Annotated in this window: 60 protein-coding genes and 4 pseudogenes (1 of these 64 only partly in view); 29 read left to right on the top strand and 35 right to left on the bottom strand. The window is 56.3% G+C overall.

All coding sequences use genetic code 11. The features are described 5' to 3' along the window. Both K5E37_RS29495 and K5E37_RS20990 read right to left on the bottom strand, forming a co-directional pair. A protein-coding gene (locus K5E37_RS29495) for a hypothetical protein (RefSeq protein ID WP_258711813.1) crosses the window boundary here: on the bottom strand, window positions 1–60 show its beginning. 99 nt of this gene lie to the left of the window's left edge; only the first 60 of its 159 coding nucleotides appear in the window; its start codon is at window positions 58–60; the stop codon falls past the left edge of the window. Window positions 61–260: 200 nt separating this feature from the next. Further along, entirely contained in the window at window positions 261–608 is a 348-nt protein-coding gene (locus tag K5E37_RS20990) for a hypothetical protein (RefSeq protein WP_221535035.1), read from the bottom strand. A gap of 71 nt (window positions 609–679) precedes the next feature. On the opposite strand from K5E37_RS20990, the gene K5E37_RS20985 reads away from it, so the two are divergent. Then, window positions 680–916: a hypothetical protein gene (locus K5E37_RS20985; RefSeq protein ID WP_221535034.1), complete on the top strand. Its 237-nt coding sequence runs from the start codon at window positions 680–682 to the stop codon at window positions 914–916. 132 nt (window positions 917–1048) lie between these two features. Beyond that, window positions 1049–1450 (top strand): hypothetical protein, encoded by a 402-nt coding sequence (locus tag K5E37_RS20980; protein ID WP_221535033.1) that lies wholly within the window; start codon window positions 1049–1051, stop codon window positions 1448–1450. Between the two features lie 4 nt (window positions 1451–1454). On the opposite strand, the gene K5E37_RS20975 is transcribed toward K5E37_RS20980, so the two are convergent. Together K5E37_RS20975 and K5E37_RS20970 are read right to left on the bottom strand one after the other, a co-directional pair. After that, complete coding sequence (locus K5E37_RS20975) at window positions 1455–1769, bottom strand: DUF4406 domain-containing protein (protein ID WP_221535032.1); 315 nt, start codon at window positions 1767–1769, stop codon at window positions 1455–1457. Between the two features lie 17 nt (window positions 1770–1786). Next, window positions 1787–2044, bottom strand: a complete 258-nt coding sequence (locus K5E37_RS20970; protein ID WP_258711811.1) for a hypothetical protein — start codon at window positions 2042–2044, stop codon at window positions 1787–1789. 149 nt (window positions 2045–2193) lie between these two features. Between K5E37_RS20970 and K5E37_RS20965 the strand changes: the two genes are divergently transcribed. Continuing rightward, window positions 2194–2751, top strand: coding sequence for a helix-turn-helix domain-containing protein (locus K5E37_RS20965; protein ID WP_258711810.1), 558 nt, complete (start codon window positions 2194–2196; stop codon window positions 2749–2751). A gap of 15 nt (window positions 2752–2766) precedes the next feature. Next, window positions 2767–2937: pseudogene (locus K5E37_RS29490) on the top strand (transposase); the annotation flags it as partial. A 67-nt stretch (window positions 2938–3004) separates the two neighbouring features. Here the strand turns inward: K5E37_RS29490 and K5E37_RS20960 are convergent. The 3 genes from K5E37_RS20960 to K5E37_RS20950 form a co-directional block, all read right to left on the bottom strand. Beyond that, the gene (locus tag K5E37_RS20960) at window positions 3005–3250 is read right to left on the bottom strand and encodes a hypothetical protein (RefSeq protein ID WP_221535031.1); all 246 of its coding nucleotides are present in this window, start codon (window positions 3248–3250) and stop codon (window positions 3005–3007) included. 248 nt (window positions 3251–3498) lie between these two features. Continuing rightward, window positions 3499–4170 (bottom strand): DUF6338 family protein, encoded by a 672-nt coding sequence (locus K5E37_RS20955; RefSeq protein WP_258713610.1) that lies wholly within the window; start codon window positions 4168–4170, stop codon window positions 3499–3501. Between the two features lie 509 nt (window positions 4171–4679). Next, window positions 4680–5141 (bottom strand): hypothetical protein, encoded by a 462-nt coding sequence (locus K5E37_RS20950; RefSeq protein WP_221535029.1) that lies wholly within the window; start codon window positions 5139–5141, stop codon window positions 4680–4682. Window positions 5142–5246: 105 nt separating this feature from the next. Between K5E37_RS20950 and K5E37_RS20945 the strand changes: the two genes are divergently transcribed. The 3 genes and pseudogenes from K5E37_RS20945 to K5E37_RS20935 all read left to right on the top strand — a co-directional run. Next, window positions 5247–5669 (top strand): hypothetical protein, encoded by a 423-nt coding sequence (locus K5E37_RS20945; RefSeq protein ID WP_221535028.1) that lies wholly within the window; start codon window positions 5247–5249, stop codon window positions 5667–5669. A 51-nt stretch (window positions 5670–5720) separates the two neighbouring features. Continuing rightward, a complete protein-coding gene (locus tag K5E37_RS20940; RefSeq protein ID WP_221535027.1) occupies window positions 5721–6323 on the top strand; it encodes a tail assembly protein in 603 nt (200 codons plus the stop codon). 57 nt (window positions 6324–6380) lie between these two features. Continuing rightward, window positions 6381–6641, top strand: a pseudogene (locus tag K5E37_RS20935) (hypothetical protein); the annotation flags it as partial. Between the two features lie 179 nt (window positions 6642–6820). Here the strand turns inward: K5E37_RS20935 and K5E37_RS20930 are convergent. Next, window positions 6821–7123 carry a hypothetical protein gene (locus tag K5E37_RS20930; RefSeq protein WP_221535026.1) on the bottom strand — a complete coding sequence of 101 codons (303 nt, stop codon included), beginning with the start codon at window positions 7121–7123 and terminating at the stop codon, window positions 6821–6823. 897 nt (window positions 7124–8020) lie between these two features. On the opposite strand from K5E37_RS20930, the gene K5E37_RS20925 reads away from it, so the two are divergent. Beyond that, on the top strand, window positions 8021–8314 hold the full coding sequence (locus K5E37_RS20925) for a hypothetical protein (RefSeq protein ID WP_085605137.1): 294 nt from the start codon (window positions 8021–8023) through the stop codon (window positions 8312–8314). A gap of 368 nt (window positions 8315–8682) precedes the next feature. Here K5E37_RS20925 and K5E37_RS20920 read toward each other — a convergent pair. After that, window positions 8683–8826, bottom strand: a pseudogene (locus tag K5E37_RS20920) (IS4 family transposase); the annotation flags it as partial. Between the two features lie 153 nt (window positions 8827–8979). Between K5E37_RS20920 and K5E37_RS20915 the strand changes: the two are divergent. Then, complete coding sequence (locus K5E37_RS20915; RefSeq protein WP_139834455.1) at window positions 8980–10149, top strand: acyltransferase; 1170 nt, start codon at window positions 8980–8982, stop codon at window positions 10147–10149. Between the two features lie 390 nt (window positions 10150–10539). On the opposite strand, the gene K5E37_RS20910 is transcribed toward K5E37_RS20915, so the two are convergent. The 11 genes from K5E37_RS20910 to K5E37_RS20860 form a co-directional block, all read right to left on the bottom strand. Then, the gene (locus tag K5E37_RS20910) at window positions 10540–11709 is read right to left on the bottom strand and encodes an acyltransferase (RefSeq protein ID WP_170929347.1); all 1170 of its coding nucleotides are present in this window, start codon (window positions 11707–11709) and stop codon (window positions 10540–10542) included. A gap of 162 nt (window positions 11710–11871) precedes the next feature. Continuing rightward, window positions 11872–13002, bottom strand: a complete 1131-nt coding sequence (locus K5E37_RS20905; RefSeq protein WP_170929348.1) for an acyltransferase — start codon at window positions 13000–13002, stop codon at window positions 11872–11874. A gap of 231 nt (window positions 13003–13233) precedes the next feature. Beyond that, window positions 13234–13518: a hypothetical protein gene (locus tag K5E37_RS20900; RefSeq protein WP_221535025.1), complete on the bottom strand. Its 285-nt coding sequence runs from the start codon at window positions 13516–13518 to the stop codon at window positions 13234–13236. 83 nt (window positions 13519–13601) lie between these two features. Further along, entirely contained in the window at window positions 13602–13832 is a 231-nt protein-coding gene (locus K5E37_RS20895; RefSeq protein ID WP_007958902.1) for a hypothetical protein, read from the bottom strand. A gap of 120 nt (window positions 13833–13952) precedes the next feature. Further along, window positions 13953–14183 (bottom strand): hypothetical protein, encoded by a 231-nt coding sequence (locus tag K5E37_RS20890; protein WP_007958903.1) that lies wholly within the window; start codon window positions 14181–14183, stop codon window positions 13953–13955. Window positions 14184–14254: 71 nt separating this feature from the next. Continuing rightward, the gene (locus tag K5E37_RS20885; protein ID WP_221535024.1) at window positions 14255–15880 is read right to left on the bottom strand and encodes an ABC-F family ATP-binding cassette domain-containing protein; all 1626 of its coding nucleotides are present in this window, start codon (window positions 15878–15880) and stop codon (window positions 14255–14257) included. Between the two features lie 142 nt (window positions 15881–16022). Next, window positions 16023–17060 carry a DNA topoisomerase IB gene (locus tag K5E37_RS20880; protein ID WP_221535023.1) on the bottom strand — a complete coding sequence of 346 codons (1038 nt, stop codon included), beginning with the start codon at window positions 17058–17060 and terminating at the stop codon, window positions 16023–16025. Between the two features lie 73 nt (window positions 17061–17133). Then, window positions 17134–18213 carry a molybdenum ABC transporter ATP-binding protein gene (modC, locus tag K5E37_RS20875; RefSeq protein WP_221535022.1) on the bottom strand — a complete coding sequence of 360 codons (1080 nt, stop codon included), beginning with the start codon at window positions 18211–18213 and terminating at the stop codon, window positions 17134–17136. 3 nt (window positions 18214–18216) lie between these two features. Further along, window positions 18217–18897 (bottom strand): molybdate ABC transporter permease subunit, encoded by a 681-nt coding sequence (gene modB, locus K5E37_RS20870; protein WP_007958914.1) that lies wholly within the window; start codon window positions 18895–18897, stop codon window positions 18217–18219. Continuing rightward, a complete protein-coding gene (gene modA / locus K5E37_RS20865; RefSeq protein WP_221535021.1) occupies window positions 18898–19653 on the bottom strand; it encodes a molybdate ABC transporter substrate-binding protein in 756 nt (251 codons plus the stop codon). A gap of 172 nt (window positions 19654–19825) precedes the next feature. Continuing rightward, window positions 19826–20887: a nitronate monooxygenase family protein gene (locus K5E37_RS20860; RefSeq protein ID WP_221535020.1), complete on the bottom strand. Its 1062-nt coding sequence runs from the start codon at window positions 20885–20887 to the stop codon at window positions 19826–19828. Window positions 20888–21101: 214 nt separating this feature from the next. Between K5E37_RS20860 and K5E37_RS20855 the strand changes: the two genes are divergently transcribed. Next, window positions 21102–22085, top strand: a complete 984-nt coding sequence (locus K5E37_RS20855) for an MDR family oxidoreductase (RefSeq protein ID WP_221535019.1) — start codon at window positions 21102–21104, stop codon at window positions 22083–22085. Here the strand turns inward: K5E37_RS20855 and ada are convergent, their stop codons facing one another. The 5 genes from ada to K5E37_RS20830 all read right to left on the bottom strand — a co-directional run bounded on the left by ada (window position 22086) and on the right by K5E37_RS20830 (window position 25227). After that, window positions 22086–23159: a bifunctional DNA-binding transcriptional regulator/O6-methylguanine-DNA methyltransferase Ada gene (gene ada, locus K5E37_RS20850; protein WP_221535018.1), complete on the bottom strand. Its 1074-nt coding sequence runs from the start codon at window positions 23157–23159 to the stop codon at window positions 22086–22088. It lies immediately after the preceding gene. 88 nt (window positions 23160–23247) lie between these two features. After that, on the bottom strand, window positions 23248–23910 hold the full coding sequence (gene alkB, locus K5E37_RS20845) for a DNA oxidative demethylase AlkB (RefSeq protein ID WP_221535017.1): 663 nt from the start codon (window positions 23908–23910) through the stop codon (window positions 23248–23250). 5 nt (window positions 23911–23915) lie between these two features. Beyond that, complete coding sequence (locus tag K5E37_RS20840; RefSeq protein WP_221535016.1) at window positions 23916–24629, bottom strand: 2OG-Fe(II) oxygenase; 714 nt, start codon at window positions 24627–24629, stop codon at window positions 23916–23918. A gap of 90 nt (window positions 24630–24719) precedes the next feature. Continuing rightward, window positions 24720–24890 carry a hypothetical protein gene (locus K5E37_RS20835; protein WP_007958927.1) on the bottom strand — a complete coding sequence of 57 codons (171 nt, stop codon included), beginning with the start codon at window positions 24888–24890 and terminating at the stop codon, window positions 24720–24722. Between the two features lie 34 nt (window positions 24891–24924). After that, on the bottom strand, window positions 24925–25227 hold the full coding sequence (locus K5E37_RS20830) for a DUF1883 domain-containing protein (protein ID WP_007958929.1): 303 nt from the start codon (window positions 25225–25227) through the stop codon (window positions 24925–24927). Between the two features lie 211 nt (window positions 25228–25438). Between K5E37_RS20830 and K5E37_RS20825 the strand changes: the two genes are divergently transcribed. Both K5E37_RS20825 and K5E37_RS20820 read left to right on the top strand, forming a co-directional pair. Then, on the top strand, window positions 25439–25795 hold the full coding sequence (locus tag K5E37_RS20825; RefSeq protein ID WP_039768742.1) for a hypothetical protein: 357 nt from the start codon (window positions 25439–25441) through the stop codon (window positions 25793–25795). Window positions 25796–25867: 72 nt separating this feature from the next. Beyond that, window positions 25868–26098, top strand: coding sequence for a hypothetical protein (locus K5E37_RS20820; RefSeq protein WP_011334337.1), 231 nt, complete (start codon window positions 25868–25870; stop codon window positions 26096–26098). 2 nt (window positions 26099–26100) lie between these two features. Here K5E37_RS20820 and K5E37_RS20815 read toward each other — a convergent pair whose 3' ends face one another. Together K5E37_RS20815 and K5E37_RS20810 are read right to left on the bottom strand one after the other, a co-directional pair. Continuing rightward, the gene (locus K5E37_RS20815; protein ID WP_221535015.1) at window positions 26101–26397 is read right to left on the bottom strand and encodes a hypothetical protein; all 297 of its coding nucleotides are present in this window, start codon (window positions 26395–26397) and stop codon (window positions 26101–26103) included. 140 nt (window positions 26398–26537) lie between these two features. Then, the gene (locus K5E37_RS20810) at window positions 26538–26726 is read right to left on the bottom strand and encodes a hypothetical protein (protein WP_007958936.1); all 189 of its coding nucleotides are present in this window, start codon (window positions 26724–26726) and stop codon (window positions 26538–26540) included. Between the two features lie 247 nt (window positions 26727–26973). Between K5E37_RS20810 and galU the strand changes: the two genes are divergently transcribed. The 9 genes from galU (at window position 26974) to gorA (ending at window position 38195) form a co-directional block, all read left to right on the top strand. After that, entirely contained in the window at window positions 26974–27813 is an 840-nt protein-coding gene (gene galU / locus K5E37_RS20805) for a UTP--glucose-1-phosphate uridylyltransferase GalU (RefSeq protein ID WP_007958937.1), read from the top strand. Window positions 27814–28225: 412 nt separating this feature from the next. Continuing rightward, complete coding sequence (locus tag K5E37_RS20800) at window positions 28226–29659, top strand: FAD-binding oxidoreductase (RefSeq protein WP_221535014.1); 1434 nt, start codon at window positions 28226–28228, stop codon at window positions 29657–29659. Continuing rightward, window positions 29656–30507: a HemK/PrmC family methyltransferase gene (locus K5E37_RS20795; protein WP_221535013.1), complete on the top strand. Its 852-nt coding sequence runs from the start codon at window positions 29656–29658 to the stop codon at window positions 30505–30507. The genes K5E37_RS20800 and K5E37_RS20795 overlap by 4 nt, the downstream gene beginning before the upstream one ends. A 22-nt stretch (window positions 30508–30529) precedes the next feature. Further along, window positions 30530–31795 (top strand): aminotransferase class I/II-fold pyridoxal phosphate-dependent enzyme, encoded by a 1266-nt coding sequence (locus K5E37_RS20790; RefSeq protein WP_221535012.1) that lies wholly within the window; start codon window positions 30530–30532, stop codon window positions 31793–31795. Window positions 31796–31843: 48 nt separating this feature from the next. After that, a complete protein-coding gene (locus K5E37_RS20785) occupies window positions 31844–32179 on the top strand; it encodes a chorismate mutase (protein WP_221535011.1) in 336 nt (111 codons plus the stop codon). Beyond that, the gene (pabB, locus tag K5E37_RS20780; protein WP_221535010.1) at window positions 32176–34245 is read left to right on the top strand and encodes an aminodeoxychorismate synthase component I; all 2070 of its coding nucleotides are present in this window, start codon (window positions 32176–32178) and stop codon (window positions 34243–34245) included. The genes K5E37_RS20785 and pabB overlap by 4 nt, the downstream gene beginning before the upstream one ends. Continuing rightward, window positions 34242–35114 carry a prephenate dehydrogenase dimerization domain-containing protein gene (locus K5E37_RS20775; RefSeq protein WP_221535009.1) on the top strand — a complete coding sequence of 291 codons (873 nt, stop codon included), beginning with the start codon at window positions 34242–34244 and terminating at the stop codon, window positions 35112–35114. The genes pabB and K5E37_RS20775 overlap by 4 nt, the downstream gene beginning before the upstream one ends. 91 nt (window positions 35115–35205) lie before the next feature. Continuing rightward, window positions 35206–36732: an MFS transporter gene (locus K5E37_RS20770; protein WP_258711798.1), complete on the top strand. Its 1527-nt coding sequence runs from the start codon at window positions 35206–35208 to the stop codon at window positions 36730–36732. A gap of 104 nt (window positions 36733–36836) precedes the next feature. Then, window positions 36837–38195, top strand: a complete 1359-nt coding sequence (gene gorA, locus K5E37_RS20765; protein ID WP_221535008.1) for a glutathione-disulfide reductase — start codon at window positions 36837–36839, stop codon at window positions 38193–38195. Here gorA and K5E37_RS20760 read toward each other — a convergent pair. Further along, complete coding sequence (locus K5E37_RS20760) at window positions 38192–39196, bottom strand: DNA-binding protein (protein ID WP_221535007.1); 1005 nt, start codon at window positions 39194–39196, stop codon at window positions 38192–38194. The genes gorA and K5E37_RS20760 overlap by 4 nt on opposite strands. Window positions 39197–39373: 177 nt before the next feature. On the opposite strand from K5E37_RS20760, the gene K5E37_RS20755 reads away from it, so the two are divergent. From K5E37_RS20755 to ahpF, 3 genes are all read left to right on the top strand, one after another. Then, on the top strand, window positions 39374–40312 hold the full coding sequence (locus K5E37_RS20755) for a site-specific integrase (protein ID WP_221535006.1): 939 nt from the start codon (window positions 39374–39376) through the stop codon (window positions 40310–40312). A gap of 136 nt (window positions 40313–40448) precedes the next feature. Further along, on the top strand, window positions 40449–41012 hold the full coding sequence (ahpC, locus tag K5E37_RS20750; RefSeq protein ID WP_007958941.1) for an alkyl hydroperoxide reductase subunit C: 564 nt from the start codon (window positions 40449–40451) through the stop codon (window positions 41010–41012). A gap of 128 nt (window positions 41013–41140) precedes the next feature. Continuing rightward, complete coding sequence (gene ahpF, locus K5E37_RS20745) at window positions 41141–42703, top strand: alkyl hydroperoxide reductase subunit F (RefSeq protein WP_221535005.1); 1563 nt, start codon at window positions 41141–41143, stop codon at window positions 42701–42703. Between the two features lie 82 nt (window positions 42704–42785). On the opposite strand, the gene gloA is transcribed toward ahpF, so the two are convergent. Further along, window positions 42786–43307: a lactoylglutathione lyase gene (gloA, locus tag K5E37_RS20740; RefSeq protein ID WP_065260490.1), complete on the bottom strand. Its 522-nt coding sequence runs from the start codon at window positions 43305–43307 to the stop codon at window positions 42786–42788. 142 nt (window positions 43308–43449) lie between these two features. Here gloA and K5E37_RS20735 point away from each other — a divergent pair, with 142 nt between their 5' ends. Then, window positions 43450–43968, top strand: a complete 519-nt coding sequence (locus tag K5E37_RS20735) for a DUF4946 domain-containing protein (protein ID WP_221535004.1) — start codon at window positions 43450–43452, stop codon at window positions 43966–43968. Between the two features lie 207 nt (window positions 43969–44175). Here the strand turns inward: K5E37_RS20735 and K5E37_RS20730 are convergent, their stop codons facing one another. The 3 genes from K5E37_RS20730 to K5E37_RS20720 form a co-directional block, all read right to left on the bottom strand. After that, entirely contained in the window at window positions 44176–44541 is a 366-nt protein-coding gene (locus K5E37_RS20730; protein ID WP_011334329.1) for a histone-like nucleoid-structuring protein, MvaT/MvaU family, read from the bottom strand. Between the two features lie 234 nt (window positions 44542–44775). Then, complete coding sequence (locus K5E37_RS20725) at window positions 44776–46311, bottom strand: EAL domain-containing protein (RefSeq protein WP_221535003.1); 1536 nt, start codon at window positions 46309–46311, stop codon at window positions 44776–44778. Between the two features lie 107 nt (window positions 46312–46418). Then, the gene (locus K5E37_RS20720) at window positions 46419–47291 is read right to left on the bottom strand and encodes a LysR family transcriptional regulator (RefSeq protein ID WP_221535002.1); all 873 of its coding nucleotides are present in this window, start codon (window positions 47289–47291) and stop codon (window positions 46419–46421) included. A 77-nt stretch (window positions 47292–47368) separates the two neighbouring features. On the opposite strand from K5E37_RS20720, the gene K5E37_RS20715 reads away from it, so the two are divergent. Further along, window positions 47369–48316, top strand: coding sequence for a DMT family transporter (locus tag K5E37_RS20715; RefSeq protein ID WP_221535001.1), 948 nt, complete (start codon window positions 47369–47371; stop codon window positions 48314–48316). 246 nt (window positions 48317–48562) lie between these two features. Next, window positions 48563–49639 (top strand): 4-hydroxyphenylpyruvate dioxygenase, encoded by a 1077-nt coding sequence (gene hppD / locus K5E37_RS20710; protein ID WP_007958955.1) that lies wholly within the window; start codon window positions 48563–48565, stop codon window positions 49637–49639. Window positions 49640–49766: 127 nt separating this feature from the next. Here hppD and rarD read toward each other — a convergent pair whose 3' ends face one another. From rarD to K5E37_RS20695, 3 genes are all read right to left on the bottom strand, one after another. Beyond that, window positions 49767–50648: an EamA family transporter RarD gene (gene rarD / locus K5E37_RS20705; RefSeq protein ID WP_221535000.1), complete on the bottom strand. Its 882-nt coding sequence runs from the start codon at window positions 50646–50648 to the stop codon at window positions 49767–49769. A gap of 139 nt (window positions 50649–50787) precedes the next feature. Continuing rightward, complete coding sequence (locus K5E37_RS20700; RefSeq protein WP_129973253.1) at window positions 50788–51801, bottom strand: aldo/keto reductase; 1014 nt, start codon at window positions 51799–51801, stop codon at window positions 50788–50790. Between the two features lie 69 nt (window positions 51802–51870). Then, window positions 51871–52770 (bottom strand): LysR family transcriptional regulator, encoded by a 900-nt coding sequence (locus K5E37_RS20695; protein ID WP_221534999.1) that lies wholly within the window; start codon window positions 52768–52770, stop codon window positions 51871–51873. Between the two features lie 97 nt (window positions 52771–52867). Between K5E37_RS20695 and K5E37_RS20690 the strand changes: the two genes are divergently transcribed. Together K5E37_RS20690 and K5E37_RS20685 are read left to right on the top strand one after the other, a co-directional pair. Further along, window positions 52868–53230 (top strand): hypothetical protein, encoded by a 363-nt coding sequence (locus tag K5E37_RS20690; protein ID WP_221534998.1) that lies wholly within the window; start codon window positions 52868–52870, stop codon window positions 53228–53230. 478 nt (window positions 53231–53708) lie between these two features. Further along, window positions 53709–54081: pseudogene (locus K5E37_RS20685) on the top strand (DUF6124 family protein). Window positions 54082–54309: the final 228 nt, after the last annotated feature.

Here is a 54309-nt window from a genome sequence, read left to right as displayed (position 1 = left end):
GGCCCAGTCCAGCGCCGGTCCGGTCAGTTCCTTGATGCGGACGCTGACCAGACGGTTCATGGATGCCGGACTTTGTAGCAGTAGACGTAGGTGAACCAGGCGAGGGCAATCATGGCATCTGCTCTGAGGCTTCTGGAATATCCTCGAACTTGTAAGTCTTGATGACGCGCTCTTCGACGCCGGAGACCTTGATGAACCTGGCCTCTTCAACCTAGGGGGGGTAGGCATCTGGCTCGCCGTGCTTACCGCCGCCGCTCATCTCACAAAAAAGCGAGCGCACGGCCATCGGGCAGGATGAAGGACTTCACATCAACCTCGTAGTCGCGCTCCCAGCTGTAGTGGCACCAAGACGGCATTCCCGGGGCGGCTACTGCGCTGTAACGTACCTCGTTCACCGCGTCATTGTGCGAGCTCTCATCGTAAAGTCGTTCCAGATCCTCGCCGGGCATGGACGCCAAATCTTCAAGCGTAATTAGGCCATTCGGTGCGTCACGCAGGCTTTCGTACTTGTAGCCGAAAGCACCGATTCCGTGATGCATCGCCAGCAACTTGGCCATTTGGCTTGCAGTAAGCGTGTTCAGTGAGTGGTAAATTTTTGCATTGAGCACATGGGGTCCTTACCGCTATAGCGGCTATCAATGGAGGGGTATCGTTCAGTCCTCAAGAAAGGAGGTTGCGGATGGTCGTTCACGGGATTGAATATCGTTTCTGTCGGGCATCCAGCGTTGTCCACGGGCGCGATGGTCTCGCGTGGGAGTGCTGGCGCGGAAATGCCGGACCAGTGTTTGAAATCTTTCGAAACGATGGGTCGATGCGCTTTGAGGTGACACTGTTCGAGCAGGATGTACCTCTGGAGCTGCTGGAATTCGCTATCCCAATTGCTCGAGAGCAATTAGGCGATTTCGATCCGCTATAGCGGCTGACTTTGAAGGGGAGGGAATTTTTTCCGGGATTTATGCGAAGCTCTGGCCCGTTGCGAGCTTTCATCTAGCCAAACCGCTTCAGTGGAACTGAGCTTTACTAAGTTTTCTGATCGATGGGGGTTTTTATGATTAAAAACGTATCGAAGGTTTTAGCTGTGGGTGCTTTGTGCCTTAGTGTTTCTGCTTGCTCTACTGTTGACGGGCTTCAGCCAACTGACAGTGGAGTGACTGTTGAGGTACGTGATAAAACTTACAACGAGGTGTGGAAGGCGTCGGTGAGCGCTATGAGTTCCGGCTTGGCAATCGTCGAGTCAAACAAGAGTGCTGGCGTCATCAAATCCGAAGCACCTGCAGGAATGGCCACCTGGGGGGAGGTCATCGGTTTGTTTGTGACTCCTGTCTCGCCATCAGCACACAGTTATTCAATTCGAATCGTTAGCAAGAAGCGTTCGACGTATCAAATTACTGGCCAGGACTGGGCGCCGTCTATCGCTGCTCGCATCAGGGCGGACCTAGACGCAGAGTAGTCACTCATCCTGCAATCTCCATCGATGCCAGATCATGGGCATTCACAACCTTCATGCCGAGTTCCTTTCCGATGTGCACTTCGAGGCTGGCACCGCGGGAGTCCTGCCAGCCGGGCAGCGTGGCAACGGTGTTGCATTCCATCAGCGCTTTAATATCGCGGCGCATGCACTCGCTCCAGGTGCCCGGGCCTGGGTTTAACTCGGCGGGGTTGATGACGCTGTGCCCGGCGACGCGTAGGCTGGCGGCCGTGGAATGGAACAGCGGGTAGTTCAGGTCCAGCATATTGGTCATGGGACCGCTGAGGTAGATGCGCTTCATGCTGCCTCCGTGTCGTGTCATGGGCAGCCATTGCCGGTGAAATCGAAACCCTCGCAAGGCGGCCCGAACGGCAGCACCTCTTTTGCCCTGGGCCAGCGCTTCAGCAGGTGATCCTTCGCCTCATCGGCGGAGCACTTGGTGCCGTCGGCGTGCTGGAACATTCCGCGGAGTTGGCGCTTGCTGAAGTCACGCAGCGCGCCGCGCACGCTTAAGTGAATGTGGAATGTGCGACCGCTGGGGCCGAACGGATCGACCGGTTTGTTTTCTGTGGGCATGTGGAGTCCTATGCCGGGGCATGCCCGGGCGGTGGAGGGTGGGCGAATTAATAGGTTCTTCACGGAATCCCGGGAAACACAGAAACAAGAACGCCGATTTGATTGATGATGTTCGTGCGAGCAAACACATCTAACAAACCGGCGTTCTTATGCGCGATATTAATACTTTCCTTCCTTTTTGGGAGGGCTTTTCTGTCGTCAACATCAAGCCCGATGGTGACGCCCTCCAGATCGATCTAACACCCCACGCCACCCGATTCCCTTCCTGTGGCGGCTGCCAAAAAACCTGTTCAACCACTCATGAGTATTGCGAGCGAGTCGTTCGTGATTTGCCCATTCTTGGCCGTGCGGTACGCCTCAACGTTTTGCTCAGGCGAGTTGGCTGCCGCGATTGTGGCAAACGCATGGAGGCCGTCAGTTGGCTGGATCGCTATGCGCGCATGACGCGCCGCCTGGCCGATGCGGTTATTCAGGCTTGCGAGCGCTTTCCTACCCTGCACGTGGCCCAAATGTTTGGCCTGCATTGGGACACGGTTAGATTGCTGGAGCGTCGCGCCTTGCAGGCGGTATTGAGCGAACTGCCGAAGGCGCAACCACGACGTTTGGTGATGGATGAATTCGCTGGGCACCGAGTACCGCCTGCGCCTGGAGATCGGCCTGGAAGCAATGGCTGCGTCATGCTCATGAAAGCGAAATTCCGGCCCTGATCCTTTTGCCAAACGGCTAAAAGGTTCTGGCGGGCCATCGTGAGTCGGGTTCGCTGGCCGATGCACACCGGTCAGTTGGAAGGAATAAACAATCGAATAAAGGTCATCAAGCGTATGGCGTACGGTTACCGGGATAGCGAATTCTTTTTCATGAAGATCAAGAGCGTCTTTCCCGGTAATCCGTGAAGAACCAAAAATAAGCCCATTGGCGACTTCCCTGGTCACGCTGACGCAGGGAAGTTGTTGCAATGGATCAGTCGTCAGATTTCGGCGACTCAATTGGGTGCAAACCTTTTATCAGCGCTCGAAGCGCCAACTGATGACCCGATGAGCCATCAGCGTACTCTCGATCAACAGGCAGCGCCTCGATAAGGTCCTGCGCGGCATTACTGATTTTCGTACGCTTTGACAGATCCAAACCAGCGAGGGCGGTTCCTATAAGGGTGATCGCGGCGAGGGTTCCTGTCTCGAATGAACTCAAAACTTTTTTTTCACTCATTTCATGCTCCTTGCGTTGTCCGCGCCGAAATTGGCGCAATCCCAGTCCTTGGGCTTGCAGGAAAAGGACTGGGATAGTCGCTATTGTTTTTTCTCACCCTCTATTGGGGGGGGCGGGGTTGGAACCTTCGTCGGCATTGGCTTTCTGTCAACTGTTGGAATCAAATGCTCAATGCCCACGCTTATTTCGCCGCGCTCAAATCGCTTCTGCAGTTCTTCCAGCTCTTTCGGTGTCATAGTGATGCTCCATTAATCTGTAAATTCAACCCATTGCACTTCTGAGTGGCTAATCATTATCGATTCTGTGCCTTCACACTCCTTGTATTCTTCGCCGACAATCCATCTAGGGCATTGGATCAAGTATTGACCTGAAGATTCTGAGGATGGGATTGCAGCGATATATCCCATTAGACGTCTGGAGTCCTTGAGTTGAAGTGTTATTGCGTTTCCTGCACGACTCCGAAATATATGGATTTGATCACTGTGTGACGCTTTTGATGTTATTTTTCTTTTTCTAGCAATGGAGTAGAAAAAGTCTTTGTTGCAAGCGTAAGCAAGGACTACTCCTGCGCATATTGAAATGGCTATAGAGTAAATAGTGTTGGTATGGTCTTCCCATTTTCCGAATGAGTAATAATCCCCAATCTTCAGTGATAAGAATTTTACTAATTGAACAGTAAGGTTGATAAGCGGGGTGCAAATTAGTGCCTGAATCACTCGCTCGAATTGAGACGGCTTAGGAACATCTGCTAACCAATAGAAAATGACAGTTGTCAGAAAGCCAGGTAACAACAATTGGAGAGTAGGCAGAAGGTCTTTAATTTCATCCATGGTTTTATTAAAGCAGTGATGCTTCATGTCCTCTTTTCTTTGTTGTTGGCATAAGGCTACTATGGCTGGATCCAATTCTGCCACTGGCATTTCATCCACGCTGGATGCCCGGACAGTGCCGCGCTACAGTGAACCCTTTCCCACAGGAGTGACCTGCATGAAGTTGATCTTAGGAGCGCTGGCGTTTGTGCTGATGAGGGGCGTTTTTTAAGGGCTTGAACAGTCTTAAAAGGCAGGCGAAGCAGGGCTACTCTTGGAGCGCTTCAGACTGTAGATCAAGAATCTTGAGTAGCATCTCGTCATGCTCTGCACGAGTTGCTCTGTAGAACATACACCGGTCCAGAAGGATTCTTTTCATGCTTCGGGCTGAGGCAAGGTGCTTGGGTTCGACAGAGATCGTTACAGTCTTGCCGCTCCGGCTATCGGTGACTTCTAAATTGTAACGTCTAATCAAACCGTCATCTCGTTTGGTGTGGCCAAGGTATTTGAAGATGAGGGAGGGGGCTGTCATACGGTTCCATATTTATTCATTGAAGGCCCAGCACTGCACTTAAAATTTTTTCTTATACGAATGAAGAACCTGCGGGCCGGGCTTCTGTTTAGCGGAGGCGACGATTGCGTCGTTTGATGCGACTACGATACTTCAGCATTTCGTCCACTCTTGTTGACGTCACCAGCCATGCGAATTCAAAAATTAGAAGCGGAATGCCTGTGAGTGAGGCGTAGAGAATTGCCAAAATGTAGCTCTTTTGTGTCACGGATGGAGCAAATCCGAAGCTCAACAGACATCCTGCTGCATTTAAAATGAACAGCGTCAGCATGGCGTAGCTCAGCGCGATCTCCCGGTTAATCTTTGCGCTGTCGAATCTAGCAGCCTTGATTCGTTTTAAGTCTTTCAGCTTCCGACCTCGGAAAAAGGATCGAATGCGGCCCTTTGCTCCGACGAGCATAGCGTGAACTGCACTTTGCGATGAGCGATACAAAAATTGAAGTAGAAACCCTACGAGCGCCGATACAGCACTGCTTATCCAAAACTGAGGGTTTGTTGTCCATTCTTCCATGAGGAATTCCGCTGTTTGTAGGGTTTTCAATTGGCGTTGGGGCAGGTTCGAATCGCCTGCGCGGTCAATGCTACAGTACGCGCCATTTCCACAGGAGTGACCTGCATGAAATTGATCGTAGGAGCGCTGGCGTTGGCGCTGTTGGCTGGATGTGCATCGTCAGCTATTCCGGTTAGCCAGGCTGATCCGGTACCGCGTGATGAGCTGTACGCGTTTCAAACCAAACCACCCGGAGAAAGCGGCAAGGTAATGGTCGTCCGGGACTCGGGAATGGTTGGATCTGGTTGTGACATCGTCGTGTATGTCGATGGTCGGAAGGCCGCGAAAATCGGCACCGGTCAGCGCGCTTCCTTTTATCTGCCGCCGGGTAATCCAAGTATTGGAGCAAGTCTCGCTGGTTCTGGGCTGTGTGGCGGAGCAGCCATTCGTACGATCTCTGCCAATGTGCAAAGCGGCAAAGAAAGCCTCTACAGAATCAGTGGAGACATGAGCGGCTATTTTCTCGTACCGCACGTCGATTATCAGTAAATGAATTCAAATCAGCCGCCTTCGGGCGGTTTTTTATGACTGGAGAAAGTCATGCAATCGAGCGTTGCTCGCTATCAGCCGACGACTACGATCAAGCTGTCCGGGTCTCTTGCGGCCAAGTTTGGCAGAGTTCATCGTCGAGTATTGGATTCTGGCCAGGCTTGGGAAGCGTTCCGAGCATTGAAGGCGACGCTTGAGGGATTCAAGGAGGAGATTCAGCGCCTTGATCGGCGGGGCATGCGCTTCGCCGTGTTTCGCAATCGAAAGAACGTTGGCGAAGCAGAATTTGGTTTGGGTGGCGCAACCGACATTCGTATTGTGCCGGTCATCCACGGAAGCAAGAAGGCTGGGTTGATTCAAACCATCATCGGTGCTGTTTTGATCGTTGCCGGTACGTTTCTTTCGACCACGCCATTTGGTGCGCCACTGATTGGCGCGGGTATCGGCCTTGTCGCCGGCGGCGTTATCCAAATGCTCAGCCCCCAAGCCTCAGGCCTGAAGCAAAGCGCATCCCCCGAAATCGCCCCGTCCCACGCCTTCGGCAGCGCTAACAACACCACGGCCAGCGGAAACCCGGTGCCGATCTGCATCGGCGATCGCCGATGGGGCGGGATGATCATCTCGGCCTCAATCCTGGCCGAAGACAAAGTGTAAGAAGGACAGTAGTACACCAACCGCCCGCGAGGCGGTTTTTTATGCCTGGAGGAAAGCATGGGAGCAGCGGAACAAATCGAAAATATCGGCGAGAAGGGCGGCGGCAGTAAGCCGAAATCACCGGTCGAAGCCAGCGACAGCCTGCGCTCGACCAACCTGGCCAAGCTGCTGATCGCCGTGGGCGAGGGCGAGTTTGACGGCGTTCCGACCGAATACGACATTTACCTGGACAACACGCCGATTCGTGATGCTAGCGGCAACTACAACTTTCCGGGCGTGAAGTCGGATTGGCGCCCGGGTTCGGTGAACCAGACCTACAGCACGCCACGATGTCGGCAGCCTGGTGGTCGGCAACGCACTGACTCAACACTCTGGCGGATTCTGGTGACAACACAAATATTGGCAGCATCATCAACACCGGTCGGCGCGGGCGTACTCCAAACGGCGCTGATGAGCTACAAGCTTTGTACGAGAAAGTGCTGAATATTCTCGTCTGATCATGCAGTCTTTGGCATGAACCCGACAACATGATAGTCGCTCCAACCTGCCTCACCTTTATCACTGGGTTTCGCACCTGGCTCAGCCACAAGCACATACCCCCAGGCTGAAGCGTCGATATCCGGCCGGTAAATTCTCAGTGCGAATTGGTCGAGGCCTGCCTCGTTCAGGATGATGCTGATTCCCCGATTATCGATCTTGATATTTGTATTGCCGATGCTGAATTCAGCAGGCGCTTGTTTGGCCCCGGCACCGAGCGCCGCGCCGATCCCTGCGATAGTAATTTCCCTTTTTGTAGGCATTTCCAACTCCATTGGTTATCGATTGCGGATCTCTTGTATAGCAGAGGATTAGCGTGTGTTCAGTTACATGAAGCTTTTAGGCGTCATCGCAATGATCGGTCTCGGCTTCCCACATCGGCTTGGGCCGCCTGCAGTTGTTTACGCAGTGCGTCACGGTCTTTGTTGGTCTCGGTGTTCATCTGGACCAGCTTGAATATCCGCCCTCTCTTCGCACAGCTGACGATTCAGTTCCTCGAATTCATTTTCGTAAAGCCTGAGTTGCTGACGGCATGTTTCGAGCGGCGTCGGGCAGCCGAGCCATTCGTCGGTGTCTTCTATAAAAAGGGGATCCACGGGGCCGTCTTGCTTTGAACTGTTTGGATATACAGTAATCGAGGTGCAATAGGTGGGCGAGGGTGAAGCGACGAGCTGTAGGATTTTTGATTGTGTTCGGTCGGCAGAACGCCGTGGGAGGGAGTATGCAAAATCGGCATGATGCCATTTGATGGATAGTCGTTTTCTAAACATTGGCAGTGCCGATTTCTGTAGAAAACTCCGGGCCGCAATTATTTTTCAGCATCTGAAAACATTGGGCCAAATGAGTATGGACTGGGAAGAATTGCGGCCCGGAAAACAGGCTCAAAGCCGCAGCCCGCCTGATTCTAACGTAGGACTTAAATCCCCCGCTCGTAAGGGCGTGCCGGTTCGATTCCGGCTTCGGGCACCATGAATATCAAACGCCTGCATGAGATACCTCATGCAGGCGTTTCTGTTTTTTCCGCAATGAAAAATTCCTTTCCGCCAATCATTTAGCGGTATCACCTGCTTTTCCTTTCGATTTCAGACGTGTTGTCAGGTCATTGCAATCGAAGTGAGCTAGTGTTTATTTCTCGCTAAACCTGACACAGGGCAATGATGATGAAGCGACTGCTAATGGGCGTTTTGCTGATATTTTCCGGCCTTGCTCAAGCAGGAATTCCACTGCTGAACGCGACATGCCCTGGAAATATCGAGGTCCACGCTGACAAGGGCGGCCCCATCTACATCAACGGTAAAGAAGGGAAACTGAAGAAATTCAACGAAAACGCCTTCGAAGCGAAAGGCGGCGGGGTGACCATCTCGCTGACGATCATGTCCGACGGCTCACCTGATGTCTCGTATACGGGCAAGAACAAAGCCAATGGGGTTTGCCAAGTGAAGAAAACGAAGTAATCCGGGTGTTCCATTAACCGGGCTTTGATCGCCCGGGCGTTGAGTGAACAGAAAAAAGGCCGATTCGATCTTGATTCTGTTCACTTAAGGGGAGAAGCCTTATGGTTCACTGGAGACCGTGTCTTTGAAATCTTCAGCGTCCTTGGCCTCGAAGGCCTTGGGTGGTGATAACGCTCCAATACCTCCCTTAACTCTGATAATCGTTGAGTCTGCCTTGACCTTCATAGCGGACTTCACGCGCCTCCCGGTGCGTCGGGAGCGTCAGGTTTCGTGTCCTGGCCTGCGGAGAGACTTTCATGCGCACCAAGCGGTCGTGCTGGCTGTAACGGGTCACCTCCTCACTATTCGTGCTTGTTTTTGGCCGGGATCAGCCAATGGCGGTGAATGGTGGCCTGACTGGAAAGGTTTACCGCCGACGCCACCCATTCAACGGGGATGTTTTGGGTGAAGGTGCTCAGGTCACAGAAGTAAAAAAAGTCGCCAAGTTCGAGCAATTCCTGTTGAACAGACATAAAAAATCCGAAGACAGAGATCTGGCAACGGGTTTTCGGGGAAGCCCTGCTGAGACTCGAATGCTTAAGTGAACAGCATTAGCCCAACGGCGGCCTTTATTCGAACATTACAGATGGTATAGTTCCGCGCCTATAGACCAAGGATCACCAGGTGTGAACAGCTCAACTATTGAAAGAAAAAGATGGACTTCTGTACAGATAATGCGTGGTCTGGCAGCGTTATTGGTCGCGGCCTACCATTTTGAGGATCAACTATTGGCCGTTCTAGGGATTGCCGCTCCCGGCCCATTGAGCTGGTTCGGTTTTTTTGGAGTAGATCTGTTCTTCGTTACAAGCGGGTTTGTACTCTGGCCTATGATCGCCAAAGAAAAATTAACATCTACTGACAGAGTTGGTTTTTTACTTGGTAGAACTGCCCGAATTTATATTCCATATTTAGCTGTGGTGTTTGTTATTTTATTTTTTGGACTTGGTAGCGGAAATGCCGATGTTGCAAAATCCATAATGCTCTACCCGCAGCGGATTTCAACGCAGCTATTGCCGGTAGCCTGGACTCTGGTATATGAGGTTTTGTTTTATTGGCTGGCGTTTGCGCTCATGTTTATTTATTCCAGTCGTAAAAGGTATTGCGCGCTAAGCATTGTTGTAGGGCTATTTGTATTGAAGGCAGTTGTAGTAATCAGCTCCGGGGCAGCGACTTTCTACGATTACAATGCCTTCATGGCGGACGTGTCTTGGAATCGTTGGGTAGATGGTCTATTGCCTGGCTACCTCACATCACTATGGTTCGTCGAATTTTTCTGCGGTGTCACATTGGCCTATTTGTTGTCATTAGGATGGGAATCGCGATTGGCAAAAATGTCAATTGTACTATGGATGGCCGCGGCCCTTGTTCTTTCGTTGGCAATCTATCTTTCGATTAATGTCTATGGGGTCTCTATGACCCGTGGAGACATGTTTTTACCTAGGATAATTTTGTTTGGTGGTGCTGCGGTGTTGATCTTTGCGGCAGCGATCGGCACGGAAATCAAGGATGTTGACTTGGGTATTTCAGAAAAAATAACTCGGGTTTTCGTTTGGCTGGGAGATGGGTCGTACTCGATTTATTTGATTCATACGGTAGCATTCGGCATAGCCTACGGAAATGGTCTTCGAACATGGTGCTCAAGTAATGGTTTTTCCGGATCGATTGTATTTGTTGGTTATTTCTTTCTGGTAATTATTGTTTCCGGTGCCATAGGAAACTATGTTGAGTTACCTGTTCACAGGAAAATAATGTTGGCGATAAGGAGAAAATCCTTTTTTCGGGTGGCTACCTATTAGTAGATGTTGATTATTCAAACCGCCTAAGCGCGGCTAATGAGATGTCACCCTGGCACCCTGCGAGGGCTGCGCGTTCGCAGGGTGTTTTTATTCCGGAGGCGTTCATCATAAATCCGCAGCCGCAACAGGGTTGGGCGTATGACGGGACAGATTTTTATGCGTCAGTCCCCCTTATGTGAATCCTTGATCACCAAATCCGGGAGGGCTCGAGCGGATTGATCACAACAGTGCTCGGCCACTTCAGGTATTGATCTTGTCTAATCCTGACATCGGTGCCTGTGCCGCTGAATGGACGGAACTTGAAGAATTTTAATTGTGCGCCGCTCATATTCGCACTGAGCTGGGGCGCTGCCCCAGCGCGGATGTGGCCCGGTAACCCGGTTGGGCGCCTTAATCAGGGGGATGAGCGCGATATGCGGGTGAGGGCTGTGTGTTAATCGAGCCGCCATGCGCGCCACCCTTTTCACGACCGTATACCAATCTAATCAACCATCTCCTACAAGGTTTTTCAACGGATAAATGTAGTCCGATGGACATCGTAATAATCAATCCAAGAAACATAAACTCAAATGCTATCGCTGCGGCGAATGACCTCTGTGTGCTCAGGTCGAATAAAGGCAGTGCGATGACGTGTATTAAGTAAAAGGCAAATGAGGCCTCGCCGAGCAATACAGCTTTTTTTGTAGATAGAAACATGCTGAGCATGCTTTGTTGGCTTTCGGCAATTGAAAGTATGAGCAGGGCAAAAAGCCAGGCATATGACGCGTCCCAACTGAAGGATGATAAATAGTTCAGTTTTGATGCCATGAGTAAAATAATGGCAGCGGCTATCGCGTAACTTGCGTAACCCCACTGTTTTGAATTTGTGCGATTCTCTTCTCGCCTTAAATAGTAAGCGGCGGTCAAGATTCCGAGTGTGAAATCAAATATCCTTGGCAGAGGGAAATTGTAAAGCATCCGATGCGCAGAATTGGGGTCGCCGAGAGTCAAAGAGTCATGCGGTGGTGTCCCGAAGTATACGGCTAAAGACAGTTGCGCAATTATGACGATCAGCGCAGCTGCAAACATATTGAAGCCCGGTCGTAGAATTCCAAGAGATGAAAATGCTGGAATTAGTAACGGGAAGCATAAATATAAAAAAAACTCGACACTAACACTCCATGCAGGACTGTTAAGTCCTGCGATTATGGATGTGTCTGAATGCCAGGCTTGTGCCGCAAAAATATATATGGCGATGGGGGTGTTGGCGTCTTTTTGCAGCCACACAAAAGCCATGCTCAATATATAAAGGGGGTAAACGCGGCTGAATCTAGCCCACAAATATTTGGGTGTGCTGCGCAGTGGATTTGTCTCGAATTGTTCAATATAGTTGTAAGCGATGATGAAGCCAGAAAGGACAAAGAAAAATGTGACCCCTGAATATCCAGATGCCATAATCCGCTCAGGCACTTCGCCAAGACCGGAAATAGGATAGTGAGAGAAGAATACCATCAGCGCTGCCACAAACCGAAGTCCGGTTAGCGCTGGGATCGCTCCCGTCCTATTTGAAAATTTTGGCATCATGCCGCTCCTCAATTTCACATAACTCTAAAGCAATAGCACCCAGCGAAGTGAAGGATGCGATCGAATTTCGTGGTTCACTAAAATCTCTGGTTTCCATCCTGGGTTTCACTGTACAAGTCTATTGTTGAGTTTCTTTCTACCGAGGCTGATCTGCCGACTTTAAGAGAGTTCGTGTTGTATTTCTTTTGTGTGTTTTTTCGTAAAAAAAGATTTTAGTGATTTTTGTGCAGGTTTTTCTATCGCAAGGTGCAGACCTATTGACATAACAATTACTACTGCCAGGAAAAATCCGTGCTGCATCAGCGTATACGCAAACGACTCGTTTGGTTGTGATGGGTACATACCCCTCATCAGAGTATGTATCAAATAGAGTGCGAAGGAAGCTTCTCCAAGCAGTATGGCGGCTCTGGTTGACAAGGCCCTGGATATAAAGGATTGCCGTGCCTGGGAGACGCCGATAATCAGCAAGGTAAAGGGGATAACATAGATAACGTCCCAGCTGAATACCGATCTGTAGTTCTCTTTCCATAGCATCATGGCAAATACAGCCATTAACGAAATATAAGTAAGTCTGCTCCATGTCACGTCTGATTGACGCGAGTTCTGCATGAATTGCTTGTAATAAATAGCGGCGGATATACCAATGCAGAAATCGAACAATCTTGTTGCGGGTGTGCGGTATAGCCACCGGTGGGCGGAGTCAGGGTCGAACGGTGATAAGTCCGCTTTGCCTGAAAGCCAAAAATACATAGCCAAAGCTAGCTGGCAGCTGAACATTAGTGTTGCAAAGCCAATTAATCGATTTTTCGATTTTGTGATGCCGAGATAGTGCATTACTGGCAGCACGAGAGGGAACATCAGGTATAAGAATGCTTCAACACTAATGCTCCATCCAGGCCCGTTGAAACCCATGGCCAATAACGTGTCTCCGCTCCATGCTTGAACCGCCAGCAGGTGTGGCCATAATGGAATTGTTTCGGATGAGTTCGCCCAGGCGTAAAGAGTGCAAAACGCATACAAGGGGTAAATTCGGTAAAACCTGGCAGCATAAAATGAAGATATTGATGCTCCGCTTCGTTTCTCAAATTTATCCAGGTAGTTATACGTGATTATAAAACCTGAAAGGATGAAAAAGAACGTAACTCCTGAGTAGCCGGCAACTTGAAATCTTTTCAGAATTTCGCCGGATCCAATAATTGGATAGTGCGAAAAAAAAACCATTAACGCAGCAAAGAAACGAATGCCGGTAAGTGCTGGAATGCTCCCAGCCTTGTCCATTGAGTCTCGCATGGAGCCTTCCTCTAAATTTGCGCGCGATTGTACAGCATCAGCGTAGTCATTCGTAAGTTGGTAGAAATCCCGTCGTTCAGCGAGATTTTTTCCCGGAGAAAAGTATGACTATCGGCGAAAGTGATCGGGGAGTTCGCGCGCGAACGCTGTAGGGGAGGCCCAATTTTGGTTTTCGGTACCACGAATAATCAAAGGCTTGCATGATATATCTCATGCAAGCCTTTTTTGTTTTCAGACAAACGCCTGCCCGTTGAATCCCCTAGGCAAACGCTGAAGTCCGGCCATCGCGGTCAACCGCTCGATCCACTCGGAACGCCAGTCGGACGCCGTGTGCGCATCCTTTGAATGGCGAGCCGCGCGCCGCGCCGCATTGCGCTGGTCTTTGCGCGCATCCTTGTATGCGTCGGTATTGCGGCAGCTGCGGCACTTCACACGATTGAGTTCGCTGCTGGAGGAGAGGTTGTTGCCCTTGTGCCCGCAGGCCAGGTGCCCGTCGACTTTGAAATGAATGACCATAAGACGTCTCCTTGGTGACGTGTAAAGGTATTGACCTCTCACGACCAAGGACGTTCTTTTTTCGCGCACCGTGAATCGATGGCTTACCTGAAGCGTGGCAGTGGCCGGTCGATCGGTTTGAGCGATGACAGGGTGCTGCGAATCAGCGGGGTATCCTTTTCGATATCGTTCAGCCGGTCGCGGATGCGCAGGGCGGTGGGGTGCCCGCCTTGATGGTCGACCCAGTCGGCGATCTCTTTGCAGGCCGCGGCCAGACGTGCTTCGCGGGCATCGAGCAAGGTGAGGAGAGTGGTGATGGACTCTCTTTCGGACATGGAACACCTCCGTTCATTAATCCGCTCGGTGGCAGCAAAAAGCCCGCGAAGGGCGAGCTTTCTGCCGTTGGGGCGCTGCTCCTTCAGCTGGTTTGAGTATAGACCCGTAAATGACAGCTATCAGCCCGACGACTCGGGCGCGGTCACTCGCGAGCTGGCGGCGTTGAGCCGATGACATTCCTTGCGGGCGTCTTCTTCCCGATCGTAGCCGTCGCCGATGAAGCCGCCGGTTCGCGTGTCGCAGATGCGATACCAGCCCAGGGCTTCGGCGGGCTCATGGAGAGTCTCTCCGGCGCGCCGGCCGTGGATGACGATCTTGTTGCAGCGCTTCACGACGAATATGTCTTCCATGGCGTCACCGCGGCTGATTCGTACCAGATCAACTATAGAAGCCCTGAGCAATCGTGCAAAAAATAGCCAAGTCAGTTCGTCGGGTGCAGTTGCCAGCCCAATGGGTGCCAGCGCAAGTGGTGAGTCGGATTCAACGCCTCAAGGAAGTTCTGATCGTGGGAAACGGCGACGATTGCGCCCGGAAATGTCTGTAATGACCGCTCGAACGCTTCCACCGAAGGTAGATCCAGATGATTGGTCGGTTCATCCAGCAGCAACAGCTGCGCAGGATCCACTCGCCACAAGGCCAGCGCCAGTGCGGCTTTCAGGCGCTCGCCACCGCTCAACGAAGCGCAAGGGGCCGTGGCGCGGCTCGCATCCAGCTGCAAGTGAGCGAGATAGCTGCGCAGGGTGCCCTCGGTCAGCGCCGCCCCTTGCATCATCAGCTGTTCGGTGATGGAACGCTGATCGTCCAGTTGCGCCAGTTGCTGATCCAGGAATGCGAAGGGCACGTGAGTCGCGGCGGCTCCAGCGACGGGTGCCAGTTCCCCGGCGAGAACTTTCAACAGGGTTGATTTGCCGCAGGCGTTGGGTCCGCTGACAGCGATGCGCATCGGGCCGTGGATCGTAAGGCTCAGTGCGCCGTTTGACAGCCAGGGCAGCTGAGCGTCGATCAGCGTGCAGATCTGGCGGTTGTTCGGCACCGCGCTCCCGGGCAGGTTGATCAGCACGCTGCCTTCGGGCTGCACCTTGGCGTAAGCCTCGCGCACCTGGGCATCCAGTTCGGACTTGCGGGCCTGATGACCCTGACGGACATGCCCCATGATCTCTCGCGCGGCGCCCTTGATCGCCACGTATTCGAAACTGGCAATGTTGGCGGTTTCGGCGTTGCGTCGCGAGTTGGCAGCGTGCCGCTGTATTGTGTCGTGCTCGCGTCGTAAGCGAATCCGCTCGCGCTGGCGTTCGCTTCTGGCGTGGTCGAGACGTGCCTGCGCCGCCGCTTGATGGATTCGTTGATGCTCGCGGAATGCCGAGTAATTGCCACCGAATTCGATAGCCCCCGATGCGCTCAACTCGACGATCCGCTGCATCCGGTCGAGTAGTTGTCGATCATGGCTGACGACGATCAGGCCGGTGTGCCAGCGTTCCAGCGAGTTCATCAGCCATTGCCGTCCCGATGCATCCAGATGGTTGGTCGGCTCATCGAGAACCAGCAACGGAGCCCGACTCAAAAACGCGCCAATCAGGGCGATGCGCGCTTGCTGGCCGCCACTGAGGTTCCCGGTGTAATCGGTGAAGGCAACTTCTGTCAGGCCGGCGTCATCAAGCAAGCGCCGCAAACGGTCCGCCAGATCCCATTGTTCACCAATGAGGTCGAAATCCTCGACTGATCCGCAGCCCCGGTTCATTCGCTCCAGCGCCTGAAGAATCGCGGCGCTGCCGGTGGTCTCGGCGACCGTCTCGCCGGGTGCCGCGACAAAGGTTTGCGCCACGTAGGTTGTCGCCACGGCTCGCGTCACGCTACCGCTGGTGGGTTGCCAATGTCCGGCGATCAGGCGCGCCAGTACGCTTTTGCCCACGCCATTGCGCCCAACGATAGCGGTCGGGGTGTGATCGAATTTCAGATTGAGTGTAGTGAAAATCGTCTCGCCATTGGCGAACTGAAAACCCAGTTGATTCAGGGAGACGAGAGCAGGCGTACGCGAGACGTGAGTCATCGGCACCTCCAGAAAATGTCGTGAACACTGACAATCGCCATGAACGGCGTGTCGCGAGTACATTTTTGAAGGCTTAGTTGTTCACTTCTGCGGTCGTCCCGGGGGGTAGGAGGGTGTAGCCTAGTCGAGACGGCCGAAGGCTTCAAGGCGTGTTTGCCTGCTCGACCATCCGCTCAAGGAACAGCGCCAGCGCGACTTCTTCCTTGCGCAGGCCCTTGCGGATGCGCGGTTTTGGCAACTCGGCCAAGGCGCCGAGCATGAAATGCTCGACCACCGCCGGGTGGATGTAGCACTTGCGACAGACCGCCGGCGTGTTGCCCAGTTGGCGGGCGACGCCTTTCACCATCTCGACCACATGCCGCTTGGCCTCGGTCTCGGACTCCCATTGCAGCTCCCGCAGAACCGCCAATGCCAGGGCGCTACCGGCCCAGGTCCGGTAATCCTTGGCGGTGAAGTCCGCACCGGTCAGGGTCTGCAGGTAGGTGTTGACGTCAGAGGAGCTGACGGTATGCCGCTCGCCGTTCTCATCCAGATACTGAAACAGGTTCTGCCCCGGAATTTCCAGACAGCGCTTGATGATCCGCGCCAGGCGCCGGTCCTTCACCGTGATCTGATGTTCGATGCCGCTCTTGCCGCGAAACTGGAACAGGATCGCACTGCCGTTGACCTCGACATGCCGGCTGCGCAGGGTGGTCAGGCCGTAGGAGCGATTGTCCCGCGCGTATTGCGTGTTGCCGACGCGGATCAGGGTGGCGTCGAGCAGCGTGATGACGGTTGCCATGACTTTGTCGCGGCTGAAGCCCGGCGATGCCAGCAGCGCTTCCAGCTGTTTACGCAGTTTGGGCAGCGCCAGACCAAATTCACGAAGACGCGAATACTTGTCCGCGTCACGCACTTCGCGCCAGCGAGCGTGATAGCGATATTGCTTGCGTCCACGGGCATCGCGGCCGGTGGCTTGCAGATGGCCGCGCGGGTCGGCGCAGATCCACACGTCGACGTAGGCTGGTGGAACGGCCAGCGCGTTGATGCGTTTGATCTCGTCAGGATCGGTGATGCGCTGGCCTGCGGGATCGAAGTAAACGAATTTTCCGCGCAGTTTTTTGCGGGTGATACCGGGCTGCGTGTCATCGACGTAATGCAGATCCGAAGGCAACACCTCGGTGAGCGCAGTATCGGGCATGGCGGACTTCCTTCGCGGCAAATCAGGCTGTTAAAGCCATTGACCGCGCGTCATGACGGTCGTGCCCGCAGATTTACGCCAGTACCGCAACAGCCTTGATCTGGGCCCACAACGACTGGCCCGGATGCACGCCAAGCTGATCCCGTGAATAGCGAGTGATGCGCGCCAGCAACGGCGTCCCGCCGGCATCGAGGCGAATGAGCACATGCGCGGCGTTATCGGCCGGTTGCTCGCTGACGACCGTGACCGGCAGGCGATTGAGGATGCTGCTGAACTCGCTGTTTTGCAGAGTCAGGCTGATGTCGCGCGCATGCACCTTGCAGCGCAGTCTCTGGCCCGTCGTCATCGGCGCGTGGGTCACGCGAATGTTAAGTGGCGAGTCCGGCAGTTGCAGGGTGAGCAATTGATAGTCGGCATCGTAGTCGCTGACCTGGCCTTCGATGATCACGCCGGCGTCGTTGTCCATGGCCAGGGGCAGGTCGAGCCGCGCCAGGGTTTCGCCAATCGGACCGCTGGCAAGCGCTTTGCCGTCGCTGAGCAGCACCAGATGATCGGCGAGCCTGGCCACTTCGTCCTGCGCGTGGCTGACATACAGCACCGGGATTTCCAGTTCGTCGTGCAGGCGTTGCAGGTAGGGCAGAATTTCGCTTTTGCGCTGACTGTCGAGGGCCGCCAAAGGCTCGTCCATCAGCAGCAGTCTGGGGCTGGTCAACAGCGCGCGGGCGATGCCGACACGCTGGCGCTCACCGCCGGACAAGTGCTGAGGGTGACGATCGAGCAAGTGGCCGATGCCTAGCAGTTCTGTGGCTTGGGTCATGTCGACCCGGCGCTGCGCCTTGGGAATTCGCTTGAGGCCGAATTGCAGATTGGCCAACACCGACAGGTGCGGAAACAGGCTGGCTTCTTGAAAGACATAGCCGAGCGCGCGTTTGTGCGGCGGCACGAAAATGCCTTGTTCGCTGTCCTGCCAGACCTCGTCATTGATGCGGATAAACGCCTGCGGCGCGCGTTCAAGCCCGGCGATGCAGCGCAGGCACGTGGTCTTGCCCGATCCGGACTGACCGAACAGCGCGGTCACGCCGCGACCGGGCATCTGCAGATCGACATCGAGGCTGAAGCCCGACCAGGCCAGTTTCAGACGTGCATCAATCATCGATCAGCTCCAGCCCGCGCGGGTCTTGCGGCTGGAATACAGCGCCAGCAACACCAGAAACGAAAACACCAGCATCGCCCCGGCGAGCCAGTGCGCCTGCGCGTACTCCATGGCTTCGACGTGGTCGTAGATTTGTACGGAAACTACCCGGGTCTTGTCGGGAATATTCCCACCGATCATCAGCACCACACCGAATTCGCCGACGGTGTGGGCGAAGCCGAGGATTGCCGCAGTGATGAAGCCGGGACGGGCCAGGGGCAGAATCACGCTGAAAAAAGTGTCCCAAGGATTGGCGCGTAATGTCGCGGCCACTTCCAGTGGGCGAGTGCCGATCGCGGAGAAGGCGTTTTGCAACGGCTGCACCACGAACGGCATGGAATAGAGCACCGAGCCGATCACAAGGCCGGTGAAGCTGAAGGTCAAGGTGCCAAGCCCCAGCCATTGGGTGAAATGACCAATGAAGCCATTGGGGCCAAGGGCCAGCAGCAGATAGAAACCGATGACCGTCGGTGGCAGCACCAACGGCAGGGCAACAATCGCGCCGATGGGGCCGCGCAACCAGGAGCGGCTGCGCGACAACCACAGGGCAATCGGAGTGCCGACGACCAGCAGGATCGCGGTGGTCAGGGACGCCAGTTTCAGGGTCAGCCAGATCGCCGCAAAATCGGCACTCGTGAGCGACATTTACAGCTGGTAACCGTAGGACTTGATGACCGCAGCGGCTTTCGGGCCTTTGAGGTAATCAACCAGCGCTTTGGCAGCGGCGTTGTCCTTGCCCTTGTTGAGGATCACCGCGTCTTGCTTGATCGGGTCGTGCATGCTCGCCGGAACGATCCACGCCGAGCCGCTGCTGACCTTGCCGTCCTTGTAGATCTGCGACAGGGCGACGAAGCCCAGCTCGGCGTTGCCGGTGGACACGAACTGATAGGCCTGGGTGATGTTCTGGCCTTCGACGATCTTGGTCTTGGTGGCTTCAGTCAGTTTCAGTTTTTCCAGCACCTGAGTGGCGGCCAGACCATAAGGGGCGGCTTTCGGGTTGGCGATGGACAGATGCTGGTACTCGTTTTTCTTCAGAACGTCGCCTTTGGCATCGACGTAACCTTCCTTGGCCGACCACAGCGCCAGGGTGCCGATGGCGTAGGTGAAGCGCGAACCTTTGACGGTGTCGCCTTCTTTCTCGAGTTTTTCAGGGGTGGTGTCATCGGCCGAGAGGAACACCTCGAACGGCGCGCCGTTTTTGATCTGGGTGTAGAACTGGCCGGTAGCGCCGTATGCAGCGACCAGTTTGTGCCCGGTGTCTTTTTCGAAATCGGCGGCAATCGCCTGGATTGGCGCGGTGAAGTTGGCCGCGACCGCGACTTGCACTTCGTCAGCCTGCGCGGCGCCGATGGCGAATACCGCGAGCAGGGCAGGGGCAAAACGTGAGGCACGATTGATCATGTAACGGCTCCGTGGGTGGCAAGTGCAGTGGGCAGTTGTTATTGGAAGGTAGACTGCGCCGATGCGAGGGGGCGAAACGCTATATAGCGAAATATATAGCGAAATGCCGCCAAACGGGAAGCACTGCTTTGAAACGGGTGAGGGCGCCACGCTCCTCACCCGTTCGGGGTCATCATCGCGTCAGTTTTGCCAGTGCGCCTACCGCCAGTTGCCGGGTCAGTTCAGCGGTGCCGAGGTCTTTGCCGAGCGTGAACGCCTGGCCGGCCCAGAGGTTGCTGAACTCCGCCTCACCCTTCGCGCGCAACGGCATCAAGGCACCGCCTGCCAGTGGAAAGGCAGGGGCCTTGTCCGACATCGGGCCCAGCTCCCGCATCACCCGATTGAGAATCCCCCGCGCCGGGCGTCCGGTAAACAGGTTGGTCACCGCCGTCTCGCTTTCCTTGGCGGTACGCAAGGCCTTGTGGTGCGACGCACTGACTTTCGCTTCCGGGGTAAACAGATACGCTGTCCCGACCTGAACCGCTGAAGCGCCGAGCAGGAACGCTGCCGCCACGCCGCGCGCATCGGCAATCGCACCAGCAGCAATCACCGGCACGCTGACCGCGTCGACCACTTGCGGCACCAGGGCAAACGTACCGACCTGGCTGCTCAGGTCAGCGCTGAGGAACATCCCGCGATGGCCACCGGCCTCGTAACCCATGGCGATGATCGCGTCGCAACCGTTCTGCTCCAGCCAGATCGCTTCGTCGACGGTGGTCGCCGATGAGATGATTTTCGCACCGGTGGCCTTGACCCGATCCAGCAGGGATTTTTCCGGCAGACCGAAGTGGAAGCTCACCACTTCAGGGCGAAACTCTTCCAGCACTTCGCAGGCGGCGGCATCGAAGGGCGCGCGGTTGGAGACCGGCGTCGGTGCATCGAAATCGACACCCAGTTCGCGATAGTAGGGTTCCAGCAGGTTTTTCCAGTCACGGGCCTTTTGCTCATCGGCGGCCGGCGGTTGATGGCAGAAGAAGTTGACGTTGAACGGCTTGCTCGTGCCCTGGCGAATGGTCTTCAGCTCTTCGCGCAGTTGCTCGATGGTCAGCATCGCGGCCGGCATCGAACCGAGGCCACCGGCGTTGCACGCTGCGATGACCATGGATGAGTTGGTGGCACCGGCCATGGGGCCCTGGATGATTGGCAGTTCGATGCCGAACAGGTCAAGAATGCGGGTATCAGGCCATTGGCTCATGGAATAGCTTCTCCGACAACAAAACAGGGCAGGGACGGTAGCAGCCGGTTTTTTAACGCAAAGCCACCCCCATGACCAGCACAGATTTGTAGCTTGAACAGCCGGCGTTGGCTCGGCGTTCGGGCCCGATTGGCTAAAGGTCGAGTGGGGCAAAATGTTGCAGTGTGCTATTTCAATCCCTCGACATCCTGAATTCCACCCGTGAGAGGCAGTCATGTTCAAAGGCATTTTGATCGACAAAGACGACAGCGGTTATCGCGCCAACCTGCAGGAGATCAACGACGAGCAGTTGCCGGAGGGCGATGTGACGGTACGCGTCGCTTACAGCACGCTGAATTTCAAGGACGGCCTGGCGATCACCGGCAGCAGCCCGGTGGTGCGCAAGTTTCCGATGGTGCCGGGGATCGATCTGGCGGGCACCGTTGAAGTCAGTTCGCACCCGGACTACAAGGTCGGCGATGCGGTTTTGCTCAACGGCTGGGGCGTCGGTGAAAACCACTGGGGCGGTCTGGCGCAAAAAGCGCGATTGAACGGTGACTGGCTGATTCCGCTGCCCAAGGCATTCACCGCCGCGCAAGCCATGGCCATCGGCACGGCCGGTTATACGGCGATGCTGTGCGTCATGGCGCTGGAACGCAACGGCGTGACCCCCAAACAGGGCGAAGTGCTGGTGACTGGCGCCAACGGCGGCGTCGGCAGTTTTGCCATCGCATTGCTGAGCAAGCTGGGCTACCGCGTAGTCGCTTCGACCGGTCGGGTGTCGGAACACGAATACCTGAAACAACTGGGTGCCGGCGAAATCATTGATCGCGCCACTCTGTCCGAACCCGGCAAGCCGCTGGCCAAGGAGCGCTGGGCGGGCGTCATCGATTCGGTCGGCAGCCACACGCTGGCCAATGCCTGCGCCAGCACCCGGGCCGAAGGCACCGTGGCCGCATGCGGTCTGGCTCAGGGCATGGATTTCCCGGCATCCGTGGCACCGTTCATTTTGCGTGGCGTGACGCTGGCCGGGATCAACAGCGTGACCCAACCCAAGGCGCGCCGCATCGAGGCCTGGGATCGTCTGGCGAAGGATCTGGATTTCGCGCTATTGCCGCTGATCAGCCATGAAATCGGCCTCGGCGAAGCTATCGACGCGGCACCGAAGTTGCTGGCGGGGCAACTCCGGGGGCGAGTTGTAGTTGATGTGAATCGCTGATTACTGTCGGGTTTTGCCTTCACGCTCGAGCAATTCGCGCTTGCGCTCCACGCCCCAGCGGTAGCCGCTGAGATTGCCGTCGCTGCGCACCACGCGGTGGCAAGGAATGGCCACTGCGAGGCTGTTGGCGCCGCAAGCCTGAGCCACTGCGCGCACGGCTTTTGGCGAGCCGATACGCAAGGCGATATCCGCATAGCTGGCGGTGCTGCCGACCGGTATCTCCCGCAGCGCCTGCCACACCCGCTCCTGAAACGCCGTGCCGCGCACATCCAGCGGCAAATCCAGGCCGATGGCAGGCGCTTCGATGAAGCCGACGACGCGGGCGATCAGTTGTTCGAACTCGGTGTCGGCGCCGATCAGGTTGGCCCTGCGAAACTGGTCCTGCAGGTCGCACACCAATTGGTGCGGATCGTCCCCCAGCAGAATCGCGCAGATCCCGCGCTCGCTCTGTGCCACCAGAATGGCGCCGAGCGAGCACTGGCCGACGGCGAAGCGAATGTCGTTGTTCTGGCCGGCGGCCCGGAAGTCGCCGGGTTTCATGCCTAGTACCTGATCGGCCGCCTCGTAGAAACGGCTGTTGGAATTGAAGCCAGCGTCATACAACGCCTCGGTCACCGAGCCGCCGTCGGCCAGACGCTGACGAACCCGGCGCGAACGATGCGCGGCGGCGTAGCCTTTGGGCGTCAGGCCCGTCGCAGCTTTGAACACGCGATGAAAATGAAAGGCGCTCAGACCGGCGGTTTCGGCAAGATTGTTGAGCGCCGGCAGACTGTCCGACGCTTCGATCTGGCGACAGGCTGCCGCGACGGTGGCGGCATGCTGCGCTGCGACTTCGGTCTGATCCTTGCTCGCCCGTTTGCTGGGGCGATAGCCCGCGGCCTCGGCGTCCTCGGCGGTGTCGAAGAACTCGACGTTCTGCGGTTTCGGCAAGCGCGCCAGGCTGCTGGGGCGGCAATAGATGCCGGTGGTTTTCACGGCATAGACAAACTGGCCGTCCGCCCGAGGGTCGCGTGCGACGACAGCGGCCCAGCGTGGATCGTCTTCAGTGTTCAGCGAGGTGGAAAGCGTTTTCATGATGGAGAGTCCGTTGACCTGTTGAATTTCAGGTTAACCAGTGCCACCGGCCGGAACACTCCGACCCTTGCGGTCAAACTTTGCAGGATTATCCGGCGGTGCGAAACGTCAGGTTGAAACGCTGTTCGCCCAAGCGCGGGTGCCGGCCGGGTTTGATCGGCAGGATGCCGTGATAGCGCAGCCGGTCTACGCCGCCCCAGATCACCATGTCGCCGTGCAGCAGCGAGATTTTCTGGCTCCTTTCGCCGCGTGCGAAACCGCCGAACAGGAACGTCGCGGGCAAGCCCAATGACAGAGAAACGATCGGGGCTTCGTAGGCATTTTCGTCTTTGTCCTGATGCAACGACATCTTTGCGCCTGGGACATAACGATTGATCAGGCAGGAATCCGGTACGAAGTCGGCAAATCCGGCGCGTTTCGCTGCCGTCTGCGCCAACTCGCGAAACACCTCGGGCATGGCCGGCCAAGGGCGATGGCTCACGGGATCTTCAGATGAATAACGGTAGCCGCTCCGATCGGTGATCCAGCCCAGTGCACCGCAACTGCTGGTGGCCACCGACATGCTGAAACCTCCGGGCGTCATCATGTGGCGCAGCGGGGCGCAGGCGATGATCGATTCCAGGGCCGGCAACAACTGCTCGATTTGCGACAGGGCAAAGCCGCGTAGCACCCAGGATTGCTCGCCGATCTGTTCGGCGCGCCGGGGCTGCTCGGATTCTGTGTCGGCGAACAGATCGAAGTTGGTTTGCATGATCGTCAGGTCGCGTCGTGGAAGATGATGCCCAGAGTATGCCGTTTTCCGCTGTGCAGTCGGCTGACACCGTGGCGCATGGTTACCCGATAGTCGCCGCGCACGCCTTTGACCGGGCGCTGGTTGACGGCAAAGATCAGCGCGTCGCCTTTTCTCAGGTCCATCACCAGCGGACGGGACTGCATTCTCGGACGTTGTTCGGTCATGACGAACTCACCGCCGGTGAAGTCTTCGCCAGGTTCTGACAGAAGAATCGCCACCTGCAACGGAAATACATGTTCGCCGTACAGGTCCTGATGCAGACAGTTGTAGTCCTGCGGGCCGTATTGCAGCAAGAGCGGGGTAGGCCGCAGTTGACCGGCGGCGTGGCAGCGCGCGAGAAACTCGCTGTGTTGCTCTGGAAAGCGCGCTGGCAGGCCCATTCGTTCATGCCAGCGGTTGGCCAGAGGCACGAGTCGCGGGTAAAGCGCGCTGCGCAGGCGTTCCACCACGGGGGGAAGCGGATAGCGCAGGTATTTGTATTCCCCGCGCCCGAAACCGTGGCGGGCCATGATGACCTGGGATCGAAACGGTTCACTTTGTGGGTAAAGCGCACTCAACCGATCGCAGGTATACGGGCGCAGCAGCGTGCGGATGACGGCGCAACCGTCCTGATCCAGTTGCTGCTCCAGAGCAATCCAGTCGAGCGCGTCGAGCGGGGAGGCGGGTGAGGGTGACATGCTGATTCCTTGGCTTACATTCAGGTATCAGTCTGGGCCGTCCACCCGGTCGCAACACTCCGCCGTTTGCGGTCGAATTTCGTCCGGGTCTTACAGGGCCTTGCTGACGCTGATGTCGCTGATCACATCATCGCTCTGGCCATGCAGGGCATCCAGTGCGGCCTTGGCCTCTTCCGGCGTGCCGTTTTCCAGCTGGGCGAACTCGAAGCGGCGTTCACCGTTGAGTTTGTACTTGATCACGTATTTGGTCGTTTGGGCCACGTTGATGCTTACCTGTCTGCGTTGGCGGAACTGCTCAGCTGAGTTTGGAGCTGGAGCGGCGAATGATCTTGATCGAATGCGTCAGGGTCGGCTTGCGAGTCACGCTGATCGCGCGGCGGTTGACGGTGTCGATGGTGATGTTCCAGAAACCGGTGCTCGGGGCGGTAATGCGGGCCGGGAATGTGTCGAAAGCACCGCCGTGATAGGTGTGACGGCCGCCATTCTTGAAGCTGCGGAAGTTGGCGTCGTTCATCAAGCGGATGTTGCAGGTTTGCGAGCATTGGATGACGACGATGTCGTCTTCGTTGAGGTGCTCGCGCTGGTGAATGAATTTCATGGGCGCCTCCAGAAGGGCTTTTTCTACAAAATCAAAACGATAGCATTGTCGATTGGCGCAGTTTATCAGCCCGGACAGGTTATTATCCGGCTGTCAGACAACGCTTTGACAATTAAAAACAGATATTCACGATTCTATGTGAGTTAAATGCAGCAGGCCTCGGAGAAAAACGGCATTCGTGCTGTCGGAGGGTCTTTATCGGAGGTTTTGTATGAAGTGGGGTGTGGTGATTCTGCCGTTGGCATTGGCTATGGGTGGTTGCGCAAGCGTTTCGGAAATCAATGAAACGTTGCCGACCATGAACGTCATTTCCGGCAAGAAACCCCATGAATATGCTGAGTGCCTGGCTGAAAAGCTGTCCAGCAGCCGGGGTGCCCTGCAGGTAGAGCGGAACAAGGACGAAGTCCGGGTCATCGTTCCGGGCAAGCTGGGATCGGGTCCGGCCGCGGTGTTTGACATCGAGGATCGCTCCGGTGGCAGCAGCATCAAGCTGCACGAGCGGATGTCCAATGTGCCGCTGCGTCCATGGGATGTGCGCAAAGCCGCCACGGCCTGTATTTCCGGCTGATAGACTGTCAGCAGTCAGCATTGATGCCGTCACAGCGTTGCTGTGGCGGCATTGTCATTTCTGGAGAGGTGAATGAAGAGAGAGCAGGTGCGGGAGCGACACAAGGAAGGGCTCATTGCGGCGACCCATGTGATCCAGAACCCGGCGAATCCGGGGGAGTGGATCGTGTTTTTCAAGAAAAGCGCCGGTCGCAGTTACTTTCTGGTCGACGATAACGACGAAGTCGAGTCCTTCAACCGGCTCGACGACCTGATCGAGGTCGTGCGCGGGCTGGGCATCAAGTTCGCCGAAATTCACATGTAAGGCTATTTACACACGACCACCACGCTACGGGTTTTGTAGTTACCGACATCGACGCCCAGCGTCTTGTCGTCTTCCTTGGGCGCCGGTGTGCCGTCGGTCCCGACGATGCGGTAACCGGTTCCGGCGCACGATGCGTCCGCCTTTTCATAACAGGTGGCCCAGGAATTGGCTTCGCCGGAGCAGTCGATGCTCAACCCTTGTTCTCCGTTGTTCAGGTAGGTGGTCTGCGAGGTGGCGCAGCCGGCCAGGGCCGTGAGCGCAATCAGGGGCAGGAAGCTGATGAAGGGGCGGTTGATCATGGCAATGTCGTCTTCGAGGAGGAGGGGACTAGACGCTATGACAGCGCCGGCATGAAAAGGTTATAGCGATTGGCCACGTCTTTGTGCGCAGTCCAAAAAAAGCCCTGCGCGAAGGCAGGGCCGGGATTCGTCGTTGCGGATCAGTCTTGATCCTTGCCGCGACGTTTCGGTGCAGGAGGCGTGTAATCAAGCACCGCGGCTACTTCAATCGCCATCGCTTCAGTGGGCAACGGACCGGACACATCTTCGCCGTTGGCGGCGGTGATATGCCACTGGCCATCTTTCCCCTTGGCGACGGTGTACCCATTGATGATTTTTGCTGCGGACATCTAACGGCCTCGTTGGCTGGTTCAAAGGCGCCATGATAGCGGTAAATGGCCAAACGGGCGCAGGTCGATGAGGTGTTCCGAGATCTTTGGGCTACGCTGATTGCGCAGCCTCTGTGTGCGGATGGAACTATCCGCCAGATTATTTCTCTATGTTGACATCGGTTAGCCAGTGCGGGGCATTGTAAGGTGCACGCCGCCTGATTAGACTGCGCCGAAACTCGTACACACAGCCCTTTCAAGGACTTATATGATCAAGAAATGCTTGTTCCCAGCAGCCGGTTACGGTACTCGCTTCCTCCCAGCGACTAAGGCCATGCCCAAAGAAATGCTGCCGGTGGTAAACAAGCCACTGATCCAGTACGGCGTCGAAGAAGCTCTGGATGCTGGCCTGAACGAAATCTCCATCGTGACCGGCCGTGGCAAGCGTGCCCTGGAAGACCACTTCGACATCAGCTATGAGCTGGAAAACCAGATCAAAGGCACCGACAAGGAAAAATACCTGGTCGGTATTCGCAAGCTGCTGGACGAGTGCTCGTTCTCCTACACCCGTCAGACCGAAATGAAAGGCCTGGGTCACGCGATCCTGACCGGTCGCCCGCTGATCGGTGACGAGCCGTTCGCCGTGGTGCTGGCGGACGACCTGTGCGTCAACCTCGAAGGCGACGGTGTACTGACCCAGATGGTCAAGCTGTACAAGCAGTTCCGCTGCTCGATCATTGCCATCCAGGAAGTCGATCCGCAGGAAACCAGCAAGTACGGCGTGATCGCTGGCGAAATGATCCGCGACGACATCTACCGCGTACACAGCATGGTCGAGAAGCCAAAGCCGGAAGACGCACCGTCGAACCTGGCGATCATCGGCCGTTACATCCTGACCCCGGACATCTTCGACCTGATCGAACAGACCGAGCCAGGCAAAGGCGGTGAAATCCAGATCACCGACGCCCTGATGAAACAAGCCCAGAACGGCTGCGTGATGGCCTACAAGTTCAAGGGCAAGCGTTTCGACTGCGGTGGTGCTGAAGGCTACATCGAAGCAACCAACTTCTGCTTCGAGAACTTCTACAAGACTGGCAAGGCTTACTGATAAAGACTGACTGTCTGAAGGTACGTCACACGGTCTGAATAGTTTGACGCTAAAACAAACGCCCCGACATGTTCGGGGCGTTTGCGTTTATGGATGTCGGAAAATTCAGTTTCGGAATGAGTTATTTGAGTTAAGTAAAAAATAATTGCCGCGCTTTTGTCGGTGGTTTGTAACTTCATATTTTCATTTGGTGTTTTGTCTGAAAAATATTCAACTGGCTAACTAGGTGGTTAGTCTTTGTGTTTTCTGGCTTTTGTTCATTTTTTTCTGGCTGAATGTGTGAAAGTATTTCAGGGATACAATATGAAACAAATGCTCTGTTGAACTGTAATGTAACGAAATTATAGAAATGTTTTGTTTTTAAAAGGTGGAAATTCAATTTTCTTAAGTCGTAATATTTTGAGGTCAAGACATGGAGTTCGACGTCATTGTTGTAGGTGCAGGAGCTGTGGGTGGTTCAATCGCGTATGAATTGTCATCGCGAGGTTTGAATGTCTGTCGAGTAGGCGAAACCGATCGTGCGAATGCAGCGTCAAAGGCTGCTGGGGCAATGAACGGATGTTTTGGGGAGGTTACCAACGGATTGCTGGCAAGCGACTTTGGTCGATTGAAGTTGGATATGGACCGGCAGGCTCAGCAATTATGGCCGAGTTGGGCAGAGCGTCTCGCCATATCCTCTCGCAATACAACCTCCCTGTTCACCGCAATGGGCACCCACATTCTGCTCAATACGGCGGGTATGGACGAAGTCGATAGCGTCAACTACGACACCATCGAGAACACTCTGAGTGAGTGCGGCGAACCTTACGAAGTCATTGATCCACGTAAAATGGAGTGGCTCAAGCCCAATCATCTCGTTCGTCCTCTGCGAGGGCTCTACATACCGAACGAACATTCAGTGAATTCCCATCTGTTGCTGGAGAAGCTTGATGCCGCATTTGTCGCTGAAGGGGGCACTCTGAAAAATGAGAATGCCAAGCGAGTATTGGCTGAGGGCGGTGTAGCTACAGGCGTGGAGTTAAGCGGTGGGGACGTGTTATGGGCCCGGAAAGTGATCGTCGCTGCGGGTGTTCATTCTCTGGATCTGTTGAGTGATTTCGACGATGTGGTGAAGAAGATTCCACCGCTCTTCAGCGGGTATGGCGTGTCCATCCTGGTGAAAATGCCGGAGGGCGTCGAGCTGCCAAGCTCCGTCATTCGTACCCCGAACCGTGCGTTTGCCTGTGGGCTGCACTGCGTCCCTCGTGGTGATGGAATCTTATACCTTGGGGCGACCAATATTATCTCCGAGCAGCCGAAGACGCATGCGCTGATTTCGGATGTGCAGTTCTTGCTTGATTGCGCTGTCGATCAATTGAGTCTGGATCTGCATGGTGCTGAAGTTGTTTCCATTCAGGTTGGCAATAGGCCTATTCCGGCCGACGGTTTCCCATTGATTGGTGAGTGCGGCATAGAGGGCCTTTGGCTCGCAACTGGTACTTATCGGGATGGGCTACACCAGTCACCATTGTTGGCAGGCTATATAGCGGACTGTTTGACTGGCATGAAGAATACCGGTCTTGATCTCAGTCCGTTTACTCCAGTGCGTGCTCCGCTGGTCGGATTTGCTCGCGAAGATACTGTAAAGGAAACTGTGCAACAAATGTTTGCCACGGGCTATGAGTATCGTTGGGATATAAAACCTTATTGGTTTCCACTGCTGGATGAAGGTTTGTCGCGCAACTATCAACAATTGATAAATGACTTGCATCCTTCGTTTACTCCGCCACCAGAATTGGTAGCGTTCTCTTATCTATACGAATCAATCCTGAATAAACTCTCCCAATATTATCGGGAGTGGTCATGAGTCTTTCCGAGCGTGAGTGCCTCGCCATTAATCAGGCACGAACTCTGCTACAAGAGTCTGGCGTCTGGAGTCTGGAAGAAGACTTGAGTTGTCTAGTGGATCGCTTTATCGAACGTGCGGATAAAAGTCGGGCACTAGAAGAGTTCATGTTGGCTGTCCATGAGCGCTGCAACCGGATTCCGCTCGGACATATTGTCGGCACGGTGGACTTTGACGAGTTGTCGTTGGTCGTCGGAAGCGGGGTATTCATCCCGCGTCCACACAGCAAAGTCATTCACAAATGGATCGAGAGCAGTGCTGCGCTGCAATCTGGCTCAAGGGTTCTGGACCTGTGTGCAGGAAGCGGTGCAATAGGTCTTGCGATTGCCCAGCGCAGACCTGATCTCGACGTCACTTGCGTAGAGTTTGATCCGATAGCCGTTCAGTATCTCAAACGCAATATCGGTCGCCTGTCCTGCAAGGGCGTACACGCAAGCTACTTACAGGCAGATGTTCGCGACGAGCAGGCGTTTGTGCAATTCGATCAGCATGTCGATCTGATTGTGGCTAACCCTCCCTACGTTCCGCAGGCTCAGGAGCTGCTGCCTGAATGGGGTGAGCATCACCCTCAAGCGTCTGTCTATTCGGGGGCCGATGGTCTTGAGCTGATTCGGCAGATTATTGCTCTTGCTAACCGGTTGCTAGTTCCCGACGGCTGGTTGGTGATGGAACACGGCGAAGATCAGGCTGAAGCGGTGCGTGAATTGTTCAGGTGCGATCATTTGTCTGACGTACGAACAGTGATCGACAAGGACGAGTCCGATGCATCGGGTAGCTCGGTAATGACAATTGGCCGCAAGCCTCAGTGAATTTTGGACAGGAGCTTTAGCAATGGATGTGCAAGTCAAGCAAGACTGGATGAGTATTCGCCGTGGTAACACTACCGCTGCTCTGACAACCGCTTATGAAGAAGGGCTAACAGGTTTTACCGTTGCGAGTCGAACTGGCAAGCAGATCACCCTGCAAGAAGGCGATGTGTACACCGAATTTGTGTCGTGTTCGTATCTGGGATTGGAAACCCATCCTGCACTTATCGAAGCCGCTCATCAGGCGCTCAATAGCTGCGGGCTGCATCTGTCTTCTTCTCGAAGTGCAATGCGCCCCCATTATCTGCCGCAACTCGAAGAACTGCTCTGCCAGGTGTACAAAGGCGGCGCGGTCGCAGTCTTCACTTCCACCAGCAGTGTGCATCTCGGTGTTTTACCTCTGTTGGGCAGCGGTTCATTGGCTGGCTATCCCGTCAGAAAAAGAGTGCATTGGCTGATGGATAAAACCGCCCATGCTTCGATGCAGGTTCTGAGGGGAATTCTGGAGCAGTTCGGTTCTGTTTCCAGAGTTGAGTCGACTGACCCGGAGGCGTTGGCTGTTACGCTGAAAGAATGCTCGAACAGGGGCGAAACCCCAGTGCTTCTGATTGATGGCATTGGTTCGATGAGTGGTTTGGTGCCCATTGCCGAGCTTTCCCGGCAATTAGAGTCTGCGCAGGGATACCTGTATGTAGACGATGCGCACGGTGTTTCGATTGTCGGTCGCCACGGCGCGGGGTACGCGTTTTCTGCGGTAGATCATTCAATGCCAGCAAATATTATTTTGGCCGGATCACTTTCCAAAGCCTTTGGCGGCGCTGGTGGTTTTGTTGTGGTGTCGGATCCGCAGGACGTCGAAATTATCCGGACTTCAGCAAACCCGTTGATCTTCGGTCACTCCATCATGGTGCCGATGCTCGCGGCGAACGTTGCTTCGGCGCAAATCCATCTAACGGAAGAAATCGACGTGCTGCAAAAGCGCCTGTGGGAAAACGTCAGTCTTTTAGATGCTGTCACCGGCAACCAGCTACTTAATGCGGGTATCAAGTCGCCAGTCAGGGGCGCCTTCTTCGAAACCGAGGAGGCCGGATTACTGGCTGCAAAAGCGCTGCGTGACCAAGGCATGCTGCTGTTCCCGGTGTTCTATCCAATCATCGCCAAAGGTAAGGCAATGCTGCGTTTTGCAGTGTCATCTGATCACCGTGAGCAAGAGATCAGGTTGCTTGGAGGCGCCTTGCAGGCGTTGTCGAGAAATGGGATCTGGACTCCCGCTCTAAGCGAGCCAGCTTAACCCTGACCGTCAGATACCTTGCCGAAATTGGCTATTGGAGGTGCATAAATGCAACAACATGGACAGTTATCACAGACAGGAACGTCAAAAATTTTGCAGCCGCTGCGGGAAAGGCTCGACTCGATCAATTTGCAGGTGGTCGACCTGCTCTCGGAGCGCATGAAGCTGTGCATGGGCATTGCCGAACTTAAAGCCGCGCACGGCATAGCGATGATGCAGCCTGGGCGAATCTCCTATGTGCTGGATATGATCAAGGAAAGATCACTGGCAACTGGACTCAGGCCGGAATATGCCGAATCGATCTTCAAGATCATCATTGCGGAGACGTGTACACAGGAAGACATGTTGATCAATCAGCGGTTGAACCGGGGCGTGTCCTCATGAAGATACTGCTGATTGATAACTTCGATTCCTTTACCCAGAACATCGCACAATATCTTTTCGAGGTAACAGGGGTTTGCGCAGACATCGTCAAGAACAGTGTTTCGTACAGCGAGCTCGGAATCGAAAAGTACGACGCAGTGGTGCTGTCACCCGGTCCAGGACATCCCGCCGAACAGGATGATTTCGGTGTTTGCGGTAGCGTCATTTTGCATTCTCCTGTGCCGATGCTCGGCATCTGCCTGGGGCATCAGGGAATCGCGCAATTTCTTGGTGGGGCTGTCGGGCATGCTCCAAGCCCTGTGCATGGCTATCGCAGCCGTATTACGCACTCAGGCAAAGGGCTTTTTCGGGACTTGCCCGAGCAGTTTGATGTGGTCCGGTATCACTCGTTGATGTGTACGAGTCTGCCAGCAGAGCTTCACTGCACAGCCTGGTCCTCTGAGGGCGTGGTGATGGCAATCGAGCACGTTTCCCGGCCGATATGGGGGGTTCAATTCCATCCGGAGTCCATTGACTCGGAATATGGGCATGCGCTTCTGAGCAACTTCATACGTATGGCGCTTGAGCACAATGTCAGTGTGAGAAGCCGACTGGAGTCTGATACAGAGTGTGCATCGTCAAAGAGCGCCTATGTCGCTGTGGGAGGCGAGCTGAATATGCAGCTCGCCTACCGAGAACTACCCGAAGGCCTAGATCCCCAAGCGGTATTTTCGTCCTTTTATGCAGATGACCGCTTCGCGTTTTGGCTGGATAGCGAGAAATCGGAAAGACCGAACGCCCGTTACTCGATCATGGGAAGTGGGGAGGGACAGGGGGCCATAAGGCTTGACTACGATGTCACTGGTCAATGCCTGACGCTCGAAGGGCCCAAGGGCAGAAAAAGTATCAAGGGCGACTTTTTTACGCTTGTTGCGCAGATATTCGAAGCCGTTCAGATCGCGACCCCACAATATTTGCCATTCGGATTCAAAGGCGGTTTTGTCGGTTACCTGGGGTATGAACTGAAAGCATTGACCGGCGGGGAAAAGACCTATCGGTCGGGGCATCCGGATGCGGCATTCATGTTTGCGCCGCACTTTCTGGTTTTCGATCATCAGGAAAGCAAAGCTTATCAGTGCATGATCACCGCCACGGGAGAGAAGGGCGTTTGGCCGACGCTGCCTGACGTCGTGGAGCCTGAAGAAAGTCCAACCCTTCATGGCAAGGCATTTACTCCAGGAGCTGTAGATGAACTAAAGCTATCGCTTGACGATGGGGCGGATGATTACATCGCCAAGATCAATCAGTCGCTGCAGTACATCATCGATGGCGAGTCTTATGAGATCTGTCTTACCAATCGGGCAAAAATGAAGTATGACGGCGCTCCATTTAACGCCTACAAGCGAATGCGTCAGGCCAGCCCTGTACCTTATGGAGCCTATCTTTCGTTTGCCCAGTTCTCGGTACTTAGTGCATCGCCGGAGACATTCCTCCGGATCGACGACAGCGGGATGGTCGAATCCCGGCCTATCAAAGGCACCAGACCGCGCAGCAAGCAGCTTTCGGAAGACCGGATGCTGCGTGATGAGCTCCGGGTTTCAACAAAAGATAGAGCCGAAAACTTGATGATTGTTGATCTGGTGCGCCATGACTTAAATCAGGTTTGCCGACCGGGGAGCGTACATGTTCCCGAGATTTTCTCGGTCGAAAGTTTCTCATCGGTGCATCAACTGGTTTCCACCGTTCGCGGGCACCTTCGCTCAGAAGTGGCAACGCTTGAGGCCATTCGAGCCTGTTTTCCGGGTGGTTCCATGACGGGGGCACCCAAGAAACGCACGATGGAAATTATTGACGTGTTGGAATCCTCGGCGCGAGGGATCTATTCTGGCGCTTTGGGCTGGTTATCTTTCAGCGGAGCGGCGGAACTGAGTATCGTCATACGCACGGCTGTTCTGCAGGACGGTGAGGCGACATTTGGTATCGGTGGCGCAATCGTGGCGCACTCTGATCCAAAGCAGGAACTTGAAGAGACTTTAGTCAAGGCAAGCGTACCTTATTACAGTTTTGTCGCAGGGAGCGAAGCATGATGGGCGACACGGTAGTCGTATTGGGTGGCGCGGGGCTGGTGGGATCCCTTGTCGCCCGTATTCTTATGCAATACGGATGCAATGTCCGCGTGGTGGATCGCAGGGCTCCAGAGCAGCCATGTGGTTTTCATGAGGTCGATGTCACAAGTCCGTTCAGTACTACCGGGCACATTTTTCAAGGGGCGAAGGCGGTTGTTTTTGCCCTGCCGGAAAGTGTCGCGATTCGGGCAATTCCTTGGGTTCTAGGGGCTGTGTCGGACGAGGTGGTCTTTATTCCGACCTGCTCTGTTCAAGAACCGTTTTACCGAGCCTTGAAGAGTGCTTCACCCCCACAGCCCTTTGTCGGGATCAACCCGATGTTCTCGCCCAAGCTTTCAGTTCAGGGGCGAACCGTTGCCGTTTGCCTGGACGATGAGGAGTCGCCTACAACCTTCATCGAGCAGTTTCTGCTTGGTGCAGGAATGAAGATCAAGCGAATGGCGCCCGTTGCTCATGACGAGCTGATGGCGCTTTGTCAGGCGCTCCCTCATGCCGCGATTCTTGGCTTTGGCCTGGCGTTGTCCAAGTGCTCGCTGGACCTTGAAAGCGCACTTGAAGTGATGCCACCGCCAATGCGCACCATGATGGCGTTGCTGTCTCGCGTTCTGGTGAATCCGCCCGAAGTCTATTGGGACATTCAGTTGGAGAACGACCACGCCATCAAGCAGCGCGAGGCGTTGGCAGAGGGAATGAGACGCTTGACCGAGAGTGTCCGCAGACAGGATTACGACGGGTTTAGCAACGATCTGCAAGGTGTTTCAAATGCATTAGGCCGCCGTTTGAATTCGGGGGCGGTCGATTGTCAGCACGTATTTTCACTATTGAACTGATCCATATACGCCAGGGAAGTGCGTAGGAAAACGTTTCACGGGGCCATCAAAAATGCCCCGTGAAATTATCTTTGTCTAAGGAGCTTTATCCATGGCATTAACAAATGAGCCTACCCGCGGCAATACATCTAGACGCTGGCTTGGCCTCTGCGTGTTGATGTTGCCAGTGCTGCTGGTGACCGTTGATAACACCGTATTGGGTTTCGCGTTACCCAAAATCGCCGAAGCCTTGCGTCCAACTGCCAGCCAGCAGCTGTGGATGATCGATGCCTATTCGTTGGTTCTCGCAGGACTGCTGGTTTCGATGGGTAGCCTGGGTGATCGGGTGGGGCACCGTAAGTTGCTGCTTATCGGCTCGTTCGGGTTTGTGGTGGTCTCGGTGCTGACCGCATATTCCGAAACATCGATGCAGCTGATTATCGGGCGGGCTTGCATGGGGATTTTCGGTGCGATGTTGATGCCCTCCACGCTGGCATTGATACGTTCGGTGTTTGAGGATCGAGAAGAGCGCAGAGTGGCAGTAGCGATCTGGGCAACGACGCTGACTGTCGGCTCGGCACTAGGGCCTTTGGTGGGAGGGGTGTTGTTGCAGTTCTTTGATTGGGGCGCGATTTTTCTGTTGGCGGTTCCCGTCCTGATTCCATTGTTAGTACTGGGGCCGCTGTTGCTCCCTGAATCAGATCGTGATGCGTCGGGTCCGCTGGACCCGATCAGCATCCTTCAGTCGATGGTCGCACTGGGTTGTATCGTTTACAGCATCAAGCATGGCGCCAGTGAGGGCATTGACGGGATTGTGTTTGGCACCTTTCTGGTAGGTGCACTGGCAGGCTGGATATTCGTACGTCGCCAGTTGCGTCTTCCTGTACCCCTGATGGACATGACCCTGTTCAGCAATGGCGCCTTCAGCGGGTCAGTCCTTATCAATTTGATGAGTCTTGCGTTTCTTGTCGGCTTCGTTTTCTTCACGACTCAGTTTTTGCAGATTGTTCTGCAAATGGCGCCCTTGAGTGCGAGCCTTGCATTGGTGCCGGGGCAAATCATGGCGATTATGGTTGGAATGGCAGTCGTCCCAGTCGCGCAGCGTATGCCGGTGCATGTACTGATACCGATTCTGGTGGCTTTCACCGGTGCGGCCTTTTTGCTGGTGGCCAGCATGGGCAGCAGTCTTGCGGTATTGGTAGTGGCGTTCGCGTTACTCAACATCGGAGTGGGGGCGATCGCTACGGTTTCCAATGATGTGATTTTGTCGGCAGCGCCCCCAGCGAAGGCAGGGGCGGCATCCGCCATCAGTGAAACAGCCTATGAAGTGGGCGTGGTGCTGGGTACGACTCTGCTTGGCGGCCTGGTGACGGCTCACTACCGAGCAGACCTGCAGCTTCCAGCGTTTTTGAGCGATGTTCAGACGATGCTGGCAAGTGAAACGCTGGCTGGCGCTCATCATGTTGCGACGGGGTTGGCGGGGGATCAAGCGCAACAGTTGATGCAGCAGGCGGGAAGTGCATTTGAAGGCGGAATTGCATTGGTATCGTGGCTCGCTTTCGGCCTGGCGCTGATAGCAATTCTGATCGCTAGGCGTACGTTGCGCTTGCCAAAGGTTCAGCCGGCAGAATGTCATTAATCAATGCTAACCGTAGAACCTCCCGGTATTGCCCATCCCCGTGCAGTAGAGACTTGCTCAATAAGCGTCTGCGGGTATGCTGATCGCCTGCCGAGGAGATAGAAATGGCCTACGATTTTGACCTTTATGTGATTGGCGCCGGTTCCGGCGGTGTGCGGGCTGCGCGTTTTGCTGCCGGGTTCGGTGCGAAAGTGGCGGTGGCCGAGAGCCGTTATCTGGGCGGTACTTGCGTCAACGTCGGTTGCGTACCGAAAAAACTGTTGGTGTACGGCGCTCACTTTGCCGAAGACTTCGAACAGTCCTCGGGATTTGGCTGGAGCCTGGGCGAGGCGGATTTCGATTGGGCCACGCTGATTGCCAACAAGGATCGCGAGATCAATCGCCTGAACGGCATTTATCGCAATCTGCTGGTCAACAGCGGCGTGACGCTGCATGAAGCGCACGCCAAGATCGTTGGTCCTCACGAAGTCGAGGTCAATGGCGAGCGATTCACTGCGAAGAATATTCTGATCGCCACCGGTGGCTGGCCGCAGATCCCCGAGATTCCGGGGCATGAGCATGCGATCAGCTCGAACCAGGCGTTCTTCCTCAAAGAACTGCCCAAGCGTGTACTGGTCGTCGGTGGCGGTTACATTGCCGTCGAATTTGCCGGAATTTTCCATGGCTTGGGCGCCAACACGACATTGTTGTATCGCGGGGATCTGTTCCTGCGTGGTTTCGACGGTTCGGTTCGCAAGCATCTGCAGGAAGAACTGACCAAGCGCGGTCTGGATTTGCAATTCAATGCCGACATTGCCCGCATCGACAAGCAATCCGACGGCAGCCTGAAGGCGACCCTTAAGGATGGTCGCGTACTGGAAGCGGATTGTGTGTTCTACGCCACCGGCCGACGTCCGATGCTGGACAATCTGGGGCTGGAAAACACTGATGTGCAACTCGACGACAAGGGCTTCATCAAAGTCGACGAGCAATATCAAACCACCGAGCCGTCAATTCTGGCGCTGGGCGATGTCATCGGTCGTGTGCAGTTGACGCCAGTGGCGCTGGCTGAAGGCATGGCAGTGGCACGGCGCCTGTTCAAACCTGAGCAATACCGCCCAGTGGATTACAAGATGATCCCCACGGCAGTGTTCAGTCTGCCGAACATCGGTACCGTCGGCCTGACCGAAGAAGAGGCGCGGGAAGCGGGTCACGACGTCGTGATTTATGAAAGCCGCTTCCGGCCGATGAAGCTGACCCTTACTGACTGCCAGGAGCGCACGCTGATGAAGCTGGTGGTCGATGGCAAGTCCGACAAGGTGCTGGGCTGTCACATGGTCGGGCCGGATGCTGGCGAGATCGTGCAAGGTCTGGCAATCGCGTTGAAAGCTGGCGCCACCAAGCGTGACTTCGACGACACCATCGGGGTGCACCCGACGGCGGCCGAAGAATTTGTCACGATGCGTACGCCGGTCGGCGCTTAAGTCTTTTTCGGTTGTGCTGCGTCTGGCGCTGCCGCAACGGTGGTGGCCAGGCGCAGACTGTCTTGCGCCTTGGTCAATTCCTTCTCCAATGACTGATTGAGCTGCGATTGCTCGTCGACGTTCTGTTTGAGCGTCTGACTTTCCAGCAGGGCCACGCGCAGGCGTTCCTGGAGGAGGGTGCGTTCGCTGTCGACGCGGGACGCTTGCTCCAGCAATTGATCCTGGCGCTGATTGCTGTGCTTGAGCTGATCCTGCATCAGGCTCAGTTCGCGCACGGTGCCGCGATTTTCGGTCAGCAAGCGCTCGTTGTCGCGGTGCAGCTGGGTGATCTCGTCCTGACGTACCAGCGCGCTTTGCTGCGCCTGGCGCAACTCCATCTGCAACTGCTGCACCTGGGTTTCGTGACGACTTTGTTCCTGCTCGCGCTGTTCCTTGATGGCGTTGCGGTAGTGCTCAAGCGCATCGCGGGCGTGCAGGTGCTTTTCTTCCAGCGAGCGGATCTGCTCGTCCTTGTCCTGCAAGCGCAATTCAAAATCGGCCAGCGCCTGATTCAGCCCGGCGTTGCGGGTCTGTTCGGTCTGCAGCATCGAGCGGGTATCGCTCAGGGCTTCGGATTCCTTGGCCAGTGCTGCGGCCTGAATGTCGTGCTTCTTCTCCAGTTGCGCGTGATCCTGACGAAGCTGATTCAGCTCGTCCTCCAGCGCCTGACGCTGTTGCTCGTACTGCTCGCGCGCCTGATCAATCGGCTCCTGCGCCTGTTCTTTCAGGCGTTGGGCAAGGCGCGTGACGAGTGCCAGCAGCTCGTCATCGATAGGTTCTGCCGAAGGATCGGCCGGTTCGCTGCCGTCATCCAGCTCCTTCAGATAACGATGAATCGTGGTTTTGGAACCCGTGTTGCCCAGCTCAATGCGTACTGCGTCGATGCTGGGGTGTTCGCCACGGGCGAGGATCGCTGCGCGCGCGATCTGGACTACTGCTTTGTTAACGCCGCCACGGGCCATATCTGCTCCTACCATTTCGTACTGTGGTACATGCCACCAAAGTACGCAGTGTACCATGTTGAAAACAAAGTAAAACAAGCACCGATAAACGGGCGGGATATACTGGTATTACCCCATGTGAAACCCCTAAAATCGGTTTCCGCACAAACCCTCAGTACGCCGCGAGAAAATCAGCCCATGAGCGATATCGATCGCTATCTGCAAGCCGCCACCCGTGACAACACCCGCCGCAGCTATCGTTCGGCCGTCGAGCATTTCGAAACGGTCTGGGGTGGGTTCCTGCCCGCGACAGCGGACAGCATCGCGCGGTATCTGGTGGCGCATGCCGGCGTGCTGTCGGTCAACACGCTGAAGTTGCGTCTGTCGGCGCTGGCGCAGTGGCACAACAGTCAGGGCTTCGCCGATCCCACCAAGTCGCCGGTGGTGCGCAAAGTGTTCAAGGGCATTCGTGCGCTGCATCCCGCGCAGGAAAAGCAGGCCGAGCCGCTGCAGCTGCGCGATCTTGAGCAGACCGTCGCCTGGCTTGAGCAGGAAATGAAGGACGCTAGAGAGAATCAGGACCGGCCGCTGTTGCTCAGAGCCTGCCGTGATCGGGCTTTAATCCTGCTGGGCTTCTGGCGCGGCTTTCGTAGTGATGAATTGTGTCGGGTGCAGATCGAACACGTGCAGGCGCACGCCGGCAGCGGTATCACCCTTTACCTGCCGCGTAGCAAGGGCGACCGGGAAAACCTCGGTCAGACCTATCAGGCTCCGGCGTTATTGAAGCTATGCCCGGTGCAGGCTTACATCGAATGGATCACCGAAGCGGCACTGGTGCGAGGTCCGGTATTTCGCGCCGTCGACCGCTGGGGCAATCTGAGCGAGGAGGGTTTGCACGCCAACAGCGTGATTCCGTTGCTGCGTCAGGCCCTGGAGCGCGCGGGGATCTCCGCCGAGCGCTACACCAGCCATTCCCTGCGACGCGGCTTCGCAACGTGGGCCCATCAAAGCGGCTGGGATCTCAAATCATTGATGAGTTACGTGGGCTGGAAGGATATGAAGTCCGCCATGCGCTATGTTGAAGCGAGCCCCTTTCACGGGATGGCCCGGATTACGGATAAGCCGCTGTCGCCGTAGATATCGTTTTCTTCTATTAATACCCTCAGCTAATAGCGAAAACAAATCAGCAGCATCAGGTTTGCCAATGAGCCATCCGTCGAGTGACTGGGTAGGATTCACCCATCGAATTCACAACCCTAACGGAGAGTCATCAATGCCTATCATCAACAGCCAAGTAAAACCGTTCAAAGCTACCGCGTTCAAAAACGGCGACTTCGTACAAGTCTCGGACGCTGACCTGAAAGGCAAATGGTCCGTAGTGTTCTTCTACCCGGCCGACTTCACTTTCGTTTGCCCAACCGAGCTCGAAGACCTGGCTGACAACTACGCCGCCTTCCAGAAACTGGGCGTAGAGATCTACAGCGTTTCGACCGACACCCACTTTGCCCACGCTGCCTGGCACAACACTTCGCCAGCCATCGGCAAAATCCAGTACACCATGATCGGCGACCCGACTCAGGTCATCTCCCGCAACTTCGACGTGCTGATCGAAGAAGCTGGTCTGGCGGATCGTGGCACCTTCGTGATCAACCCTGAAGGCCAGATCAAAATCGTTGAACTGAACGATGGCGGCGTTGGCCGTGACGCTTCCGAGCTGCTGCGCAAAATCAAGGCTGCTCAGTACGTTGCTGCTCACCCAGGCGAAGTTTGCCCGGCCAAATGGAAAGAAGGCGAGGCCACTCTGGCTCCGTCCCTGGACCTGGTCGGCAAGATCTAAGTCTGTGACACGCAATGCAGGGCGGGACTCCGCACCTACTTAAGTAAGCTGCACCGCCCAATAGAAAAGCCCGGGCGAGATTCGCTCGGGCTTTTTTTCGCCTCAAATAAAGTCAGGAGATCGCCCGTATGTTGGACGCCAATCTTAAAGCCCAGTTGAAATCGTACCTGGAACGGGTCACCCAGCCGATCGAGATCGTTGCTTCACTCGACGACGGTGCGAAATCCCGTGAAATGCTCGACCTGCTGAAAGACGTTGCCAGTCTTTCGCACCAGATTACCTTGATCGACAGCGGCGACGATGCGCGAAAACCGTCGTTCTCGGTCAACCGCCCCGGTGCCGATATCAGCCTGCGTTTCGCCGGCATCCCGATGGGCCATGAATTCACTTCGCTGGTGCTGGCCCTGCTGCAAGTCGGCGGCCACCCTTCGAAGGCCAGTGTCGAAGTGATCGAACAGATCCGCTCGCTCAAGGGCGAGTTCAACTTCGAGACTTACTTCTCGCTGTCCTGCCAGAACTGCCCGGACGTCGTTCAGGCGCTGAACCTGATGGCCGTGCTGAACCCGAACATCCGCCACGTCGCCATCGACGGCGCGCTGTTCCAGGACGAAGTCAACGATCGCAAGATCATGGCTGTGCCGAGCATTTACCTGAACGGCGAAAACTTCGGCCAGGGCCGCATGGGCCTGGAAGAAATCCTCGCCAAGCTCGACACCGGCGCAATCGAGCGTCAGGCCGAGAAAATCAGCGCCAAGCAAGCCTTTGATGTGCTGGTGGTCGGCGGTGGCCCGGCCGGTGCTTCGGCGGCGATCTACGCCGCACGTAAAGGCATTCGCACCGGTGTTGCAGCCGAGCGCTTCGGCGGTCAGGTGCTGGACACCATGGCCATCGAGAACTTCATTTCCGTGCAGGAAACCGAAGGCCCGAAACTGGCGACCGCGCTGGAAGAACACGTCAAGCAATACGACGTCGACATCATGAACCTGCAGCGCGCCGACAAGTTGATCCCGGGCAAGAATGGCGAGCTGCATGAAGTTCACTTCGCCAGCGGCGCGACCCTCAAGGCCCGTAGCGTGATTCTGGCGACCGGAGCGCGCTGGCGTGAAATGAACGTGCCGGGCGAGCAGGAATACCGCAACAAAGGCGTGGCTTACTGCCCGCACTGTGACGGTCCGCTGTTCAAAGGCAAGCGTGTGGCGGTGATTGGCGGCGGTAACTCCGGCGTCGAAGCGGCTATCGACCTGGCCGGTATCGTGTCTCACGTCACCTTGCTGGAGTTCGACGTTCAGTTGCGCGCCGACGCCGTATTGCAACGCAAGCTGCACAGCCTGCCGAACGTCACCGTGATCACCAGTGCGCTGACCACGGAAGTCACCGGCGATGGCCAGAAGGTCAACGGCCTGCGCTACAAGGATCGCAACACTGACGAACTGCGCACTGTCGAGCTGGAAGGGATCTTCGTGCAGATCGGTCTGCTGCCCAACACCGATTGGCTCAAAGGCACCATCGAGCTGTCGCCGCGCGGCGAGATCATCGTCGACAACCGCGGTGAAACCTCGATCCCGGGTATCTTCGCTGCCGGCGACGTGACCACCGTGCCTTACAAGCAGATCGTGATTGCAGTGGGCGAGGGCGCCAAGGCTTCCCTCAGTGCTTTCGATCACCTGATCCGCACTTCGGCTCCGGCGTAAATCCCGGGCCTGAAAAAGAAAAACCCCCATCAGCGATGATGGGGGTTTTTCTTTGCGTGTTGCTTTTTACCCAGGTCCAGCTTTACAGCGGAGCTGGCTGAATGATCTCGACCCAGTAGCCATCCGGATCCTTGATGAACGCCAGGCTCTTCATGCGGCCATCGGTCAGGCGCTTCTGGAAGTCGCAGCCCAGTTCTTCAAAGCGCGCGCAGGCAGCGACGATGTCCGGTACCGAGATGCAAATGTGACCGAAACCGCGCGGGTCGGTGTTGCCGTTGTGGTAGGCGAAATCCGCGTCGTTTTCGGTACCGTGGTTGTGGGTCAGTTCCAGTATGCCGGGAATCGACTTCATCCACTCGGTGCGGGCAGCGGCGTCAGCCGGAATCTGCGATTTGTCGACCAGGGCGAGGAAGTACAGGCTGAATTCCGCTTCCGGGAAATCACGCTTCTCTACCAGCGAGAAACCCAATACGCGGGTATAGAAATCCAGCGACTTGGTGATGTCTTTGACGCGCAGCATGGTGTGGTTGAACACGAAGTTGCGGGTTGCGCTGTCCGGGGTGGCGGTGACGCCAGGGAAAGTGTTCAGTTCTTGCAGGCTCATGAGCCCTCCGTAACAAATTGGGGCGAGTGAATGGGCGCAATGATACGCATGCCTGGCAGCATCGCCAAACCGAAAGCGCGGGCTTGCCCTGTGAGCGGGCGGGCCTCAGACTTTACGGCTCAATCCGCGAGTGCCTCTGGTAATGATCCGACCGTTCAAATCGCTGTTCGTTTTCCTGGGTTTTTCCCTGCTTGCTCTGCCGGCCTTTGCCGAGGCACCGAGCATCACCTGGCCGGCCGGTTGGGAAGTCGAGGCGCTGCCCGAAACCTCTCCTGAAGTCTCGCGTCAGCGTGCGGTGAAGACTGACGCCGATGGCAATCAGGTGATGGTGATGGAGTTGACGATGACCCGCGTGGAAAGTGGTCATCAGGTCAACTTGCAGGGCGTGTTGCTGGAAATGCGCAAGTCGGTGCAGAAAGACTTTTTCCAGAGCGGTTATCAGAGTGTCTGCAACAAGGTTCACGCGAGTACGCTGGGCTCGATGACTGCGCTTGAAACCACTTGTACGGTGACTGAAAACGGCCGTCATGTGTTGTCGCAAACATTGGTTGCAGCGGTCGAGGCGGATAAGGCTTACGTACTTTCGTATGCCGGGCAGGCGGAGGTTTATAAGGCGAGCGGCGACGACATAATGGCTGCGCGAAACAGCTTGAAATTCTAGTCGTCTGTTCGTGGTCAGCCTGATGTTAGATACCGGAACTGATTAAACATAAAGTTAATCTCCGGCTAACGGGGCAACATTCGGAAGCATAGTTTCAGCGCGAGAACGGTTTGAGACTCAACTTGCTCGCCAGAAAAATCGTTGCATTTGTTAAATATTGTCCAAAAAAAAGCCCTGCATATGCAGGGCTTTCATGTTTGCGAGGGATTAACCGCGCAACCAGGAATCAACGGTGGCTGCACCGTATTGTTCCTTCCAGGCTTTCAGGCCACGGTGGTTGCCACCCTTGGTCTCGATCAGCTCGCCGGTGTGCGGGTTCTGATAGACCTTGACCACGCGAGCGCGGCGGGTTTTAGGTGCGGCGGTCGATTGCAGACCGGATTTCGCCGGGTTCGGATCGAGAATGGCGATGATGTCTTTCAGGCCTTTGCCGTAGGTTTTCATCAGCCCCTGGAGCTTTTCTTCGAATTCGATTTCTTTCTTGAGCCCGGCATCGTTCTTCAGCGATTCCAGCTGCTTGAGCTGTTCCTGAAGGGCCTTTTCAGCTGCACGAAATTCAGCGAGTCTGGACAATATCTTTACTCCAATAGTGTGTTTGGCTGATACCAACCGCAAACAAAGCTATAAGCCAAGAGCCTTGAAGCGACTCGGTGATAATGGCTCACCTGCCCATCTTGCAACAGGTAAGAAAAATTGTAGTAGTTAATGCGACAAGAGTAAATCCTGACTTTTTCTTCATGTAACAACAACGCTGTTTTGTATCAATTTGGTGCGGGCTGTCGGCGAGTCAGGATTTATCCCGCCAAGTTAATGATGAGTTAATGCTTCGATGAAGTCTGCAGCCGGCATCGGTTTGCCAAAAAGGTAGCCTTGCAGAAAGTTGACATGGTGGGCTGCCAGATAATCGCACTGGGCTTGCGTCTCGACACCTTCGGCCACAATGCCCAGATCCAGTTTGGTGGAAAGCTCGATGATGCTGTCCAGAATGTGCCGGGACAGGGCATCTTTATCGATCATGGCGACAAATGTCTGATCGATCTTGAGGAAGTCGACATTGAAGGTCCTCAAGTAGCCAAGGCTTGAATGGCCGGTACCAAAGTCGTCAATCGCGATCTTCACGCCCATTGCGCGCAGATGCGCGAACAGTTGATGGGTGATGTCGGAGGGCTCGATCAGCTCGCGTTCGGTCAGCTCCAGAACCAGGCTGATGCTGCCGGGCTGGAATGCTGACAAAAATTCACGGCAATCCTCAACCAGCTCCAGATCTTGGCAGTGGCTGGCGGTGATGTTGATGCCGATGTGGAACGGCGCGGTAAAGGTTGCTGACAGCGGCCCCAGCACGACAGCAGTTTGCTGCATCAAGGCGCGGGTCATCGGCACGATCAACCCGGAGTGTTCGGCAAAGGGTATGAACAGGTCCGGACGCACCAGCCCCTCCTTGGGATGGTTCCAGCGCATCAGCACTTCCGCGCCCGACCAGCGTTTGCTGTCGCCGTGCACCACCGGTTGAAAGTACGGAATGAATTCTCCCGCCTCCAGCGCTCGCAGCATTTCATGGCTGGGCGAGGTGGAGCGCCTCTGCACGATGTAGCCGATCGCTCCCGATACCGCACCGAAGAACATCAGCAGACTGAACAGCGGCGGGTACTCGTCTTTCATGTAGCGCCAGGTTTCGCCTGCCGGAAACGCGGCGCTGACCGAGAACGCGTAGTGCGACGAGTGCAAGGTACTTTGCGCCACGGGCAACGCGGGCAGGGCGCCCTGATGCACTTTGCCGTCGGCGGAGAGCCAGTTGTTGCCGACTTGCAGCAATAACAACGTGTGCCGGCCGATCAGGCGCAGAATGTTGCTCAGGTGATAGCCGTCCAGCGTGGTCAGTGCGCCGCCGCGGCCCTCGCTCAGGCGATAGACCAGCAGCGCGGTGTCAGGCGTGACCGGGTTGCCGTTCATGAGCCACAACTTGCCCTGGGCGTAGTCGCCCGGATTCACCGCTTCCTTGAAGTCGCCGAACAGCGAACTGCAATAGAGATTGTCGTCCCACACCAGATTGGTCGAGCGCACGAACGGACGGCGAGTGACTTGTTCGCGCAACGCCAGTTTGACGGTCTCGCAGGTCTGGCCGGCCAAAGGCAACAGTTCGCGGGCGGCCTGGGCGGTGTTGTCGAGCATCAGTTCGAACTGCCGCAGGGCTTCATCGGCGGTGTGTTGCGAACTCTGCTGAAGGGCGCGTCCGGCCTGCATATAAAGAATCACGCTGCCGAGTACGATCGGCAGCAGGCCGCACAGTAATGTCACGATAATCCGGGTGCTGCGATTGCGGCGGGGCCTGACGGTCAGTGGCATTGGCGCATCCTGTCGCGGTGGAGTGGGGCTCTTGATGGTAGGTGAAGCGTGCGCACAAAGCCCGGGGTCTGAGCCCCATGATAGATGGCCAATGACAGCTGCGCCGCTCAACGATAATCCAGCCGTGTTGCCAGCTGAATGAATGCCAGTGTGGCGGGCGAAGCCTGGCGCTGATCCAGCACCGCCAGACCGACTTGCCGAGTGACAGCGGGGGACAGCGGTCGCTTGACATAGCGCGGGTCGGGATCAAAAGGCAACGAACCTTCGGCCACCACGGTCATCGCATCGCCCCGGCCCACGGTGTCGAGGGTGCTGAGCAGTTGTGAGCAGCGATAGCGGATGTTCGGGCTCAACCGCGCCGCGTTGAAAAGGCGCGAGACCAGCTCCGACGAACCGGCCTCGGTCAGCACGAACGGATCGTTGCACAAGTCTTTCAGCGTCACGGATTCGTGCGCCGCCAACGGGTGACCGAGCGGGAGCAGGGCGACCATCTGGTCTTCGATCAGGGCAAACGTGTCGAAGCGCTCCTCGGGCAGCACCACAAAACCGATATCGATCCGCCGCTCCTCCAGCCACTGAATGACCTGCCGATCCGGGCCTTCATCGATGTGCACTTCGATCCCCGGATGCGCCTCGCGATACTGCTGCAGAATCTTCGGCAACAACTTGATCGAGGACGTCGGTCCGAACGAGCCGATGCGCAGCGTGCCGCGTTTCATGCCGCGCGCATCCGCTGCCTCTTGGCGCAACGTATTGGCCAAACCAAGCATCGCGCGCGCCCGCAGCAGCAATTGTTCGCCGATGTCGCTCAGTTCCACTTGCGATTGGTGCCGGCGAAGCAGCTCGACGCCCAGTTCCTGTTCCAGCGACTTCAAGGCGTGGGACACCGCTGACTGGGAAATCCCCAGACGATGGGCGGCGAGGGTGAAACCGCGCAGTTCGGCGACCAGCGAGAAGATTTCGAGTTGGGTCAGGGTCATGAGTAAAGACTCATTTTACGATGATGAGGAATCAATCGAATGATACGTCATCCGTCAGTCTCATCGTTGGGAGCGTTATGAGTTGTCATGAACCTGATCGTCCGGCCGCCTCGGACATGCCCGTCTACCTGAACCTGGCGCTGGTCACCATGATCTGGGGCGGAACGTGGGTAGCCGGGAGGTTTCTGGCCGGTAGCCTGAGCCCGGTCTTTGCCGCCAGCCTTCGGTTTTTGCTGGCCAGTGTGGCGCTGGTCGTTTGTTTAAGGCTCGCTCGAATCCGCTTGGCGCGGCCAACGCCCCGGCAATGGCTGCAACTGGCGTTGCTGGGGTTCTTCGGGATTTTCTTCTACAACCTGTGCTTCTTTTACGGGCTGCAATACATCAACGCTTCTCGGGCTTCGTTGATCGTGGCGCTGAATCCGGCGGTAATCGGTCTGGCGTCATGGCTGCTGTTCAAGGAGCGTCTGAGTCGATTGAAGGTGATCGGCATCGCAATCTGCATCGGCGGGGCGGGTGTGGTGATCGTCAGTCGCAACCCGCAACTGCTGAGCGAAACGCCGGACGCGTGGATTGGCGATCTGCTGATCCTCGGCTGCGTTTTGAGCTGGGGCGTCTATTCGCTGTTCTCCCGCAGCCTCAACCAGAGCATCGGCCCGGTGCAGACCGTGACCTTTTCGATTCTGCTGGGCACCCTGATGTTGTGGGCGCTGGCCCTGAGCCGTGGCGAAGTCGACGTTGCAGCGCTGGCCGCGCTTGGCCCGCGCCAATGGCTGAGCCTGGCCTATCTGGGCGTACTCGGCTCGGCGCTGGCCTACATCGGTTACTACGATGGCATCCGTAAAATCGGCGCCACACGCTCCGGCGTGTTCATTGCGCTCAACCCGCTGACCGCCGTGCTGGCCGGTGCAATCCTGCTGGGTGAACAGCTGACGCTGGCCATGTGCCTGGGCGGCGTGCTGATTCTGGCGGGCATCTGGCTGTGCAACAAACCCCTTGCACCGGCCGGAAAAAAGCGGATTTTATAGAGAGGGCAGACAACCCTATTTACGCTGTGTAGAATCGGGTTACGCATACAATAATAATCGTCTTCTGGCAGCAGAAGCCTCGCCCGCAAGAGCCTTGGGTCGACAATGAAGATATTCGGGTTTCAACTGATCTACGGTGACTTCCTCGCCCGCAGTGTGCGTGGCATCTCCTGTGCGCCACCCACCGGTCTCAGCATTACTGACAAATAACTCTGGTTAATTGATAAGAATGATGAGGCGCCAACCATGGCAGATTTATACGAAAACCCAATGGGCCTGATGGGCTTCGAGTTCATCGAGTTCGCATCGCCGACTCCTGGCACCCTTGAGCCGATCTTCGAGATCATGGGCTTCACCAAGGTCGCGACCCACCGTTCCAAGAACGTGCACCTGTATCGCCAGGGTGCGATCAACCTGATCCTCAACAACGAACCCCACAGCGTTGCTTCGTACTTCGCGGCTGAACACGGCCCGTCGGTGTGCGGCATGGCGTTCCGGGTCAAGGATTCGCAGAAGGCCTACAACCGTGCACTGGAACTCGGCGCCCAGCCGATCCACATCGAAACCGGTCCGATGGAACTGAACCTGCCGGCGATCAAAGGCATTGGCGGCGCGCCGTTGTACCTGATCGACCGTTTCGGCGAAGGCAGCTCGATCTATGACATCGACTTCGTGTTCCTGGAAGGCGTTGACCGCAACCCGGTCGGTGCCGGCCTGAAGATCATCGATCACCTGACCCACAACGTGTATCGCGGTCGCATGGCCTACTGGGCGAACTTCTACGAGAAGCTGTTCAACTTCCGTGAGATCCGCTACTTCGACATCAAGGGCGAATACACCGGCCTGACCTCGAAAGCGATGACCGCACCGGACGGCATGATCCGCATCCCGCTCAACGAAGAATCGTCGAAGGGCGCCGGGCAGATCGAAGAGTTCCTGATGCAGTTCAACGGCGAAGGCATCCAGCACGTGGCGTTCCTCACCGACGACCTGGTCAAGACCTGGGATCAGTTGAAGAAGATCGGCATGCGCTTCATGACCGCGCCGCCGGACACCTACTACGAAATGCTCGAAGGCCGCCTGCCGAACCACGGCGAGCCGGTCGATCAGTTGCAATCGCGCGGCATCCTGCTCGACGGTGCGTCGGATAAAGAAGACAAGCGTCTGCTGCTGCAGATCTTCTCGGAAACCCTGATGGGCCCGGTGTTCTTCGAATTCATCCAGCGCAAGGGCGACGATGGCTTCGGCGAAGGCAACTTCAAGGCACTGTTCGAATCGATCGAGCGTGACCAGGTGCGTCGTGGCGTGCTCGCTACCGAGTAATTAGCTGCACCGATAAAAAATGTGGGAGCGGGCTTGCTCGCGAAGGCGTCGGATCAGTCAACTGAAGTGTTGAATGAACGATTGCTTTCGCGAGCAAGCCCGCTCCCACATTTGTTTTGTGCTGCTTTTAAGGCCTGCGCTGGCGCATCAGATGCTTGAACCCTTCAAACACCAGCACCACCACGGCGAGCCAGATCGGGATGTAGGTCAGCCATTCACCGGGTTTGATGCTCTCGCCGAGCAACAGCGCCACACCCAGCAGCAGCACCGGCTCAACGTAACTCAACAAACCAAACAGGCTGAACGGCAGCAAGCGGCTGGCGATGATGTAGACCACCAGTGCCGAGGCACTGATCAGACCGAGCAGCGGAATCAGCCATGTCAGCGCCGGGTACTGATCGAACACGCCGAAACCCTGTTCGCCGCCGCGCACAAACCAGTACGCCACCGGCAGCATCAAAGTCATGTCGACCCACAAACCGCCGAGGTTGTCGGTCTTGAGGTATTTGCGCAGCACGAAATACAACGGGTAACCGACGACTACGACCAGCGTCGCCCAGGAAAACCCGCCGACCTGATACAACTCGTTCAACACACCGAGGCTGGCAAAAAACACCGCGACTTTTTGCAGGTATGACAGGTTTTCGCCATAAGCGATGCGCCCGGTCAGGACCATGGACAACGGCAGCAGGAAGTAACCCAGCGACACATCAAGGCTGTAGCCGTTGAGCGGCGCCCACATGAACAGCCACAACTGCACGCCGAGCAACGCGGACGAAACGATCAGGCCACCGATCAACTTCGGCAGCGCAGGGACCCGGCGCAGCAGCTCCAGCACCCGCCGCCATTCGCCGGACAGCAACATGAACACGGTCATGCAGGGCAAGGTCAGCAGCATCCGCCAACCGAAGATTTCCACGCCGCTCAACGGGGTGAGCAGCGAGGTGTAGTAATACATGACGGCGAACAGCGTCGATGCTGTCACCGATAGAGCAATGCCTTTAGACAAACTGTCCTCGCGGGGGTGATGGTGAAACGGGGCGCGCAGGATACGTGGTTTTTGTGGTGAATATTGGCCGAGTGATCAATATTTCCAACATCCGACACAGGTCCCGTGAGAACAGAGACCTGTGTCGAAGCATAGGTGCTTAAGCCTGATGCGGCTTACGGCCCGACACAAAATGACTCACATCATTAAACCCCGGCGTAGACGCATGCCCCGGCGTCACCAGTGAGTCGATAAACGCCTCATCCTCCGCCGTAATCTTCACCGCCTGCGCCTTGGTGTACGCATCCCACTGTTCCTCAGTACGCGGCCCGACAATCGCCGACGTCACCGCGCCGTTGTTCAGCACCCAGGCAATCGCAAACTCGACAATCCCGACCCCACGCTCCTGAGTGTATTGCTGAATCTGCTGGGCAATGCGCAACGACTCCACCCGCCATTCAGTTTCCAGAATCCGTTTGTCCTGGCGCCCGGCACGGCTGTTGGCGTCCGGCGTCACGTCCGGTGCGTACTTGCCGCTGAGCACGCCACGGGCCAGCGGGCTGTAAGGCACCACGCCGAGGCCGTAAGTCTGGGCGGCGGTGATCTGTTCGGTTTCGGCCTGACGGTTGACGATGTTGTAGAGCGGCTGGCTGATCACCGGCCGATCAACGCCCAGTTTGTCCGCCACGCGAATCACCTCGGCAATCCGCCAGCCGCGATAGTTCGACAGGCCCCAATAACGGATCTTGCCCTGGCGAATCAGATCGCCAATCGCCGAGATCGTCACCTCCAGCGGGGTGTTGTGGTCTTCGCGGTGCAGGTAATAGATGTCGAGGTAGTCGGTGCCAAGCCGGGTCAGGCTGGCCTCCAGACCGTTGAAGATGTGCTTGCGGCTCAGACCGCTGCGATTCGGCACGCCGTCCACCGGGCCGAAGCCGACCTTGGTCGCCAGCACCCATTCATGCCGATGACGGGCGATGGCCTCGCCGACGATCTCTTCCGAACGGCCGTTGGTGTAGACGTCGGCGGTGTCGATGAAATTGATGCCCTGATCCCAGGCCTTGTCGATGATACGCAGCGAATCTTCCGCGCTGGTCTGCTCGCCGAACATCATCGTGCCGAGGGTGAGGGTGGACACCTGCAACCCCGAGTGACCCAGTGTGCGATAGCTCATGCCGAAATCCTTTTGTCGGTGGGAAAGCTTCCATCAAATACCAGAAGCGCCCGGCGCGGCAAAGTGAATTTATCGACGCAATGTCTCGCAACGCTGCCTTAAAAACGCCTGCAACACCTTGACCCGTTCCGACACTTGCACCCGATGCGGGCACAACAGATTGAACGGCACGCTCTCGCCATGCCAGTCATCGAACAGCGTCACCAGCCGCCCGGCGCGCACGTCTTCGGCCACGTCGAGCCAGGCTTTATAGGCGATCCCATGCCCGGCGAGCGCCCAGCGGCGGGCGACTTCGCCGTCGTCGCTGAGGTAGTCGCCGCGTACTTCGACCTCGACGGTTTCGTCGTCGCGATGGAAGCGCCAGGTGTTGTAAGGACGACCGTTGCGCAGGTAGAGCAGGGCGCTGTGCTCGCTCAGTTCAGCAGGATTTTGCGGTGTGCCGTGGCGTTCCAGATACGCAGGGTTGGCGCAGGCCACACGCCGATGCTCGGGCAGAATCGGCAACGCCACCAGCGTCGAATCACTCGGCACACCAAAGCGCAGCGCCACATCAACCGTCTCGCGAAACAGGTCCGCGTGTCGGTCGTTGAGCAGCAATTGCAGCTGAATGTGCGGGTGCTCGTGCTTGAAATCGTCTAGCCACGGTAACAGCACATTGCGCCCGAAGTCCGACGGCGCCGCCAGTTGCAGCACGCCGCTCAAGCCTTCGGTTTGCTGCTTCAGTGCCTGCTCGCCCTCGGCCAGTGTCGCCAGCGCCAGACGCACGCTTTCCAGATAACGCCGGCCTTCTTCGGTCAGGCGCATGCTGCGGGTGGAGCGGGCGAACAGGCGAATGCCGAGGCGGGTTTCCAGGCGTTTCAACGCGATGCTCGCTGCAGCCGGCGTCAGCTCCAGCGCCCGGGCAGCGGCGGAGATGCTGCCGGAGTCGGCGGTGCGGACGAAGATTTCCAGATCGAGGATTGAGCTCATTAGTAAAAATCCGTTGAAGATCCTTGGCGTTTTGCGGGATTTTTCCTGGATTGGCAAGCGCAGATACTGAAATCCTGAATAACCGCAGGAGACAGACATGACGTGGACATTTGATCATCTGGCCTTCAGCACCGCTGACGGTCAGGCGCTGCAGGACGCTTTTGGTGGGTTGTTGGGATTGACGCCGGGGCGGCGGCCGCCGTTTCCGTTTCCCGGGCGGTGGTTGTATCAGGATGGGGAGGCGTTGGTGCATGTGATTGAGCAGCCCGCGCTGGATGAGGCGGCGTTGAGTCATATTGCGTTTCGCACCGATGAAGATGCGGCGGTGGTTTTGAAGCGGGTGCAGGGGAGTGGGTTGCCGTATCAGGTGGCGCAGGTGCCAGAGGATGGGATCTGGCAGATTTTTGTGCAGATGCCGGGCGGGTTGGTGCTTGAGCTGGATGCGAAAAGCAGTGCGTGATGCTCGTTCCCACGCTCTGCGTGGGAATGCCTCAAGGGACGCTCCGCGTTCCAGCTCTGGAAGGGACGCGGAGCGTCCCGGGCTGCATTCCCACGCGGAGCGTGGGAACGATCTGGAGTGGGGTGTTTAAGTGAAGTGTTTAAAGGACACGTTCGGACACGCACCCAGGCTACACAACCTTGCGCCGTTGCCTACGACTAAGCCAGAATCCGCCGGCTTGTGCGCTCAAGGGCCGGGTTTTATCGTTGTCCCGTCGCTGAAATACAGCGATCGGGTTTGGTAGCCCGGATCTGACTTGTTGCGCAATTCACCGTATTCGGACGCTTATCCGTCCGTGCTTTTATGGTGGCCATGCGTGGGGCGCTTTCGAGCGCGCCGGTTTTCCAAGTCACCGGTCTACCAACCCGTGTATGGCCACCACCTCTTCGTTTGGTAGCGAAGTTTGATGGCTCCATTTTTCTGATTTGGAGATTCAAACGTGATCAAACCAACACCCAGCCCACCCGAAACCGACACCCACCTCGCCCTACGAGTCCCTCGACTCCAAGACATTCCACGAAGCCGCCGAACGCGCCCTCGATCACTACCTCAATCCGCTGCTCCCCAGAAAACCGGTGCTCAAACCCAACACTCGTTACCTCATCGCCCCCGGCATCGACAGCGAAGAACTGCTGGCCGATGCCTCTGAAACCCTGACTTGCGCCAAAACCATGGCCACTGACTTCGCCGGGCTGGTGGACGGCTCGCAGCGACATGTGCTGCTGGGCATTGCGCAATTGATCATGCTGAGTGAACTGGCGGTGAATCGGGCGCTGGATAATCTGGAGTTGAAGACAGAAACACCGCTCTAGCCAGATCCTTAGCCTGATCGTTCCCACGCTCCGCGTGGGAATGCAGCCCGGGACGCTCTGCGTCCCTTCCAGAGCTGGAACGCGGAGCGTCCCTTGAGGCATTCCCACGCGGACGGTTCGACGCCTCGACGTGGGAACGATCTAAATGAAAAACGGCCCGTAATGGGCCGTTTCTGTATTTCGACTAAGGCTTAAGCCCGCAACGTCCGCGTCATCCGCAACGCCAGC

It is taken from the genome of Pseudomonas sp. RIT778 (genome assembly GCF_019718735.1).
Classification (GTDB): domain Bacteria; phylum Pseudomonadota; class Gammaproteobacteria; order Pseudomonadales; family Pseudomonadaceae; genus Aquipseudomonas; species Aquipseudomonas aphyarum.
Note: the sequence above shows the minus strand (reverse complement) of the source record. Positions and strands in the feature narration are given on the sequence as shown.

Bases quoted from the DNA above. Each gene is read 5' to 3' on its own strand.
- K5E37_RS20985 (WP_221535034.1), top strand. From the start codon at position 680: ATGGTCGTTCACGGGATTGAATATCGTTTCTGTCGGGCATCCAGCGTT.
- K5E37_RS20980 (WP_221535033.1), top strand. From the start codon at position 1,049: ATGATTAAAAACGTATCGAAGGTTTTAGCTGTGGGTGCTTTGTGCCTT.
- K5E37_RS20975 (WP_221535032.1), bottom strand. From the start codon at position 1,769: ATGAAGCGCATCTACCTCAGCGGTCCCATGACCAATATGCTGGACCTG.
- K5E37_RS20970 (WP_258711811.1), bottom strand. From the start codon at position 2,044: ATGCCCACAGAAAACAAACCGGTCGATCCGTTCGGCCCCAGCGGTCGC.
- K5E37_RS20965 (WP_258711810.1), top strand. From the start codon at position 2,194: ATGCGCGATATTAATACTTTCCTTCCTTTTTGGGAGGGCTTTTCTGTC.
- K5E37_RS20960 (WP_221535031.1), bottom strand. From the start codon at position 3,250: ATGAGTGAAAAAAAAGTTTTGAGTTCATTCGAGACAGGAACCCTCGCC.
- K5E37_RS20955 (WP_258713610.1), bottom strand. From the start codon at position 4,170: ATGCCAGTGGCAGAATTGGATCCAGCCATAGTAGCCTTATGCCAACAA.
- K5E37_RS20950 (WP_221535029.1), bottom strand. From the start codon at position 5,141: ATGGAAGAATGGACAACAAACCCTCAGTTTTGGATAAGCAGTGCTGTA.
- K5E37_RS20945 (WP_221535028.1), top strand. From the start codon at position 5,247: ATGAAATTGATCGTAGGAGCGCTGGCGTTGGCGCTGTTGGCTGGATGT.
- K5E37_RS20940 (WP_221535027.1), top strand. From the start codon at position 5,721: ATGCAATCGAGCGTTGCTCGCTATCAGCCGACGACTACGATCAAGCTG.
- K5E37_RS20930 (WP_221535026.1), bottom strand. From the start codon at position 7,123: ATGCCTACAAAAAGGGAAATTACTATCGCAGGGATCGGCGCGGCGCTC.
- K5E37_RS20925 (WP_085605137.1), top strand. From the start codon at position 8,021: ATGAAGCGACTGCTAATGGGCGTTTTGCTGATATTTTCCGGCCTTGCT.
- K5E37_RS20910 (WP_170929347.1), bottom strand. From the start codon at position 11,709: ATGCCAAAATTTTCAAATAGGACGGGAGCGATCCCAGCGCTAACCGGA.
- K5E37_RS20905 (WP_170929348.1), bottom strand. From the start codon at position 13,002: ATGCGAGACTCAATGGACAAGGCTGGGAGCATTCCAGCACTTACCGGC.
- K5E37_RS20900 (WP_221535025.1), bottom strand. From the start codon at position 13,518: ATGGTCATTCATTTCAAAGTCGACGGGCACCTGGCCTGCGGGCACAAG.
- K5E37_RS20895 (WP_007958902.1), bottom strand. From the start codon at position 13,832: ATGTCCGAAAGAGAGTCCATCACCACTCTCCTCACCTTGCTCGATGCC.
- K5E37_RS20890 (WP_007958903.1), bottom strand. From the start codon at position 14,183: ATGGAAGACATATTCGTCGTGAAGCGCTGCAACAAGATCGTCATCCAC.
- K5E37_RS20885 (WP_221535024.1), bottom strand. From the start codon at position 15,880: ATGACTCACGTCTCGCGTACGCCTGCTCTCGTCTCCCTGAATCAACTG.
- K5E37_RS20880 (WP_221535023.1), bottom strand. From the start codon at position 17,060: ATGCCCGATACTGCGCTCACCGAGGTGTTGCCTTCGGATCTGCATTAC.
- modC (WP_221535022.1), bottom strand. From the start codon at position 18,213: ATGATTGATGCACGTCTGAAACTGGCCTGGTCGGGCTTCAGCCTCGAT.
- modB (WP_007958914.1), bottom strand. From the start codon at position 18,897: ATGTCGCTCACGAGTGCCGATTTTGCGGCGATCTGGCTGACCCTGAAA.
- modA (WP_221535021.1), bottom strand. From the start codon at position 19,653: ATGATCAATCGTGCCTCACGTTTTGCCCCTGCCCTGCTCGCGGTATTC.
- K5E37_RS20860 (WP_221535020.1), bottom strand. From the start codon at position 20,887: ATGAGCCAATGGCCTGATACCCGCATTCTTGACCTGTTCGGCATCGAA.
- K5E37_RS20855 (WP_221535019.1), top strand. From the start codon at position 21,102: ATGTTCAAAGGCATTTTGATCGACAAAGACGACAGCGGTTATCGCGCC.
- ada (WP_221535018.1), bottom strand. From the start codon at position 23,159: ATGAAAACGCTTTCCACCTCGCTGAACACTGAAGACGATCCACGCTGG.
- alkB (WP_221535017.1), bottom strand. From the start codon at position 23,910: ATGCAAACCAACTTCGATCTGTTCGCCGACACAGAATCCGAGCAGCCC.
- K5E37_RS20840 (WP_221535016.1), bottom strand. From the start codon at position 24,629: ATGTCACCCTCACCCGCCTCCCCGCTCGACGCGCTCGACTGGATTGCT.
- K5E37_RS20830 (WP_007958929.1), bottom strand. From the start codon at position 25,227: ATGAAATTCATTCACCAGCGCGAGCACCTCAACGAAGACGACATCGTC.
- K5E37_RS20825 (WP_039768742.1), top strand. From the start codon at position 25,439: ATGAAGTGGGGTGTGGTGATTCTGCCGTTGGCATTGGCTATGGGTGGT.
- K5E37_RS20820 (WP_011334337.1), top strand. From the start codon at position 25,868: ATGAAGAGAGAGCAGGTGCGGGAGCGACACAAGGAAGGGCTCATTGCG.
- K5E37_RS20815 (WP_221535015.1), bottom strand. From the start codon at position 26,397: ATGATCAACCGCCCCTTCATCAGCTTCCTGCCCCTGATTGCGCTCACG.
- K5E37_RS20810 (WP_007958936.1), bottom strand. From the start codon at position 26,726: ATGTCCGCAGCAAAAATCATCAATGGGTACACCGTCGCCAAGGGGAAA.
- galU (WP_007958937.1), top strand. From the start codon at position 26,974: ATGATCAAGAAATGCTTGTTCCCAGCAGCCGGTTACGGTACTCGCTTC.
- K5E37_RS20800 (WP_221535014.1), top strand. From the start codon at position 28,226: ATGGAGTTCGACGTCATTGTTGTAGGTGCAGGAGCTGTGGGTGGTTCA.
- K5E37_RS20795 (WP_221535013.1), top strand. From the start codon at position 29,656: ATGAGTCTTTCCGAGCGTGAGTGCCTCGCCATTAATCAGGCACGAACT.
- K5E37_RS20790 (WP_221535012.1), top strand. From the start codon at position 30,530: ATGGATGTGCAAGTCAAGCAAGACTGGATGAGTATTCGCCGTGGTAAC.
- K5E37_RS20785 (WP_221535011.1), top strand. From the start codon at position 31,844: ATGCAACAACATGGACAGTTATCACAGACAGGAACGTCAAAAATTTTG.
- pabB (WP_221535010.1), top strand. From the start codon at position 32,176: ATGAAGATACTGCTGATTGATAACTTCGATTCCTTTACCCAGAACATC.
- K5E37_RS20775 (WP_221535009.1), top strand. From the start codon at position 34,242: ATGATGGGCGACACGGTAGTCGTATTGGGTGGCGCGGGGCTGGTGGGA.
- K5E37_RS20770 (WP_258711798.1), top strand. From the start codon at position 35,206: ATGGCATTAACAAATGAGCCTACCCGCGGCAATACATCTAGACGCTGG.
- gorA (WP_221535008.1), top strand. From the start codon at position 36,837: ATGGCCTACGATTTTGACCTTTATGTGATTGGCGCCGGTTCCGGCGGT.
- K5E37_RS20760 (WP_221535007.1), bottom strand. From the start codon at position 39,196: ATGGCCCGTGGCGGCGTTAACAAAGCAGTAGTCCAGATCGCGCGCGCA.
- K5E37_RS20755 (WP_221535006.1), top strand. From the start codon at position 39,374: ATGAGCGATATCGATCGCTATCTGCAAGCCGCCACCCGTGACAACACC.
- ahpC (WP_007958941.1), top strand. From the start codon at position 40,449: ATGCCTATCATCAACAGCCAAGTAAAACCGTTCAAAGCTACCGCGTTC.
- ahpF (WP_221535005.1), top strand. From the start codon at position 41,141: ATGTTGGACGCCAATCTTAAAGCCCAGTTGAAATCGTACCTGGAACGG.
- gloA (WP_065260490.1), bottom strand. From the start codon at position 43,307: ATGAGCCTGCAAGAACTGAACACTTTCCCTGGCGTCACCGCCACCCCG.
- K5E37_RS20735 (WP_221535004.1), top strand. From the start codon at position 43,450: ATGATCCGACCGTTCAAATCGCTGTTCGTTTTCCTGGGTTTTTCCCTG.
- K5E37_RS20725 (WP_221535003.1), bottom strand. From the start codon at position 46,311: ATGCCACTGACCGTCAGGCCCCGCCGCAATCGCAGCACCCGGATTATC.
- K5E37_RS20720 (WP_221535002.1), bottom strand. From the start codon at position 47,291: ATGACCCTGACCCAACTCGAAATCTTCTCGCTGGTCGCCGAACTGCGC.
- K5E37_RS20715 (WP_221535001.1), top strand. From the start codon at position 47,369: ATGAGTTGTCATGAACCTGATCGTCCGGCCGCCTCGGACATGCCCGTC.
- hppD (WP_007958955.1), top strand. From the start codon at position 48,563: ATGGCAGATTTATACGAAAACCCAATGGGCCTGATGGGCTTCGAGTTC.
- K5E37_RS20700 (WP_129973253.1), bottom strand. From the start codon at position 51,801: ATGAGCTATCGCACACTGGGTCACTCGGGGTTGCAGGTGTCCACCCTC.
- K5E37_RS20695 (WP_221534999.1), bottom strand. From the start codon at position 52,770: ATGAGCTCAATCCTCGATCTGGAAATCTTCGTCCGCACCGCCGACTCC.
- K5E37_RS20690 (WP_221534998.1), top strand. From the start codon at position 52,868: ATGACGTGGACATTTGATCATCTGGCCTTCAGCACCGCTGACGGTCAG.